This window comes from Streptomyces sp. NPDC006332, from assembly GCF_040612855.1.
Lineage (GTDB): Bacteria > Actinomycetota > Actinomycetes > Streptomycetales > Streptomycetaceae > Streptomyces.
This window is the reverse complement of sequence record NZ_JBEXRA010000001.1, coordinates 1-56,315: the sequence shown is the minus strand read 5'-3', so window position 1 is coordinate 56,315 and position 56,315 is coordinate 1. Positions and strand designations below refer to the sequence as shown.

Below are 56,315 nucleotides of genomic sequence, written 5' to 3'. Positions count from 1 at the left end.
CATCGTCATCATGGGCTGCGGGAGAGTGGGTTCCGCTCTCGCCCAGACCCTGGAGCAACAGGGGCACACGGTCGCCGTGATCGACCATGACCCCACCGCCTTCCGACGACTGGGCTCCGGGTTCGGGGGCCGCCGCGTCACCGGCGTCGGCTTCGACCAGGACACCCTGCGCGAGGCGGGCATCGAGGAGGCCGGGGCGTTCGCCGCGGTGTCCAGCGGCGACAACTCGAACATCATCGCCGCCCGAGTGGCGCGCGAGATGTTCGGCATCGAGAACGTCGCGGCCCGGATCTACGACCCCCGGCGCGCCGAGGTCTACCAGCGCCTCGGCATCCCGACCGTGGCCACGGTCCGGTGGACGGCCGACCAGATGCTGCGCCGGCTGCTGCCCTCGGGCGCGGAGCCGCTGTGGCGCGACCCCACCGGTGGTGTGCAGCTGGCCGAGGTGCACGCCTCCGCGTCCTGGGTGGGCCAGCGGATCAGCCGGCTCCAGGAGGAGACCGGGGTACGTGTGGCGTTCCTGACCCGGCTCGGCGAGGCGATGCTGCCCTCCTCGCAGACGGTGCTGCAGGAGGGGGACCTGGTGCACGTGATGATGCGTACCGACGAGGTCGACAAGGTCGAGGCGGCGTTCGCCAAGGGTCCCGAAGAGGAGGGCGGTCACTGATGAGGGTCGCCATTGCCGGTGCCGGCGCGGTCGGACGCTCGATCGCGGGCGAACTGCTGGAGAACGGCCACGAGGTCCTTCTCATCGACAAGGCGCCGACCGCCATCTCCGTCGAGCGGGTCCCGCAGGCGGAGTGGCTGCTCGCCGACGCCTGCGAGATCACGTCCCTGGACGAGGCCGCGCTGCAGCGCTGCAACGTCGTGATCGCCGCGACCGGCGACGACAAGGTCAACCTGGTCGTCTCGCTGCTGGCGAAGACGGAGTACGGCGTCCCGCGCGTCGTCGCCCGGGTGAACAACCCGAAGAACGAGTGGCTGTTCAACGAGTCGTGGGGCGTGGACGTCGCCGTCTCGACCCCCCGCCTGATGTCGGCCCTGGTGGAGGAGGCGGTCAGCGTCGGCGACCTGGTCCGTCTGCTCCGCTTCAGCCACGGCGACGCCAACCTCGTCGAACTGACCCTGCCCGAGGAGTCGGCCCTGGCCGGCACGCAGGTGGGCGACGTGGAGTGGCCGGAGGACACCTCCCTGGTCACCATCATCCGCGGCACCCGGGTCCTCACCCCGACCCAGGAGGACTCCCTGGAGGCGGGCGACGAACTCCTCTTCGTGGCCGCGCAGGCCCGCGAGGAGCAGCTGGAGGACCTGCTGTCGGTCCGCCGGGAGGAAGCGCCGAGCTGATCCCTCGTCAGTGACGACGAGAAGGGGCGCCCTGGGAATCCAGGGCGCCCCTTTCGACTTGTCCCCGCTCTGAGCGGCCTGAGTGCTCAGAGCGGGGAGCTACGCCTCTCGGCGGTGCCGTGCCGCGCTCGGCTCGCTCCCCGCGGCGGTGGCCCTCTCCTCGGCAGCTTTCGCCTCCGCGGCCTTCTCCTCCGCCTCCATCTCCGCGAACACGTCGATGGGGGCGGGCGCCTTCGCCAGGAAGACCCAGGTCAGCCAGACGGCCAAGAGGAACGGCGGGATCTTCAGCGCGATCAGCACCCAGCCCAGCTGCGTCGTGTCGGCCCACCAGTACAGCGGGAAGAGAACCGCGCACTTGGCGAGCAGGATCAGTCCCCACGCCCAACTGGCCTTCGCGTAGGCCTTCTTGCGTCCCGGGTTGCGGGTGCGCCAGGAGAGGTTCTCCTTGAAGACGGGCCCGAGGATGAGCCCGATCAGCGGGACGCCGCACAGGGTGGTGATGATGTACGCCAGCCCGAGGCCCAGCGTGTAGAGCATGCCGGGCAGGTAGAAGTCCTTGGCGTTGCCGGTCATCATCGCGAAGACGACGCCGAAGGCCACGCCGAAGACACCGCTGAAGGCGTGCTTGACGGTGTCCCGCATCACCAGGCGGACCACGACCAGCAGCAGGGACACGCCGAGCGCGGCGATCGCCGACAGGTGCAGGTCCTTGTTGATCGTGTAGATGGTGACGAACAGCAGGCCGGGCAGCACCGTCTCGACCATGCCCCGCACGCCGCCGAACGCCTCGAACAGCGCGGCCTCCGTCACCGCCCGTGCGTCCTGCTCCGTGTCTTGGGTCGGCTTGTCGAGCGACGTCACCGGCTACTCCCTACCGAGGGGTCTCAGTTCGTACTTCGGATTGAACAGCACTCGGCGGCCACGGCTCATCGAGATCCGCCCGGAGGCGATCAGCTTGCGGCCCGGCTCTATGCCCACTATGGAGCGTCTGCCGAGCCACACCACGTCCAGGGCGGCGGTGCCGTCGAACAGCTCGGCCTCCAGAGCGGGAACTCCCGCGCGCGGCCGCAGAGTGACCGTGCGCAAGGTACCAGTAACCGTGACGACCTGGCGGTCGTGACAGTCACCGATCCGGGTGCATCCGGCGGTCGCGGCGTCCTCCCGCAGCTCCTCGGACTCGAGGTCCTCCTGCGACGAGGAAAGCCGGTCGAGCATGCGCCGGAACCGGCCCGCCGGCTTCTCGGAACGAGGAACAGGACTCATATCTGAAGCGTACCGGGGCCCACCGACAGCTACGTACCCGCGACCCCGGCCCTCGAACCGACGCCCCGGCGCCTCTCGACTCACTGCTCGAACCGGTACCCCATCCCCGGCTCCGTGATACTGCATCCCCCGGGGGACGACCCCCGGCCCCCCGGCCCCCCCCTCTCGGCCCACCGCTCACTGCTCGAACCGGTACCCCATCCCCGGCTCCGTGATGAAGTGCTTGGGGTGCGACGGGTCCGCTTCCAGCTTCCTGCGCAGTTGGGCCATGTAGACCCGCAGGTAGTTCGTCTCCGTCCCGTACGACGGTCCCCACACCTCCTGCAGCAGCTGCTTCTGGCTGACCAGCCGGCCGTCGTTGCGCACCAGCACCTCCAGCAGGTGCCACTCCGTGGGCGTAAGCCGGACGTCCCTGCCGTGCCGCTGGACCTTCTTCGCGGCCAGGTCGACGGTGAACTCGTCGGTCTCCACCAGCGCCTCGTCCTCGCCGCCCCCGTTGGGCTCGGCGCGCCGGACGGCGGCCCGCAGCCTGGCCAGCAGCTCGTCCATGCCGAAGGGCTTGGTGACGTAGTCGTCGGCGCCCGCGTCCAGTGCCTCGACCTTCTCGTCGGAGGAGTGCCGCGCGGACAGCACCAGGATCGGCACCCGGGTCCAACCGCGCAGCCCCTTGATCACCTCGACGCCGTCCATGTCGGGCAGGCCCAGGTCGAGCACCACCACGTCGGGGTGGCGGGCGGCGGCGACCTGGAGGGCGGTGGCACCGTCGTGCGCCGAGTCGACCTCGTACTGACGCGCCTTGAGGTTGATCACCAGGGCGCGCACGATCTGCGGCTCGTCGTCGATGACCAGCACCCGCGTGGGGGGCTGGGGAGTCCCCCCGCTGAGGCTCACCATGTGACCCGCCTTTCTGGTTCCACCGGCTGGAGAAGCTCCGGGGACGATCCGGCCGCCCGGAGCGTGAGCACCATGGTGAGGCCACCCCCCGGCGTGTCCTCGGCGTCCAGCGTGCCGCCCATGGCCTCCGCGAACCCGCGTGCCACGGCGAGCCCCAGTCCCACTCCGGCCCCGCGCGGGGCGTCACCGTAGCGCTGGAAGGGCTCGAATATACGTTCCTTGGCCGCGTCCGGGACTCCCGGCCCGCGGTCGACCACCCGGACTTCGACCCGGTCGGCGATGGCGCTGGCGGACACCAGGACGGGCCGGCCGGCCGGGCTGTACTTGACGCCGTTCTCCACCAGGTTGGCCACCGCCCGCTCCAGCAGCCCGGGATCCACCGCGACCATGGGCAGCGTCTCCGGAATGTCCAGGTCGGCGCTGCCCTCGGGCACCCCGCCGAGCGCCATCGGCACCACCTCGTCCAGGTCGATCTCCCGGATCAGCGGGGCGACCGTGCCGGTCTGCAGGCGGGACATGTCCAGCAGATTGCCCACCAGGTGGTCGAGCCGGTCGGCACCGTCCTCGATGCCCTCCAGCAGCTCGGCCCGGTCCTCCTCGGACCACGCCACGTCCTCGGACCGCAGCGACGAGACCGCGGCCTTGATCCCGGCCAGCGGTGTCCGCAGGTCATGGCTGACGGCGGCCAGCAGCGCGGTGCGGATCCGGTTGCCCTCGGCGAGCGCCCGCGCCCGGTCGGCCTCCTCCTGGAGCCTGCTGCGGTCGAGCACGACGGCCGCCTGGGCGGCGAACGCGGCCAGCACCCGGCGGTCCTCGGCGGGCAGCACCCGGCCGGTCAGCGCGAGCGCCAGATGATCCCCGACCGGAACGTCGACGTCCGCGTCCTCGGGTCGCTCCACGGGCCGCCCCAGCCCGGCCCGGCTGGCGCAGATCCACGGGTCGACGTCGTTCGCCCGTTCCAGGAGGGCCGCCGACTCCATGCCGAAGGTCTCCCGGACCCGCTCCAGGAGTTCCTCCAGGCCGGTCTCGCCGCGCAGCACGTTGCCCGCGAGGAAGGACAGGATCTCCGACTCGGCCCGCAGTCTGGCCGCCTGGTGGGTGCGGCGGGCGGCGAGATCGACGACGGAGGCCACCGAGATGCCGACCCCGACGAAGATCACGATGGCGACGATGTTCCTCGGGTCGGCGATGGTCCAGCGGTGCAGGGGCGGTGTGTAGAAGTAGTTGAGCAGCAGGGATCCGACCGCGGCCGAGGCCAGCGCCGGCAGAAGCCCGCCGAGCAGGGCCGCCGCCACCGTGACCGCGAGGAACAGCAGCATGTCGTTGGCGAGGCCGAGGTCCACCACGTTGAGCAGGAACGCCATGGCCGCCGGGCCGCCCACGCCGACCAGCCAGCCCCACAGGATCCTGGCCCTGCCCAGTCGCGCGCCCCGGGCCACGGGCAGTCCGCGCCCCTTGGCGACCTCCTCGTGGGTGACGATGTGCACGTCGAGGTCGGGTCCCGACTCCCGGGCCACGGTGGCGCCGACGCCCGGTCCGAACACGTACTGCCAGGTCTTGCGGCGCGAGGAGCCGAGGATGATCTGGGTGGCGTTCACGCCACGCGCGAAGTCCAGCAGCGCGGCCGGAATGTCGTCGCCCACCACATGGTGGAAGGTGCCGCCCAGGTCCTCGACGAGGGTGCGCTGCACGGCGAGTTCCTTGGGCGAGGCCGAGGTCAGCCCGTCGCTGCGGGCTATGTAGACCGCCAGCACCTCGCCGCCGGCGCCCTTCTCCGCGAGCCGCGCGGCACGGCGGATCAGCGTCCGCCCTTCAGGGCCGCCGGTCAGGCCGACCACGATCCGCTCGCGTGAGCCCCATATTTTCGAGACCCGGTGCTCGCTGCGGTACTGCTTGAGGTACTCGTCGACCCGGTCGGCCACCCACAGCAGCGCCAGTTCCCGTAGCGCGGTGAGGTTCCCGGGCCGGAAGTAGTTCGACAGGGCGGCGTCGACCTTGTCCGGCTGGTAGATGTTGCCGTGCGCCATCCGTCGGCGCAGCGCCTGTGGCGACATGTCGACCAGTTCGATCTGGTCCGCCCGCCGCACCACCTCGTCCGGCACGGTCTCCTGCTGACGTACGCCCGTTATCGACTCGACGACGTCCCCCAGCGACTCCAGGTGCTGGATGTTCACGGTGCTGACCACGTCGATCCCGGCGGCCAGCAGCTCCGTCACGTCCTGCCAGCGCTTGGCGTTGCGGGAGCCGGGGATGTTGGTGTGCGCGAGTTCGTCCACGAGAGCGACCTCGGGCCGTCTGGTGATGACGGCGTCGACGTCCATCTCGGTGAAGGAGCCACCCCGGTACCCCAGTTCCCTGCGGGGGATCTGCTCCAGGCCGTGCAGCATCACCTCGGTGCGCTGCCGGTCATGGTGCTCCACGAAGGCGACCACGCAGTCCGTACCGCGTTCGACACGGCGGTGCGCCTCGGACAGCATCGCGTAGGTCTTGCCGACGCCCGGTGCCGCACCGAGGTAGATCCGAAGCTTGCCGCGTCCCATGGCCTCATTGTCTTCCGGCGTCCCGCTGACTGCGCAGCGTCGACCTTACGGCCAATAATCGCGACAAATGAGGCCGGGAGCGGCTCGCAGGCCGTCTTTGACGCAACCCTGACGCCGGGCCCTACGGGGAGGCGGTCACCCTTCGACTATCTTCCCGTCACGCAGCTCCAGCACCCGGTCGGCGAGGTCCAGCAGGTTCGCGTCGTGCGTCGCGACCAGCGCGGTGACCCGCTCACTGCGTACGACGGCTCTCAGCAGCTCCATCACGGAGTGACCGGTCTCCGCGTCCAGCTGGCCGGTGGGCTCGTCGGCGATGAGGAGCGAGGGACTGTTGGCGAGGGCCCGGGCTATGGCCACCCGCTGCTGCTGGCCGCCGGACAGTTCACCGGGCCGTTGTCCGGCGTGGTCCAGGAGCCCCACCAGGGACAGCAGGAGTTCGACGCGTTCCTCACGCTCACGCACCTCGGCCCGGCGCAGCCTGAGGGGCACGCCGACGTTCTCCGCGGCCGTGAGGATCGGAATGAGCCCGAAGGACTGGAAGACGAAGCCCACACGGTCCCGGCGCAGCGCGAGGAGACCGTCCTCGCCCAGTTCCGCGAGGTCGAGCCCGTCGACCAGGACCCGGCCCTCGTCGGGCGCGTCGAGCCCCCCGACGATGTTCAGGAGCGTGGTCTTGCCGGACCCGGACCGCCCCTTGAGGGCGACGAGCTCACCGGGCGGCACCTCGAAGGACACTCCGCGCAGCGCGTGGACGGCTCCGGCTCCCTCGCCGAACGTCCGGTGGACGTCCTGAACCCGCACCATGGTCTCGGTGACCACCTGAGTCATGTGCCCTCCCCCGTGTCCCGGGCGCCGGTTGTCGGGCGGCGCCCGGCAGGTCAACGCTTCGGGGCGGCTCGCGGTTCCCGCACGACACTCGTGGTACCCGCACGAAAAGGGCCGCATCCCCGGGTTCGGGGATGCGGCCTCCTGAGTTCACGACGGGCCCGGCGTCATGTCTTGAACTGCCGTGGAACCGGGCCTACGACGCTCAGCGGACCTCGGTGATCTCCGGTCCGCGCTGCAGCTGTCCCATGCCGCCGGAGAAGCGCGAACCCTCCTCCTGCTGGACGCCCTCGGGAACCATCTGGGCGTCGTTCGGCAGCTTCAGGACGATCGGGTCGCGGGGCGCCATCGGGCCCTCACCGCGGACCACGACCGTGTCCCGGAAGATCTGCTCCAGCAGACCGGCCGCCTGCGGCTGCACCGCGCCCTGACCGGAGATCACCCCGCGCAGGAACCAGCGGGCACCGTCCACCCCGACGAACCGCACCACCTGGAAGCCGCTTGTGCCGTCCGGCAGCTGCACCGGCACCTGCGCGCGAAGCTCCCAGCCCAGCGGCCCCTCGACCTCGTCGACGATGCCGCCCTGCTGGGTGATGCCGGAACCGATCTCCTCGCGCACCTCGCCCCAGATGCCCTCGCGCTTGGGAGCGGCGAAGGCCTGCAGCTGGATGGCGCTGTCGCGCAGCACGACGGTGGCCGCGACGATCGCGTCGCCCGCGACCTCGACCCGCAGCTCCATGCCTTCGACGCCCGGCACGAACAGACCGCCCAGGTCCACCCGGCCCTCGGCCGGGTCACGTACCTCGGTGCTGTCCCACGGCCCGTCCGGCCGCGGCTCCGGTTCGAGCCGCACGCGCTCACGCGTGTCCTCTGCCTCGTCCGCCTCAGCGTCGACGCTGTCGACGACCTGCTCGGCCTCGCCGGCCGCGTCCTCGGCGGCACCCTTCTTCTTGCGACGTCCGAACACGTCACTGTCCTTCCCGGTCGGATACGACCGAAGCGTATCGATTCCCACCCGTCGCGCCGCCCACGGCGACATGACCACTTGTGCCGCTCCCGTCGTCCACCGCGGCATGACCTCCGGTGGACCCGAAGCCCCCCTCGGCCCGTGCAGATCCGGGAAGCTCCGCGACCTCCTGGAAGCGGACCCTCTCGACCTGCTGGACGACCAGTTGGGCAATCCGGTCGAAGCGCTCGAACCGCACGGACTCGCGCGGGTCGAGATTCACCACGATCACCTTGATCTCCCCACGGTACCCGGCATCAACCGTCCCCGGGGCATTCACCAGAGCGACACCGCAACGGGCGGCGAGACCGGAACGCGGGTGCACGAACGCCGCGTACCCCTCCGGGAGCGCCACAGACACTCCGGTGGGCAGTACGGCCCGCTCCCCCGGCTTCAGTTCGCAGCTCTCGGTGGTGCGCAGATCGGCTCCCGCGTCACCGGGGTGCGCGTAACCCGGAAGCGGTACGTCGGGGTCGACGCGCCGGATCAGCACGGCGAGTTCTTGACGGGACTCACGGCTCACGGGTTCACCTCGAAGGCGCGGGCACGCCGGGTCTGGTCCGGGTCGTTCATGGCGGTCCTGATCTCCTTCGGACGGCCGTGGTCGATGAAGTGGCCGACCTCCACCTCGATGAAGAGGGCGTCGGCACGGATGGCGAGGGGCCCGTCGGGGCCGCCGATCCGTCCGGTGGCGGCGGAGAAGATCTTCCGCCCGGCCACGGCCGTCACCTCGGCCTCCAGGTACAGCACGGTGTCCACCGGAACCGGCCGTACGAAGTCGGTCTCCAGCCGCCCGGTCACGGCGATCTTCCGCAGCAGCCAGTTCAGCGATCCGAGGGCCTCGTCCAGGGCGCTCGCGAGCACCCCGCCGTGCGCGAGGCCCGGAGCTCCCTGGTGCGCGGGGCGCACGGTGAACTCGGCGGTCACCGTCACCCCCTCGCCGGCGCGCGTCTGGAGGTGCAGTCCGTGGGACTGTTCGCCGCCGCAGCCGAAGCACTGGCCGTAGTGCTCGCCCAGCAGCTCACCGGGCGCGGGCGCGTCAGGATGACGCACCGGTCTCACGGCGTCGGCGGGTGGCTCAACAGCGGCGGAAGTACGACTCACAGCCGCAGACCTTACCCGCGCGTCGGCACCTTCCGGACACCGTGCCAAGCTTGGTTTCATGCAGCTCTCCGCCGCCCCGTACGAAGAACGCCTCACCACCCCGCGCACCTGGTGGTTGATCTCCTTCCTGGTCGGGGTCTCGTTGGCCTTGATCCTGCTGCCCTTCGGCACCTTGCCGATGCTGGGCGGTCTGGTCGGTGGCACCGCCGTGGCGGCGGTCGTGGCCAGCGCGTACGGCTCGCTGCGCATCCGGGTCCAGGGCGGCTTCCTGATCGCGGGCGAGGCGAAGATCCCGGTGTCGGCGCTGGGCGAGGCGGAGGTGCTGGACGCGGCGGAGGCGAGCGCCTGGCGCACGTACAAGGCCGACACCAGGGCCTTCCTGCTGCTGCGTGCCTACATCCCCACCGCCCTGCGCGTGGAGGTCACGGATCCCGAGGACCGGACGCCGTACCTGTACCTGTCGACGCGTGAGCCGGAGCGGCTGGCGGAGGCACTGAAGGCCGCGCGGGCGGCGGCCTAGCACACCCGGCCGAGGCGTCACCCGAGCTGTTTCGGTACGACCCCCATCGCCAGCGGATCCGGTGGCGTCTCCAGCGGCGGCAGTTCCGGCAGGGCGTCCCACGGCACCTGCCTTCTGCGCAGGTCGGCCCGGATGCGCTGGGCGAGTTTGCGGGTGTCCCGGCGGTTCATGACCGCCCCGACGGTCGCGCCCACCATGAACGGCATCAGGTTCGGCAGGTCACGCACCATCCGCTTCATGATCTGCTGCCGCAGTTGCTGCTTGAGTGGGCCGTTCACCGCCGTGCTGACGGACGACGGCTTGGTCACGTCGATGCCGCGCTCGCCCGACCAGGAGTCGAGATACGCGGTGGACCGCTCTTTCAGACCGCCGGGCGGCCGAAGGCCGTAGACCTCGTGGAGTTCGGCGATCAGCTTCAGCTCTATCGCCGCCACGCCGGTGATCTCGGCGGCCAGTTCGGTGGGCATCGCGGGCGGCACCGGCAGCATCGCCGCCGCGCCGATTCCCGCTCCGACCGTCGCCGTCGCGGTGGAGGCGCCCGCCACGAGCCTGTCCGCGAGCTGCTCGGGTCCGAGCCCGGGGAACTGCGCGCGAAGCGTCGCGAGGTCGCGTACGGGGATCCGCGGGGCTATGTCGATGATGCGGTCGGTGAGGTGTCCCAACGCCGCCTTGGCGCGGCTGCCGCTCTTGCGGACGCCTTCCCGGGCCTTGTCCCGGATCTCCGCGGCCCGCCGCCGTACGACGGGCGCGGGGGTCTCCACCGGCGCCGGGAAGTCGGGCCGGTCGGTCGTCGGTTCGAGCGAGGCCGATCCCTTTTCGGATGAGCCCCGCTCGTCGTCACGCGCGCCGTGCCGTCCCTCGGACGGCACCGAGTCCGCTCCCCACGGGAGGAAGCGGCGCTTCCGGGGAGGGGTCGAGCCAGTCACGGCCGACCCGCCCTCAGTCGCAGTCGCGGCAGATCGGCTGACCGTTCTTCTCGCGGGCCAACTGGCTGCGGTGGTGTACCAGGAAGCAGCTCATGCAGGTGAACTCGTCCTGCTGCTTCGGCAGTACCCGGACGGCCAGTTCCTCGTTCGAGAGGTCCGCGCCGGGCAGCTCGAGCCCTTCGGCGGCCTCGAATTCGTCGACGTCCACGGCGGAGGTCGACTTGTCGTTCCGGCGGGCCTTCAGTTCTTCAAGGCTGTCCGAGTCGACGTCGTCGTCGGTCTTGCGTGGGGTGTCGTAGTCGGTTGCCATGTCGCTCTCCCCCTCTGGGTGTCTGCGGTGTCTCCAGCGCACGTAACGCGTGAGAGGCCGGACTTGTGCCCGACCTGAGGCGGAGATTTTGCCTCACATCAAGGTCTGTTACTCAATCGACACCCAACCGGACTCCTGTTGAGTGATCGGGTTGGATGGCGATCGGGACCGTACACGGTCCGAATCCCGCACTACAAAGGCGTCTCACCGTGTACTTCCCGTGATCAAGGCCCCAGAAAACCCGGATTTTCCCGACTTTCCGCCCGTATTCGTGATCACGGAGAGTAGGTGGCAAGAAAATCGCCCTTGTGATCGATCACACACCGGGATACTCGATCAGCGCCGTTAAAATTCCGCGCAAAGCGAACATCCCCGTCTCTCGGTCCAGGTGCGGGGGTCATGATCTCAGACGGGAAGGGTCACCCGCATCACGAGCCCACCTCCTTCACGTGGCCGAGCCGAGATGTGCCCGCCATGCGCCCGGGCCACCGACCGGACGATGGACAGTCCCAGGCCCACACCCTTGTCGCTGCCCGTTCGTTCCGTACGCAATCTCCGGAAGGGCTCAAAGAGATTGTCGATCTCGTACGCCGGCACCACCGGGCCCGTGTTGGACACCACGAGCAGCGCCTGACCGTGCTGGACCTCTGTGGTCACCTCGACCCAGCCGCCCTCGGGCACGTTGTACCGCACGGCGTTCTGCACCAGGTTCAGGGCGATCCGCTCCAGCAGTACGCCGTTGCCCTGGACGACCGCGGTCTTCTGCTCCCCACGGATCACCACGCCCTTGGCCTCGGCCTCGCCGTGCACCTGGTCGACGGCCTGCTCGGCGACCTCCGCGAGGTCCACCGGCTTGCGCTCGACGATCTGGTTGTCGCTGCGGGCCAGCAGCAGCAAGCCCTCGACGAGCTGCTCGCTGCGCTCATTGGTGGCCAGCAGCGTCTTGCCGAGCTGCTGGAGCTCCACCGGTGCGCCGGGATCGGACAGATGCACCTCAAGGAGGGTGCGGTTGATCGCGAGCGGAGTTCTCAGCTCGTGCGAGGCGTTGCCGACGAAGCGCTGCTGGGCCGTGAACGCCCGTTGCAGTCGCTCCAGCATGTCGTCGAAGGTGTCGGCGAGCTCCTTGAGCTCGTCGTCCGGGCCGTCCAGCTCGATGCGGCGGGACAGGTCCGAGCCCGCCACCGCGCGGGCGGTGCGGGTGATCCGGCCCAGCGGTGACAGGACCCGGCCGGCCATCGCGTAACCGAAGGCGAAGGCGATGATCGCGAGGCCGAGCAGGGCCAGGAGCGAGCGGCTGAGCAGGTTGTCCAGGGCTACCTGGCGCTGGTGGTCGATGCACTCGCTGATCGCGGCGTTGAAATCGCCGAGCTGAAACTTGTTCGGGCCGTTGACCGCCGGACAGTTCTCGCTCGTGACGCTGATGTTCGTACCGTCGATGATCCTGAACGGCGGTTGGTTGCCCGTGCTCACGGCCTGCGCCGCCAGCAGGTAGATGATCGACAGCAGCAGGATGCCGGCGATCAGGAACATCCCGCCGTACAACAGCGTGAGCCGTATGCGGATGGTCGGGCGCAGCCACGGGAAGGGGGGCTCCGGCCTGCGGGGGTCCCAGGTGGGCTTCGGGGGGGCCTGGGGAGGCGCCGGGGTCGCGGCCATGGGGGATCAGATCCGGTAGCCGGAGCCGGGGACGGTCACGATGACAGGCGGCTCGCCCAGCTTGCGGCGCAGGGTCATGACGGTGACGCGCACGACGTTGGTGAAGGGGTCCGTGTTCTCGTCCCAGGCCTTCTCCAGGAGCTGCTCCGCGGAGACCACCGCGCCCTCGCTGCGCATCAGCACCTCCAGCACGGCGAACTCCTTGGGCGCGAGCTGCACCTCCTTGCCGTCCCGGAAGACCTCCCGGCGGTTCGGGTCGAGCTTGATGCCGGAGCGTTCCAGGACCGGTGGCAGCGGCACACTGGTGCGCCGGCCGAGGGCACGCACGCGGGCCGTCAGCTCGCTGAAGGCGAAGGGCTTGGGGAGGTAGTCGTCGGCGCCGATCTCCAGCCCCTCGACGCGGTCGCTGACATCGCCGGACGCCGTGAGCATCAGCACCCGGGTGGGCATGCCGAGTTCGACGATCTTGCGGCAGACGTCGTCGCCGTGCACGAGCGGCAGGTCCCGGTCGAGAACCACCACGTCGTAGTCGTTGACGCCGATGCGCTCCAGGGCGGCCGCCCCGTCGTACACGACGTCGACGGCCATGGCCTCCCGGCGCAGTCCGGTGGCCACCGCATCGGCGAGCAGCTGCTCGTCCTCGACGACGAGTACGCGCACGTCGCTTGTCCTTCCTTTGTCCACCCGCGTAGCTTCTCGGCCCGCGCGGGCAGGGGTTTCGGTTGAGTGTGTTGGCCTCCATCCTGCCCTTTTCGGCCATAAGTCGGCTGTAAGACGGGTGAGAGCAGCCTGAAGAACAGGTGCGAGGCTCGGGAATGGGAGATTTTCTCGTCTGGTTGAGGTTTCCGTGGAGGGGAGCTGGGGGAGGACGGCTTTACACCCCGCGATCACGCTCTGTTTGTGTCGTACCACCATGCGGCACCCCGCGTTCCGCGTACCCAGAGTGGGCGTGGGTGTCCGGCACCGTCGCCGCCCGGCAGGGCATGGCGCTGGGCATCTACTGGAGACGTGATCGCCCCTTCCCGACGGCACACCCCCGTGCCACCGACCCACGACCCTGGACGAGGGGGCGCAGCATGGACGCATTCACCGCAGGACTTCTGCAGCGCATAAAGGCGACCGAGTCCGACCTGACGCGGGCTCGCGACGAGGGCGACGACTTCCTCGTCGAGGTTGAGCAGGCCGAGCTCGACGACCTGCGCCGCCTCGCCGCCGACCACGGTGTGGAGGTCGGCGCGACGCGCGTCTGATCAGCTCGCACGGCACGACAGCGGGGCCCCGGCGAATCCAGCGCCGGGGCCCCGCTTCTTGCCTGCTCACTGGCCGCTCACTGCCTGCCCGTCGCCTCACGGCGGCCGTCTCAGTCGTGCCAGGCGCCGAAGTCCTCCAGGAGCCGCTGGAGGGGCTCGAAGACGCCGGGGGTGCCCGCGACCGTGAGGGCGTGTGCGGGGCGCTCTCCCGGGCGTCCACCGGTCAGGGCGCCCGCCTCACGGGCGATGAGGTCTCCCGCCGCGAGGTCCCAGGGGTGCAGGCCGCGTTCGTAGTAGCCGTCGAGACGCCCCGCGGCGACATCGCACAGGTCGACCGCCGCCGAACCACCGCGCCGGATGTCGCGCAGCAGCGGGATCAGCTTTTGGGCGACCTCGGCCTGGTGGACGCGGACCTCGGTGACGTAGTTGAAGCCGGTCGACACCAGGGCCTGCTCCAGGGGCGGAGCCGGGCGGCAGGCCAGTTCTCGCTCGCCGTCCCAGCTGCCGGTGGCCCAGGCTCCCGAGCCCCGTACCGCGTGGAACGTCTCGCCGCGCATCGGTGCCGCGACGACGCCGACGACGGTCTCGCCGTCCTGTTCGGCGGCGATGGAGACGGACCAGGTCGGCAGTCCGTACAGGTAGTTGACCGTGCCGTCGAGCGGGTCGATCACCCAGCGGATCCCACTGGTGCCCTCGGTGGAGGCGCCTTCCTCACCGAGGAACCCGTCGTCCGGGCGGTGCCGGCTGATCAGGTCGGTGATCAGCTTCTCCGCCGCGATGTCCATCTCGGTGACCACGTCGATCGGACTCGACTTGGTCGCGGCGACCGCGAGGTCGGCCGGGCGGCCGTCCCGCAGCAGGGCGCCGGCGCGGCGTGCGGCCTCCTGGGCGAGGGAGAGCAGTTCCGAGTGCAGGGGGTCGGTCACGGGGCTCCTCACGCGTAGGGGCTGTCGGCGCCCGCGGCAGCGGGACGGGGGGCGCGGGCCGGGCAACAGCCGACGGGGCACAGGTTGTGGTCGGCACCGAGCGTCCCCAGCGCGCACGGCGTGACCTCCTGCCCGCGCTCGACGGCGGCGCGCTCCAGGACGAGGTCGCGGATCGCGGCGGCGAACCGCGGGTCGGCGCCGACGGTGGCCGAGCGACGGACCGGCAGGCCCAGCTCCTCGGCTTTGGCCGTCGCCTCCGTGTCGAGGTCGTACATGACCTCCATGTGGTCGGAGACGAAACCGATGGGCACCATGACGATCGCCGGCACCCCAGCCGCGTGCCGTTCCTGGAGGTGGTCGCAGATGTCGGGCTCCAGCCACGGGATGTGCGGTGCGCCGGAGCGGGACTGATAGACGAGCTGCCAGGGATGATCGACGCCGGTGCGCTCACGGACGGCGTCGGCGACGAGCTGGGCCACGTCCAGGTGCTGCTTGACGTACGCGCCGCCGTCGCCGTGCCCTTCGACCGGGCCCGAGGTGTCCGCGGAGGCGATCGGGATCGAGTGGGTCGTGAAGGCGAGGTGCGCGCCGTCACGGACGTCCTCGGGAAGGTCGGCGAGGGAGTCGAGCACGCCGTCGATCATGGGCTCCAGGAAGCCCGGGTGATTGAAGTAGTGCCGCAGCTTGTCGACCTTCGGGGGCTCCAGGCCCTCGGCCTGAAGGGCGGCCAGCGACTCGGCGAGGTTCTCGCGGTACTGGCGGCACCCCGAGTAGGAGGCGTAGGCACTGGTGGCGAGGACCAGGACGCGGCGGCGGCCGTCGGCGGCCATCTCGCGCAGGGCGTCCGTCAGATAGGGAGCCCAGTTGCGGTTGCCCCAGTAGACCGGCAGGTCCAGGCCGTGGCCGGCGAAGTCCTTGCGCAGGGCGTCCAGCAGGGCGCGGTTCTGGTCGTTGATGGGGCTGACCCCGCCGAACAGGAAGTAGTGCTGCCCGACTTCCTTGAGGCGTTCCTTGGGGATTCCGCGCCCGCGCGTCACGTTCTCCAGGAACGGGACGACGTCCTCCGGCCCCTCCGGGCCGCCGAACGAGAGCAGGAGCAGGGCGTCGTAGGGGGTGGCTTCGAGCGCGTCTGGCATGGGATCGATCCTGTCATCAGGTACTGACAGCCGGGAAACGGCGGGGTGACCACCCTGGTTCCCACTCCGTCCAGCCACGTGCGTCAGGTGCGCCTGACTCGTAAGCTGTATCAGCGGTTTCGCGCCTTACCGAGTCCGTCCAACGAGCCCGCCTCACCGACCCCGACGTGTTCTCGTCTCGCCGAGCCGATCACCGAGCCTGTCACCGAGCCGCCCCGCTCCCGCCCGTCCGGAGACCCCGTGCCCAGTCCCTACCGCGCCCTGTTCGCCGCCCCCGGCTCCAGGCGTTTCTCCGCCGCGGGACTTCTCGGCCGGATGCCGCTGTCGATGATGGGCATCGGCGTGGTCACGATGATCTCCCAGCTCACCGGTCGCTACGGCCTGGCCGGCGCGCTGTCGGCGACCATCGCACTGGCCGCCGCGGTGGCGGGCCCGCAGGTCTCACGGCTGGTCGACCGCCACGGCCAGCGTCGGGTACTGCGCCCGGCGACCCTGATCTCGCTCGTCTCGGCGGCCGGGCTGCTGATCGCCACGCACTACCGGTGGCCGGACTGGACGCTGTTCGTGTTCAGCGCCGGCGTCGGCTGTGTGCCGAGCGTCGGCGCGATGATCCGGGCCCGCTGGGCGGCGCTGTACCGGGGCACCCCGCAGTTGCACACCGCGTACTCCTTCGAATCGGTGATCGACGAGGTCTGCTTCATCTTCGGGCCGATCATCTCCATCGGACTGTCCACGGCCTGGTTCCCGGAGGCCGGTCCGCTGCTCGCCGCGGCTTTCCTCGCGGTCGGCGTGTTCTGGCTGACCGCCCAGCGGGCCACCGAGCCCGCCCCGCATCCGCGCACCCAGCTGGACACCGGTTCGGCCCTGCGCTCCCCCGGTCTCCAGGTCCTGGTGGCGACCTTCGTGGCCACCGGCGCGATCTTCGGGGCGGTGGACGTGGTCACCGTCGCCTTCGCCGAGGAGCGGGGGCACAAGAGTGCCGCGAGCCTGGTCCTCGCGCTCTACGCGGCGGGCTCGTGCACGGCGGGACTCGTGTTCGGGCTGCTGCACGTCAAGGGGACGGCCGAACCCCGCTGGCTGATGGGCGTGTGTGCGATGGCCGTGAGTATGATCCCCCTCCTACTGGTCGGAAACTTGCCGTTTCTGGCCGTGGCGCTGTTCGTTGCGGGTCTGTCCATCGCTCCCACGATGATCACGACGATGTCCCTGATCGAGCAGCACGTACCACGCGCGCAACTGACCGAGGGCATGACCTGGGTGAGTACCGGCCTGGCGGTCGGGGTCGCGCTCGGCTCCTCGGTGTCCGGCTGGGTGATCGACGCCGCCGGCGCGCGGGCCGGGTACGGGGTTCCGGCGGTGTCCGGAGCCGTCGCGGTCGCGGTCGGTTTCCTCGGGTACCGCCGGCTCAGCAGGCCGGATCCGCGTCGGGGAGGCACCGTTGAGCAGCACAGCGAGCGGGAAGAACGGCACGTGGCGTAACTGGGGCGGCAACGTCACAGCCCGTCCCGCACGGGAGGTCACTCCCGCCTCGGTCGACGAGCTGGCAGATGCCGTACGGAAGGCCGCCGAGGACGGGCTGAAGGTGAAGGCCGTCGGCACCGGGCACTCCTTCACGTCCATCGCCGCCACCGACGGTGTCTTGATACGCCCGCAACTGTTGACCGGAATCCGCACCATCGACCGTGCCGCCGGCGAGGTCACGGTCGAGGCGGGAACCCCGCTCAAGCGGCTCAACATGGCCCTGGCCCGTGAGGGTCTGTCGCTGACCAACATGGGCGACATCATGGAGCAGACCGTCTCCGGGGCCACCAGCACCGGCACCCACGGCACCGGCCGCGAGTCGGCATCGATCGCCGCGCAGATCACCGGCCTGGAACTGGTCACGGCCGACGGCTCGCTCCTCACCTGCTCGCAGAAGGAGAACCCGGACGTGTTCGCGGCCGCCCGAACAGGTCTGGGCGCCCTCGGCATCGTCACCGCGATCACCTTCGCCGTGGAGCCGATCTTCCTGCTCACGGCCCGTGAGGAACCGATGCCCTTCGACCGTGTCCTTGCCGAGTTCGACCAACTGTGGGCCGAGAACGAGCACTTCGAGTTCTACTGGTTCCCGCACACCGGCAGCACCAACACCAAGCGCAACAACCGCAGCGCGGGTCCGGAACAGCCGGTGGGGCAGCTGGCGGGCTGGTTCGAGGACGAGTTCCTCTCCAACGGCGTCTTCCAGGTGGCGCAGTGGGTGGGCCGTGCGGCGCCCGCCACGATCCCCACGATCGCCCGGGTCTCCAGCAAGGCCCTGTCCGCCCGGACCTACACCGACATCCCGTTCAAGGTCTTCACCTCACCGCGCCGGGTGCGCTTCGTGGAGATGGAGTACGCCGTCCCGCGCGCCGCCGTGACCGAGGCGCTGCGCGAACTGCGGACGATGGTCGACCGCTCCGGCCTGCGGATCAGCTTCCCGGTCGAGGTGCGCACCGCCCCGGCCGACGACATCACGCTGTCCACGGCGTCCGGCCGGGACAGCGCGTACATCGCCGTCCACCTGGTCAAGGGGGCGCCCTACCACGCGTACTTCACCGCCGCCGAGCGCATCTTCACGGCGTACGAGGGCCGGCCGCACTGGGGCAAGGTGCACACGCGCGACGCCGAGTACTTTGCCGGGGTCTACCCGCGGTTCGGCGAGTTCACGGCGCTGCGGGACCGGCTCGACCCGGACCGCCGTTTCCAGAACGCCTACCTGCGGCGGGTGTTGGGGGCGTAGGCACGCGAAGTCGGTAGGCACGCGAAGTCAGTGGTTCCGTTTCTGGTGATCGCGTGAAGTACGCCACCCCCGAGATCCTGGAAACCGCTGCGGGGCACCCGGGTACCGTCCGACCCGAGAAGTCGGGCGGCGCGCCCATCCACGCAGGTGGCTCGAATGGAGTACTGTTGCGAGCCCTGGGTTCGGTCTCCCGCCAGGGCGTCCGCGACCTTCAAGGACCGCCGGGAGGGGGCTAGTTGCACAGGGTGACGGACTATGTCACTTAGCGTTGCGAATAGGTAACCGTGCCATAACGGCGATCCAGGGCCCGTGCCCGACACGCCGGGCAACTCGGCAAGGTTGTGGCAGGCTGCACCCGGGCAGGTCACACTCGACTAGCGGAAGCAGCGACGCACGTGACGTCGGCAGGCACCACCCGGGAGGTCCCCATGCCCGAACTGCGTGTCGTGGCCGTCTCCAATGACGGCACACGGCTGGTGCTGAAGGCTGCCGACTCAACGGAGTACACGCTTCCGATCGACGAACGCCTGCGCGCTGCCGTGCGCGGCGACCGTCCCCGCCTCGGCCAGATCGAGATCGAGGTGGAGAGCCATCTCCGCCCCCGTGACATCCAGGCGCGGATACGCGCCGGCGCGACCGCGGAAGAGGTCGCGCAGATGGCCGGGATCCCCGTGGACCGGGTGCGCCGCTTCGAGGGCCCGGTGCTGGCCGAACGCGCCTTCATGGCCGAGCGGGCCCGGAAGACCCCGGTGCGCCGCCCCGGCGAGAACACGGGACCGCAGCTGGGCGAGGCCGTCCAGGAGCGGCTGACCCTGCGCGGCGCCGAGAAGGACACCGTGCAGTGGGACTCGTGGCGCCGCGACGACGGCACCTGGGAGGTCCTGCTGGTCTATCTGGTCGCGGGCGAACCCCACTCGGCGAGCTGGACGTACGACCCGCCCCGGCGGCTCGTGCAGGCGGTCGACGCGGAGGCACGCTCGCTGATCGGTGAGTCCGAGGACCTCGCGGCCGCGCCGGAGCCAAGCTTTCCCTTCGTACCGCGCATCGCACGACTGCCGCGTGACCGCCCGCTGGACCGCACCCTGGACCGGCCGAGCCTGCCCGCGCCCGCTCTCGAACCGGCCGACGAGACCGCGAGCGCGAGTGCGGGCGAGCGGGACTCGCTGACCAGCCTGCTGGAGGCGGTGCCGAGCTTCCGGGGCGACCTGGTGGTTCCCGAAAGCCCGTCCGAGGAGGCCCCCGAGGAGGAGGAACCCGCCGCGGAGTCCGAGACCGAGGAGCCCCCCGCTCCCGCGGCCTCGGCCGGTTCGGCCTACGCGGACGTCCTCATGCCTCGTTCCGTCGGCGGCCATCGCGACCGCCTCGTCGGCTCCACCGACCGCCAGGCCGAGGCGGACGGCGTCCGTCCGGGACGTCGGGCGGCGGTCCCGAGCTGGGACGAGATCGTGTTCGGCACGAGACGGAAGAAACAGGAGTAGCCCCTCGTACGGCACACGCCGCACGAGGGCGGTACGGAACCACGAGGAGGGCCCGCGCCGATCGGCGCGGGCCTTCCCGTCGGCCGTCTACTGGGGGTCGGGCCCGACGGCGACCGGACGCGACGGGTCCGACGACCACTCCGACCAGGAACCGACGTACAGCGCGGCCGGGACGCCCGCGACCGCCAGGGCCAGCACCTCGTGGGCGCCGGAGACGCCGGAACCGCAGTAGACGCCGACCGTCGAGTCGTCGGACACGCCCAGCTCCTTGAAGCGGGCGGCCAGCTCCTCCGCCGGGAGGAAGCGGCCGTCGGCCGCCACGTTCTCGGTGGTCGGTGCTGAAACGGCGCCCGGGATGTGGCCGCCGACCCGGTCGATCGGCTCGACCTCGCCCCGGTAGCGCTCCCCCGCCCGGGCGTCCAGCAGCACCCCGGAGCGGGCCAGCGCCGCGGCCGCGTCCGCGTCGAGGAGACCCACCGCGTCCGGCCTCGGCCGGAAGTCGCCCTCTGCCGGTTGTGGCGTGTCCGTCGACAGTCCGCCCCGCCAGGACGGCAACCCGCCGTCGAGGACTCTCACGTTCGGGTGACCCGTCCAGCGCAGCAGCCACCAGGCGCGGGCGGCCGCCCAGCCCTGCCCGCCGTCGTACACGACCACCGGCGTGCCCGAGGAGACGCCCGCGGCGCGCATGGCGGCGCCGAACTCCGCGAGGTCGGGCAGCGGGTGCCGGCCGCCGGTGCCGGAGGGCGCGGCGAGCTCCCGGTCCAGGTCCACGAAAACGGCCCCCGGGATGTGCCCGGCGGCGTACTCGGCCCGCCCGTCGAAGGGCGGCTCCCCGGCGGCCTTGGCCACGCTCAGCTGCCAGCGGACGTCGAGCAGGACCGGCGGGTTGTCGCCCGTCAGGCCGTCGGCGAGTTCGGATGCGGAGATGATGGCGTTCATGGCCACCATCCTCGCGCACCGGGTGGCCGCATCGTCCATGTCCGGGGGACCTGCTCGGCCGGGCCTGCTCGATCACCGTTCGTACGGGATCGCGCACATGCCGTACAGCCGATCGCCACCCGTCGGACATCGCACGGTCACGGGCCGGGCCGCGCACGACCGACATTCTGCGGACACGGGGACAACATACGGCGGCGCGCCCGGGGCGCGCGTTCGCGCCGGTGGTGCGAGCATCGGCAGGGGTCCCTGCGCACGGGAACCGCGGCCGCGGGCTGCGGACCGCTCGGACCGCGCACGCACGGCTCCGTCGGCACGGGGCAGGCCCGGACGGATTCCGTCAGCACGGGGCAAGTCCGGACGGATCCCGTCAGCAGCACGGGGCACGTACGCACCGGGCCCGGCAGAGCCGGAGCGAAGCGACACGGCCGCCGCGAGAGGCCGGGAAGAGAGTGACGATGACCGAACCGAGGCGGTCGGCGGGCCCGCACGACAGCACGCACCCCCGGCCGGTGCCCGGCACACCCTGCTGGGTGAGCCTGATGGTGCACGGGATGGCGAGAACCCAGGACTTCTACGGTTCGCTGTTCGGCTGGGAGTTCCGACCGGGGCCGCAGCAGCTCGGTCCCTACGTCCGGGCCCTGCTCGACGGGCACGAGGTGGCCGGCATCGGCCAGCTGCCGCCCGACCGCCACCTTCCCCTCGCCTGGACGCCCTATTTCGCCTCGGACGACGTGGACCTGACTGCTGAAACGGTACGGCTGTGCGGCGGCACGGTCGGGGTGGGGCCGCTCGACGCGGACGACGCCGGGCGGCTGGTGATCGGCTCGGACCCCTCGGGTGCGGTCTTCGGCGTGTGGCAGGCGGCGGGGCACCTCGGTACGTCCCTCGACGGGGCGCCCGGCGCACCCGCCTGGCACGAACTGCTGACCTTCGAGACCGCGAGCGTCGCCAAGTTCTACGAGACGGTGTTCGGTTACGAGGAGGAGCCGGGGGGCGCCGCCGGCTTCGACCAGGTGACCCTGCGTCTCGGGGACCGCCCTGTCGCCGGCCTCCACGGCGTGGGCCAGGCCCAGCTCCGCGACCGGGGTCCGCACTGGATGACGTACTTCGAAGTCCTGGACACGGACGAGGCGGCCGCACGCCTCGTCGCCCTCGGCGGCCGCGTCCTGAAGCCGCCGCACGACACTCCGCACGGACGCGCGGCGACGGTGGCGGATCCCGAGGGTGCGCGGTTCTCGCTCATCCGCAGCGCACGTTGACGGAGCCCTGGTCGTTTCCCTTGACTGAGGAGTCAAGGAGTTGAGTCATGCCACTCGCAAGACTTGGCAATGCCTCCAGAGCACTCACCCCAGTCATGGCGCTCTTCGCAGAGTATGAGCAGATCAAGCCGATAACAGAGCAGGGAACCGGGCGTTTGCCTTCTGTAAGTTCAGAAAGTAAGAAGGAGTCAAGAACGTCGAGAATTCCAGTCACGCGTGTAGCCAGGGGAGATATGAAGCGCGACCGCGAAGATGACACCATCGGGAAGAGGCTGCGTGACCTGCGGCGGAGCAAAGGGCTTCACCAGCAGGACCTGGCCTCGGACGACATCTCCAGCAGTTACGTCTCCCTCATCGAGACGGGCAAGCGGATTCCGTCGGACGCGGTCCTCAAGAGCCTCGCCAAGAAGCTGGACTGCACGGTCGAGTACCTGGTCAGCGGGCGCAACGAGTCACGCGTTTCGGAGTTGCAGCTGAAGGTCGCCTTCGGCGACATGGCGATCCGCAACGGCGACAACGGCGAGGCACTCCAGGCCTACAGCGAGGCGCTCGCCCAGGCCGAGCAGCTCGACACCGCCACCGTGCGCCGGGCCCGCCGTGGCCAGGCGCAGGCGCTGGAGAAGCTGGGCAGGCTGGAGGCGGCCATCCCGCTGCTGCACGAACTCTACGAGGATCCGGAGACGGTCCCGGGGTCGGCGGAGTGGGCCCAGTCGGCCGTGGCCCTGTGCCGCTGTTACCGCCTCGTCGGGGACCTCGCCCTGGCGGTGGAGCTGGGCGAGGCGGCGCTGGGCCGGCTCAACACCCTCGGGCTCGATGTGACGGACGACCACCTGCAGCTCGGCTCCACCCTCATCGCCTGCTACATGGACCGCGGCGACCTGACGCGCGCCAATCTCCTGGCGACGCGCCTGACCGGAGTGGCCGAGCTGACCGGGTCCCGGGCCGGGCGGGGTGCCATCTACTGGAACGCCGGGATCGTCGCCGAGTCGCGCGGTCAGACCCCCGAGGCCCTCGCACTGGTGGAACGCGCGCTGGTGCTCATGGCGGAGGACGACGGCGTCCGGCACCTGGCCATGCTCAAGCACACCTACGGGTGGCTGATGCTGCACGGGCCCAAGCCGGACGCGGCGCGCAGCAAGGAGCTGATCCTCGAAGCCCAGGCCGCGCTCGCGGAGGTGGGCAGCACCAGCGAGCAGGCCGACTGCGAGATCGACCTCGCCTTCGCCGAACTGCACCTGGGAGAGTCCGACTCGGCGTTCGCCCGCGCCCAGCGCGCGCTCGGTCTGATCGGTTCCGAGCCGCGGCCCGAAGCGGTCATGGCCCGGGTCGTCATGGCCAGGTCGCTCCTCGCCTCGGGCGACGTGGCGGGCGCGCGGAACGTCCTGACCACCGCCGAACGGCAGTTGGGGCACCTGGCGGACAGCCGGCGGACGGCCGGGCTGTGGCGGCACATGGGCGACCTCTGGGAGCGGTGCGAGCGCCCGGCCGAGGCCGGGCGTGCCTACCGGGAAGCGCTGTCCATGGTGGGACTGCGCCAGTTGCCCATGGCGAGCGACGCGCTCAGCGGATCGTGGCGTTAGTCGAGCGCACGCCGGTGGCGCCCGGGCCTGTGGCCTGGGCGCGACCGGTCCGGCCCCGGGGTGTGCGGGGCTGGGTCTGAGCCTCTGTCACATTCCCGGCCGGAGCCCCCGCAAAGGCGGGCGCCCGGCCCGGGAGGCGACCGTTGCCTGAGGGGGCGTCACATGGTCAGCGCTCGGAGAGCGCGGCGTCCTGGGTGATGCCGGACGTGGCCGAGGACCGGACGGCCACGTCGGCCGGACGCGGCCGCTCCCGACGGCCGAGGCCGAAGAAGGCGATGACGAGACCGATGACGGACATCAGCCCGGCGACCATGAAGGCCCAGCGGTAGTGGTCCACGCCGGAGCCGTCGGAGGTGGCGGTCAGCACGGCGGCCAGCACCGCGACGCCGATGCCCGCACCGACCTGGTACGAGGCGGTGATGAGCGCCGAGGCGACGCCCTGCCGCTCGTCGGCGACGCCGCCCACGCCGGCGATGTTGACGGTGGGATAGACGAAGCCGTTGCCGACGCCGTGGATGATGATGCCGGGCAGCAGCAGGGCCGCGTAGCTGCTGTCCAGGCCGATCGCCAGGTACATCAGGACGCCCGCCGCCTGGACGAGCATGCCCAGCGTCGCCACGGTGCGGATGCCCCAGCGCTCGACCAGCGGACCCGAGGCGAACCTGGCGACGGCGACGATCACGATGCCCAGCGGCAGGAAGGCGAAGGCGGTCTGCAGGGCGCTGTACCCCATGGTCTCCTGGAGGTAGAGCGTGGCGATGAACTGCCAGCCGATCGTCGATCCGGCCCAGACCACGCTGATGAGGTTGGCGCCGGCCAGCACCGGCGAGCGGAAGATGGACAGCGGGATCAGCGGATCGCTGTGCCGGCTCTCGATGACGACGAACAGGGCCAGGAGCGCGGCGGCCGCGCCGAGCGTGCTGATGGCGGCGGCCGAGGACCAGCCCCAGCTCGGGGCCTGCACCAGGCCGTAGACCAGCAACATGATGCCGACCGTGGCCGACAGGGCGCCGCCGAGGTCGAAGCGGCGCGCGGGGCGGTTGTCCCGCCGCGGGTCGGCGGGCACGTTGGAGCTGGCCAGTAGGACGATGACGCCGATGGCGGCGGGGCCGAAGAAGACCAGACGCCAGTTGATCTCGGTCAGGACGCCGGACAGCACCAGGCCGAAGCTGTAGCCGCTGGCGCCGGTCATGGCGAAGACGCCCATGGCACGGTTGCGTTCGCTGCCCTCACGGAACGTGGTCGTGATGATGGACATGGCGGCGGGCGCGGTGAACCCGGCCGAGATGCCTTTCAGGACGCGAGTGGCGACGATCAGTGTGCCGTCGGTGAACAGGCCGCCCAGCGCACTGGCGAGGACGAACACCGCGATCGCGACGACGAAGGTGCGGCGGCGTCCCCACTGGTCGGCGACACGGCCACCGAGCAGCAGGAAGCCGCCGTAGCCGACCGTGTAGCCGGACACGAGCCACTGAAGGGCGCCGTCCGACAGGTCGAGGGCGCTCTTGATGCTCGGCAGGGAGACACCGAGCAGGGAGATGTCCAGGGAATCGAGGAAGACGGCGGCGCACAGGACGAACAGCGCCAGCTGTTTCCGCCGGGAGTCGAGCGCAGTCATGGGGTCGGGTTCCTAACAGCCGGGCGACGATGGAGTGGACGAGACAACTAGATGGAACACACGCTGTCAAGTCACTAGTCATGTCAGTCAGGTCGGTCGACCGCCAGGAGACGCCCTTCGGGCAGTTGGCCGCGAACTTGCGGCGCATGCACGCATAGGGACCCGACCAGGAAGTGAGTGAGTCCACCAGTCATGTGAGTAATTTAAGACTTGACTCGATTGCCCGCGCGTTGTTGCATGGCCATGCCTGACCGCCCACTTCATCGCACCCTGGAGCAACCATGGACCGACCCATCACAGTGATCGGCGGTGCCGGCCGAGTCGCCAGCCTGATCGCGCAGAAACTGCTCAGCGGCGGTGAGCGAGTGCGCGTCGTGGGGCGCAACGAGCGGCACGCCCGCAAGCTCCCGGAGGGCGCCACCTTCCACGCCGCCGACGTCCGCGACCCCGCCACCCTCGCCGAGCCGCTCGCCGATTGCAGCGCTGTCGTCTTCAGCGTGGAGCCGGGCACCGCCGACCAAGGTGCCGACAGCCCCAAGTCGACCATGTACCAGGGTGTGTGCAACGCCCTGAACGCCGCCCGCGCCGGTGGCGCGCGCCCGCACTTCGCGCTGGTCAGCCAGATCTACGTCACCCGGCACGACCACCCCATCAACAACTGGGGCCGGATGCTGGACTGGCGACTGGCCGGTGAGGACGCGGTGCGCGAGTCGGGCCTGCCGTACACCGTCGTCCGTCCGGGCTGGCTGACCGACAAGCGCTCCGAGGGCGACCAGGTACACGTCGAGCAGGGCGACCGCGGCGACGGCAGTGTCTCTCGCTCGGACGTCGCCGAGGCGATCGTGCAGTCGCTGTACCTGCCTGCCGCCGACGGGCTGACCTTCGAGATCTTCAACGAGCAGGGGTCCGCGCGGACCGACTGGAACGCGCTGTTCTCCTCCCTGCGCCCGGGTCAGGTCTCCGCGGCGTGACCCGGGCGGGGCGGGCCCTCGCGCCCCCGCCGGGGAGCCGTTTGCCGGCGAACGCCGCGCAGTTGGGTGAGCGGGCCGAGAACCACAGCGCCAACGCAGCGGAGCCCGGTTCCAAGTGACGGCCCGTAGGCCCGATGGCACTCAGCCGGAGGCGACCGGCAGGACGTCGGGCGAGAGCGCGCCGGCGTGGGCGGAGGCGCTGGTCATCCGGCGGCGGTGGTGACGTCGGCACAGCACCTCGTAACCGACCTCCGCGGCGGAGCCGTTCACGTCGCCGACGACGACCTGCTCGCCCTCGACGACCATCTCGCCGCCCACGGTGCGGGCGTTGTGCGTGGCCCGCGCCCCGCACCAGCACATCGCCTCGACCTGGAGGGTCTCGATCCGGTCCGCCAGCTCGATCAGCCGTTGCGAGCCGGGGAACAGCTTCGTCCGGAAGTCGGTGGTGATGCCGAAGGCGAAGACGTCCAGGCCCAGGTCGTCCACGACGCGTGCCAACTGGTCGATCTGGTTCGGGGCGAGGAACTGCGCCTCGTCCACGATCACGTAGTCGACCCTGCCGCCCTTCGACAACTGGCCCACCAGGTAGGCGTGCAGATCCATGTCCTCAGCCGCCTCGACCGCTTCTGCCACCAGGCCCAGCCGGGAGGAGATCTTCCCCTCCCCCGCCCGGTCGTCCCGCGTGAAGATCACGCCCTGCAGCCCCCGGGCCGAGCGGTTGTGTCCGATCTGGAGCGCCAGGGTGCTCTTCCCGCAGTCCATCGTTCCGGAGAAGAACACCAGCTCGGGCATGGTGAGTCGAACACCTTTCGGTCGCGGAGGGAGGTGGGCCTGAAGACTTCAGCAGGGTCCTGAAGACCTCAGGAGCGTACTTCGAGCAACGGGACCAGTTGCTCGGCAGGGGTCATCGAACCGTGGTTGCCGACCATCGCCGACTCCTTGGGCTCCCGCTCCGAGGCGATGATCAGGACGTCGTCACGGGCGGCGGCCACCACGTCGCCGAGCCGGTCGTGGACCCGTCGCTCGACCTGCTCCGGCGGACCGAACCAGCCCGCGGCGATCGCCTCGTCCCGTGAGGCCACCCAGAACTGTTCGCCGAGCACCTCACGCCAGCAGGTCAACACGTCGTTCCCGGCGCCCGGGACCGCGTAGACATGGCGGGCGCGGCCCTCACCGCCCAGCAGGGCGACCCCGGCGCGCAGTTCCCAGTCCTCGTCGAAGTCGATGCGGTGCTGCTCGTCGAAGGGGACGTCGATCATGCCGTGGTCGGCGGTGACGTACAGCGCGGTGCGCGGCGGCAGTTGCTCGGCCAGTCGCTGGACCAGCCGGTCGACGTACATCAGCCGGCCGCGCCAGGTGTCGGAGTCGACGCCGAAACGGTGGCCGGCGCCGTCGACCTCGGCGTAGTACGTGTAGACCAGGGAGCGGTCGCCCGTGGCCAGTTGCTGGGCCGCGAGGTCCATCCGCTCCTCGCCCGTCACCCGGCCGTGGAACGTACCGCCGCTGAGCGCGACCTTGGTCAGCGGGGTGCTCTCGAAGGTGGGGGACGAGACCTGGGCCGCGTGCACCCCCGCCCGCTCGGCCAGCTGGAAGACGGTGGGGTGCGGCTGCCAGACCGCCGGCGCCGTCCACGGCTGCCAGCGGAGCTGGTTCATCAGCTCACCGGTGGCCGGATTTCGCACCGTGTAGCCGGGCAGGCCGTGCGCGCCGGGCGGCAGTCCGGTGCCGACGGAGGCGAGGGAGGTGGCGGTGGTCGCCGGGAAGCCGGTGGTGAGCGGCCGGCCGGTGCCGCCGCGCGAGCTGCCGAGGAGCGAGGTCATGAAGGGCGCCTCGTCCGGATGCGCCCTCAACTGCTCCCAGCCGAGCCCGTCGATCAGGAACACGCAGTTCCGGTCGGCGGGGGCCAGCTCGGGGAGGGTCGCGGTCGTTCCCGGTACGGCCATACCCGCGGCCAGGGTCGGCAGCAGGTCCGCGAGGGATCCGCTGCCGTACGCGGGGACGGGCGCGGAGTCGAGGGCGAGTGGTTCCGGATGGTGGTCCCAGGCGGAGGCGGGATGCGCCATCAGCGGGTGGCGTCCGCGGTCGCCTCGGAGATGGCCTGTGCGAAGACGAGCGCCTGGCGCACCGTCTCCGGGCCGTCCCCGGCCTCGCTCACCCGCAGGCTCAGGTCGTCCGCCGTGGAACTTCCGGTGTAGCCGTGGTCGGCCTCGCAGTTGGGGTCGCCGCAGGCGGCGGGCTCCAGGTCGATACGGGAGACCGCGCCCCAGCCGATGGTCAGGACGACCTCGCGGGGCAGGGTGCCGGGCTGGTACTGCTCGGGGTTCGCGACCACCCGGCTGACCACGACCGACGAGACCCGGTTGAGCTTCACGGACTCGGTGGAGGTGGTGGCGTACGGGGTCGGGGAGGTGCCGTCGGCGGCCTGCTCGTCGGTGTGGCTGACGATGAACCGGTTGCCGGTGAGGACCAGCACGGTCACGTGCCGCCGCACCTCGTTCTGGTCGAACGTCGTCTCCTGGTGGACCAGGTACGACCGGATGGGATCGCCGCCCACCGCGGCCTCCACCGCCTCGGCCACGAGGGCCGGGTAGTAGCCGCTGCGCTCGATCGCCGCTCGCAGCCCCTGGGTCGTCGTACTGGTCTTGGCCATGACGTCCATCCTACGGTGGCCCACTGACTGCCCGGCACGCTCCGGGCGGTCTCAGTACGCGGGGAGTGTACGCGGGCCGAGGTCGTCCCGGGCGGGCGGTGGCGCCAGTCGTACGGAGGCGCCGAGAACGCTCAGGTCACGCTGGGCGACGACGACCGGCTCCAGGGTGATCGCGACGACCTCGGGGTGGTCGTCGACCAGCCGCGACACCCGCAGCAGCAACTCCTCCAGGGCGGGGGTGTCGACGGGTGTGGAGCCGCGCCAGCCGAACAGGAGGGGCGCCGTCCGGATGGACCGGACCAGTGAGGCGGCCTCCCGGTCGGTGACCGGGACGAGCCGGTGCGCCATGTCTCCGAGCAGCTGGGAGGCGGCGCCGGCGAGTCCGAACGACAGCACCGCGCCCGCCGCCGGGTCGATCACGGCCCTGACCACGGTGTCGACGCCCCGCGGTGCCATGCCCTGCACCACCGGCCGCAGCTCCTGTGGCGTCCCGAACATCTCGGTCAGCTCGGCGTACGCGCGCCGCAGTTGCTCCTCGTCGGCGAGATCCAGCCGTACGCCGCCCAGGTCGGCGCGGTGCCTGAGGTGCGGGGCGGTCGCCTTGAGGGCCACCGGGTAGCCGAGGGTGCCGGCGGCCCGGACGGCGTCGTCGGGGGTGGGGGCGCTCAGGGCCCGGTGCACCCGCACGCCGTACTTGCCGAGCAGGTCGCAGGTCTCCTCGGTGCCGAGGGTGAGCCCCTGGCCGTCGGCGAGGAGTCCGCCGATCAGCGTGGCGGCCCCTTTCTCGTCGATGTCCTCGTACTCGGGCACCCTGCCGGGCTCGGCGGCGTCCCGCCGCCACTGCGCGTACCGGACCACCTCGGAGAGCGCCCGGACGGCACGTTCGGCGGCCGGGTAGGCGGGGATGAGGCGGGCACCGGTCCGGGGCGCGGGCACCTCGGCCGTCGCCGGCGCGGCCAGTCGGTCCAGCGGACGGAACGGGTGGGCGCGCGGGACGCCTCCCGGTTTGGCCGAAGCCGCCTGCGGTGCGGTGCTCGCCGCGGCCGACAACGCTTCCGCGAGTCCGCCGAGTTCCACGTGGACCACCAGCACCGGCTTGCCGGGGACCCGCTCGGCGGCGGACCTCAGGGCCTCGGCCAGCGCGGCGTCCCCGGCCGACCCCTCCCCCAGTGCCGGTATCGCCGTGACCACGACCGCGTCGCAGGCGTCGTCCGCCAACGCCCGGGACAACGCCTCGTGGAAGTCCCCCGGCGAGGCGCCGGTCGTCAGGTCCAGCGGCGGCAGCGGCCGCAATCCCTCGGACAGGCACGCGTCGTACGTCAGCAGCCCCAGCGACTCGGAGTTCCCGAGGATCGCCACCCTGGCACCGGCCGGCAGCGGCTGCCGCGCGAGCAGCAGCCCCGTGTCCACCAGCTCCGTGATCGTCTCCACCCGGATCACCCCGGCCTGGCGCAGCAGCGCGGACACCGTGGCATGCGGCAGCCGCGTCGCCCGTACCGCGTGGCCCTGTGGCGCGGAACCCGCGCCCTGGACCACGACCAGGGGTTTCGCCGCCGCCGTCCGGCGCGCGAGCCGGGTGAACTTGCGGGGGTTGCCGATGGACTCCAGGTACATCAGCGCCACGTCGGTGTCCGGGTCGTCGTACCAGTACTGAAGGACGTCGTTGCCGGACACGTCAGCGCGGTTGCCGGACGACACGAAGGTCGAGACGCCGCTCACCCCGGTGACTCCGCCGCCGCGCCGGTGCAGGCGGGAGAGCAGGGCGATGCCGATGGCGCCGGACTGGGCGAACAGTCCGATCCGCCCCGGCCGGGGCATCTGCGGGGCGAGGGAGGCGTTCAGCCGCACGTCCGCAGAGGTGTTGATGATCCCGAACGCGTTCGGCCCGATGATCCGCATGCCGTACGCGCGCGCGTGCCGGACCAGTTCGCGCTGTCGCTCGCGCCCCTCGGGCCCGCTCTCGGCGTAACCGGCGGAGAGCACGACGAGCCCCTGCACGCCGTGTCGGCCGCACTCCTCGACGGCTTCGGGGACGTGCTCGGCGGACACCGCGACGATCGCCAGGTCGACCGGCCCGTCGATGTCCCGCACCGACCGGTGCGCGGGCACCCCGTCGACGTCCTTCTGTCCTTCGGGAAGAGCCTTGTTCACGGCGTGCAGCCGACCGGTGAAGCCGGCGTCCCTGATGTTGTGGAGGACGCTGCGGCCCACCCCGCCGGGTGCGCGGCCGGTCCCGATGACGGCGACGGAGCCGGGGGTGAGCAGCCGCTGCACGGACCGTCCTTCGGCGCGCTGTTCGCGCGCGTACTGCACGGCGAGCGAGCGGTCCGTCGGCTCCAGGTCGAACTCCAGGCGTACGACGCCGTCCTCGAAGCTGCGCTTCTGGGTGTACCCGGCGTCCGTGAACACCTTGATCATCTTGATGTTGGCGGGCAGCACCTCGGCGGCGAAGCGGCGGATACCGCGCTCGCGGGCGACGGCGGCGATGTGTTCGAGGAGGGCGGAGGCCACGCCGCGCCCCTGGTGGGCGTCCTGGACGAGGAAGGCGACCTCGGCCTCGTCGGCGGGGGCCGAGGCGGGCATGCCGTCGGTGCCGATTCGGTCGTAGCGTACGGTGGCGATGAACTCGCCGCCGATGGTGGCCGCGAGTCCCACCCGGTCCACAAAGTCGTGGTGCGTGAAGCGGTGGACGTCCTTGGCGGACAGGCGAGGGTAGGGCGCGAAGAAGCGGTAGTACTTCGACTCGTCCGAGACCTGCTCATAGAAGCTGACGAGGCGATCGGCATCATCGACGGTGATGGGCCGGACGCGCGCGGTGCCACCGTCGCGCAGCACCACGTCGGCCTCCCAGTGGGCGGGATACTCATGCCGGTCCGACGAGGTCTGCATGGGCCCCAGAGTACGGCTCGCGTAGGACAACGGCGCGAGGCAGTCTGTGGTGGACGACATCGGACCGAGGCCGCGGTCCGACGACACGAAGGGGCGGGACAGGACCGCTCCGGGCAAGCTTCACGTATGGGAAACTGGTCTAGACAACCTGAAACACCGAAGGGCAGCATCACATGGCTGAGCGCCGCGTCAACGTCGGCTGGGCCGAGGGTCTCCACGCCCGCCCCGCTTCCATCTTCGTCCGGGCCACCACGGCCGCAGGTATCCCGGTGACGATCTCCAAGGCCGACGGCACCCCCGTCAACGCGGCCTCCATGCTGGCCGTCCTCGGCCTGGGCGCGCAGGGCGGCGAGGAGATCGTCCTCGCCTCCGACGCCGACGGGGCGGACGCCGCCCTCGACCGCCTCGCGAAGCTGGTCTCCGAAGGCCTCGAGGAACTCCCCGAGACCGTCTGAGGACTGACGTCGCAGCGCAACCCCGAAGGGCTCGTCCGAATTATCGGGCGAGCCCTTCGCATTTCCCGGTCGCGCCCGATTTCATTGTTTACGGGCAGCAGAAATAATCCCCCGCGAATTATCACCTCTTTGTATACGGCTGCCGTGTTAATGCCGCAGGCTCGTCATGTTTACGGGATGTTGCGAGTTCCTCACACGGTCCGGGCGGTCCTGCTGGGGCACAAAGCGCAGCCGGTGCGCGGCCGTGGCGCGCTCGGTGTGCAGTGCCGTGACCGCTCGCGCGCGCTCGCCGTCCCCGCGCGCCACCGCGTCCACGATCGCGCCGTGCTCCGCCCAGGACTCGACCGGGTCGGCGGGCGCGTCCACCGCGTACATCCAGGCGATCTTGTGACGCAACTGGGTCAGCATGGAGGTCATCGCCGGGCTGCCGGAGGCCTGGGCGAGGGTCTCGTGGAACCAGCTCCCCAGGGAGCGCAGGTCATCGCTGGTCCCCCGCCGGGCCCGCTCCTGGCCCAACCGGACCAGTCCGCGCAGCACCTTGAGGTGGGCCTCGGTGCGTCGCTGGGCGGCCCGGGAGGCACCGAGCGGCTCCAGCAGCGCCCGCATCTCCAGGAGGTCGGCGCCCTCCTGCTCGGTGGGTTCCGCGACGTGCGCGCCCGCGTGCCGCCGGGTCACCACGAAGCCCTCGGCCTCCAGCGTGCGCAGGGCCTCGCGGACGGGGACGCGCGAGACGCCGTAGCGGCGGGCGAGCAGTTCCTCGGTGAGCCGGCCGCCGCGCTCGTAGACACCCGCCACGATGTCGTCACGGATCGCCGTGCATACCGAGTGCGCCGGAATACGCATGACCGACCTCCGCCTTAATCCCCGTGAAACGTCGACGATTGACGTGTGTTCGGTGACTCTATGGCAATGAGCCGGAATTTCCGATGGCGGGTCGGAATCCAGGGATATTTTTTGGACAGCCGGGCTCCAGAAACGCCGAAAACCCCGGCTCGGGGAGCCGGGGCGGCGCTCGCGTCGGGTTGTCCCGCCGTGCGTCGTCAGACGTTGACGCCGTGCGAACGGAGATAGGAGACGGGGTCGATGTCCGAGCCGTACTCGGGGCCCGTGCGGGCCTCGAAGTGGAGGTGGGGTCCGGTGACGTTGCCGGTCGCTCCGGAGAGGCCGATCTGCGCGCCCGGGGTGACGGACTGCCCCACCGAGACACCGATCGACGACAGGTGGCCGTACTGGGTGTACGTCCCGTCGTTCATCTTGATCACGATCTGGTTGCCGTACGCCCCGCCCCAGCCGGCCTCGACCACGGTGCCGGAGCCGACCGCGTGGACGGTGGTGCCGGTCGAGGCGTGGAAGTCGATGCCGGTGTGGCTGCCGGAGGACCACAGGGAGCTGCTGGACTGGTAACCGGTCGAGACGTACGAGCCGGAGATCGGGGCGACGTAGGCGTTGAGGCGCTTGCGCTCGGCCTCGCGGGCGGCGCGCTCCTTCTTCTCCTGGTCCTCGCGGGCCTTCTTGGCCTCCGCGACCGCCTTCTTGCGCGCGGCCTCCTCGGCCTTCCGCTGCGCCTCGGCCTCCTCGGCGGCCTGCTTCTGGGCGAGGGCCTGGGCGTCGATCTGGTCCGCGACGGTGTCACCGATGGTGATGACGGGGGTGAGGCCGGTCTGCTCGACCGCGGGCTCGGCTGCGAGCGCGGGGGCGGCCAGGGTACCGATGACGCCGGTGGTGGTGAGTGCCGCGACACTCGCCGCACGGGCGGTGCCGCGCTTCATACGGCTGGGACGACGGTGCTTCCCGGCGGCGCACATGAACGCCATGTGGTGGCTGGTCCTTTCCTTCCTTCTCGCCTACCGGGTTAGCTGACGGGTTCGGAGCAGGAAGGTCTCCTACGGGCCCCCTCGCGGTGCGCGCGGGCGTCCGATTCACCCCAGGGACTTCACATGTGGGTCCCCGGCTCCCCTGGCTCGCGCCATGCGGGGACTCGGCGATGACTGTCCGGTGCCGCGGATGCGGCGCGGTGCCTGACGGACAGCCCGGAAGACGCTAAGCGGGGCGACTTTCAATCCCCAAACCGATCACGGGTTTTGTAGTGCATGCCACAGGGCAGACAGGCAACCTCTCCCTCAATTCGGACATCGAGGGGCCCTGGTGACGCTCAGGTCACCAGGGCCCCGGGCACTGCTGTGGCTCCCGCGTGTCGCTACGCGGCGCTACGTGTCGCTATTCCGCCGAGACGACGGAGACCGCGCCGATACCGAGGGCCTCGACGGGCTCCTTGATCTGCGCGGCGTCACCGACGAGGACGGTCACCAGACGGTCGATCGGGAAGGCGTTCACAGCCGCCGCGGTCGCCTCCACGGTGCCCGTCGAGGCGAGCTGCTGGTACAGGGTCGCCTGGAAGTCGTCGGGCAGGTGCTGCTCGACCTGGTCGGCCAGCGTGCCCGCGACCGCCGCCGCGGTCTCGTACTTCAGCGGCGCCACCCCGACGAGGTTCTGGACGGCGACATCCCGCTCGGCGTCGGTCAGGCCCTCGGCCGCGAGCGTGCGCAGCACCGTCCACAGGTCGTCCAGGGCGGGACCGGTGTTCGGCGTGTCCACGGAGCCGCTGATGGCGAGCATCGAGGCACCCGAGCCGTCCGGGGTCGAGCGCAGGACCTGCCCGAACGCCCGCACCCCGTAGGTGTAGCCCTTCTCCTCCCGCAGGACGCGGTCCAGACGGGAGGTCAGGGTGCCGCCCAGGCAGTACGTGCCGAGCACCTGGGCGGGCCACACGCGCGCGTGCCGGTCGGGGCCGACGCGGCCGATCAGCAGCTGCGTCTGGACGGCGCCGGGGCGGTCCACGATGACGACCCGGCCGGTGTCGTCGGCGGTCACCGGCGGCACGGGACGCGGCTGGGCCGAGGAGCCGGTCCAGGCGCCGAGGGTGTCACCGAGCAGCTCGTCGAGCTCGACGCCGGTGAGGTCGCCGACGACCACGACGGTGGCGGTGGCCGGGCGGACGTGCTTCTCGTAGAAGGTCCGGACGGCCGCCGAGTCGATGGACTCGACCGTCTCCTCGGTGCCCTGGCGGGGGCGTGACATCCGCGAGGTCGCCGGGAACAGCTCCCTGGAGAGCTCCTTGGCGGCGCGCCGGGAGGGGTTGGCCAGCTCGTGCGGGATCTCGTCGAGGCGGTTGCGGACGAGCCGCTCGACCTCGCTGTCCGCGAACGCGGGCGCCCTGAGGGCGTCCGCGAGCAGGACCAGGGCCTTGGCCAGGCGGGAGGCGGGGACTTCGAGGGAGAGCCGTACGCCGGGATGGTCGGCGTGCGCGTCGAGGGTGGCGCCGCAGCGCTCCAGCTCGGCGGCGAACTCCTCGGCCGAGTGCTTGTCGGTGCCCTCGGAGAACGCCCGCGCCATGATGGTGGCAACGCCGTCAAGACCGGCCGGTTCGGCGTCCAGGGGCGCGTCCAGCAGCACCTCGACGGCGACGACCTGCTGGCCGGGGCGGTGGCAGCGCAGGACGGTCAGGCCGTTGTCGAGCGTTCCGCGCTCGGGGGCCGGGAACGCCCAGGGCCTGGCCTCGCCCGCCTGGGGCTGGGGGTGGAACTGCATCGCGGCGAGCTCGCTCACTGGGCCGCCTCCTCGTCGTTCTCGTCGGTGGCTTCGGCGTCTTCGGCTTCGGTGGTGGTCGGCTCGTAGACGAGCACCGCGCGGTTGTCGGGGCGCAGGCAGGCCTTGGCGACCTCTTGGACTTCTTCGGCGCGCACGTCGAGAACGCGCCCGACCGCGGTGAGGGCGAGCTGCGGGTCGCCGAACAGGACGGCGTAGCGGCACAGTTCGTCGGCGCGGCCCGCGACCGTGCCGAGCCGGTCCAGCCACTCGCGCTCCAACTGGGCCTGGGCGCGTTCCATCTCCTCGGCCGTGGGGCCCTCCTCGGCGAACCGGGCGAGCTCCTCGTCGATGGCGGTCTCGATGACCGGCACCTCGACGTCGCCGGAGGTCTTCACGTCCAGCCAGCCCAGCGAGGGCGCCCCGGCCAGCCGCAGCAGGCCGAAGCCGGCGGCGACGGCCGTGCGGTCACGCCGTACCAGCCGGTTGTAGAGGCGGGAGGACTCGCCGCCGCCGAGGACGGTGAGCGCCAGGTCGGCCGCGTCGCACGCGCGGGTGCCGTCGTGCGGGAGCCGGTAGGCGGCCATCAGGGCTCGGGCCGGGACCTCCTCCTCGACGACCTCGCGCAACTGCTCGCCGATGACGTCGGGCAGCGCGCCGTCGCGCGGGGCGGGCTTGCCGTCGTGCGAAGGAATGGACCCGAAGTACTTCTCGACCCAGGCGAGCGTCTGCTCCGGGTCGATGTCGCCGACCACCGACAGGACGGCGTTGTTCGGCGCGTAGTACGTGCGGAAGAACGCGCGGGCGTCCTCCAGGGTGGCCGCGTCCAGGTCGGCCATCGAGCCGATCGGGGTGTGGTGGTAGGGGTGGCCCTCCGGGTAGGCGAGCGCGGTGAGCTTCTCGAACGCGGTGCCGTAGGGGACGTTGTCGTAGCGCTGCCGTCGTTCGTTCTTGACGACGTCCCGCTGGTTCTCCATCGATTCTTCGTCGAGGGCGGTCAGCAGGGAACCCATCCGGTCGGCCTCCAGCCAGAGGGCGAGCTCCAGCTGGTGGGTCGGCATGGTCTCGAAGTAGTTGGTGCGCTCGAAGCTGGTGGTGCCGTTGAGCGAGCCGCCCGCGCCCTGGACCAGCTCGAAGTGGCCATTGCCCTTGACCTGTCCGGAGCCCTGGAACATCAGGTGCTCGAAAAGGTGAGCCAGGCCCGTACGGCCCTTGACCTCGTGGCGCGAACCGACGTCGTACCAGAGGCACACCGCCGCGACCGGGGTCAGGTGGTCCTCGGAGAGCACCACGCGCAGGCCGTTGGCCAGGCGGTGCTCGGTCGCTGTCAGGCCCCCGGAGCCTGCCTGGGCTGTGGCCGTGTGACCCATGGGCATGTACGTCCCTTCGATCGCGGTCGCGGTCGTGGAAACCGCGGTTTTCCTGCCGGTCCTGCCACTGTATGCAAGCGCGTGAGGCCTCGGCGAAGTTCCCGGGGGGCGTACGCCGACAGCGGATCGCGTAGCCTGCGGACAGTCGTGGGGGAGGCGTCTCCCCGCACCGGGCCGAGCAGCTGAGGCCGGGGCCTGGTCCGCGTTGTCAGTGCCGCGGTCCACAATGGTCCGCGTCAGATGCCGTTCACGCTTCAGCCAGCGAGCGCCCAGTACGCGAGCGACCAGTAAACAGGAGGAGCCGGCAGCGATGGCCCGCCGCAGCACGAAGACCCCGCCGCCCGACGACTCGTACGAGGAGCGGATCCTCGACATCGACGTCGTGGACGAGATGAAGGGCTCGTACCTCGAGTACGCGTACTCGGTCATCTACTCCCGCGCCCTGCCGGACGCCCGGGACGGGTTGAAGCCGGTGCATCGCCGCATCGTGTACCAGATGAGCGAGATGGGCCTGCGCCCCGACCGCGGCTATGTGAAGTGCGCCCGCGTCGTCGGCGAGGTGATGGGCAAGTTGCACCCGCACGGCGACGCGTCGATCTACGACGCCCTCGTGCGTATGGCCCAGCCCTTCTCGATGCGTGTCCCCCTCGTCGACGGGCACGGCAACTTCGGCTCCCTGGGCAACGACGACCCGCCGGCCGCGATGCGGTACACCGAGTGCCGGATGGCCCAGGCGGCGAGCCTGATGACGGAGTCCATCGACGAGGACACGGTCGACTTCGCCCCCAACTACGACGGCCAGGAACAGGAACCGGGGGCCCTGCCCGCCGCGTTCCCGAACCTCCTGGTGAACGGCGCCTCGGGCATCGCGGTCGGCATGGCCACCAACATGCCGCCGCACAACCTGTCCGAGGTGATCGCGGCCGCCCGTCACCTGATCCGCCACCCGAACGCGGATCTGGACACCCTGATGAAGCACGTCCCGGGCCCCGACCTGCCCACCGGCGGCCGCATCGTGGGCCTGACCGGTATCCGCGACGCGTACGAGACGGGCCGCGGCAGCTTCAAGATCCGCGCCACGGTCGCGGTGGAGAACGTGACGGCGCGCCGCAAGGGTCTCGTCGTCACCGAGCTGCCCTTCGCGGTCGGTCCGGAGAAGGTGATCGCCAAGATCAAGGACCTGGTCGGTTCGAAGAAGCTGCAGGGCATCGCGGACGTCAAGGACCTCACCGACCGCGCGCACGGTCTGCGTCTGGTCATCGAGATCAAGAACGGGTTCGTGCCCGAGGCCGTCCTGGAGCAGCTCTACAAGCTGACGCCGATGGAGGAGTCCTTCGGCATCAACAACGTGGCCCTGGTCGACGGCCAGCCGCTCACCCTGGGCCTCAAGGAGCTCCTCGAGGTCTACCTGGACCACCGCTTCGAGGTCGTGCGCCGCCGCAGCGAGTTCCGCCGCACCAAGCGACGCGACCGGCTGCACCTGGTCGAGGGCCTGCTCACCGCGCTGATCGACATCGACGAGGTGATCCGCCTCATCCGCTCCAGCGACAACTCCGCCCAGGCGAAGGAACGCCTGATGGAGACGTTCTCGCTGTCGGACATCCAGACCCAGTACATCCTCGACACGCCCCTGCGCCGGCTCACCCGCTACGACCGCATCGAGCTGGAGGCGGAGAAGGACCGCCTCAACGAGGAGATCGCGGAGCTGACCCGGATCCTGGAGTCGGACGCCGAGCTGCGCAAGCTGGTCTCCGCCGAACTGGCCGCGGTGGCCAAGAAGTTCGGCACCGAACGACGTACGGTCCTGCTGTCGTCGGCCGGTAACCCGACGGCGGCCGTGCCGCTCCAGGTGGCCGACGACCCGTGCCGGGTGCTGCTGTCCTCGACGGGGCTGCTGGCCCGTACGGCCAACGGTGAGCCGTTCCCGGCGGACGAGGACGCCGGACGAGCCAAGCACGACGTGATCGTCTCGGCGGTGCCGGCCACCGCGCGCGGCGAGATCGGCGTGGTGACGTCCACCGGGCGCCTGCTGCGGCTGAACGTGGTCGACCTGCCCCAGCTCCCGGACACCGCGGCGACGCCGAACCTCTCCGGCGGCGCCCCGCTGTCGGAGTTCGTCTCCCTGGAGGGGGACGAGACGGTGGTCTGTCTGAGCACGCTCGACGAGTCGTCCCCCGGCCTGGCGATCGGCACCGAACAGGGCGTGGTCAAGCGGGTGGTCCCGGACTATCCGACCAACAAGGGGGAGCTGGAGGTCATCAGCCTCAGGGAGGGTGACCGGATCGTCGGCGCGATCGAGCTGCGCACCGGTGAGGAGGACCTGGTCTTCATCACGGACGACGCCCAGCTGCTGCGTTTCCAGGCCGCGCAGGTCCGTCCGCAGGGCCGTCCGGCGGGCGGCATGACCGGCATCAAGCTCGTGGAGGGGGCGAAGGTCATCTCCTTCACGGCCGTCGACCCGGCCGCCGACGCGGTCGTCTTCACGGTCGCCGGTTCGCGCGGCACGCTCGACGACTACGTGCAGACCACGGCCAAGCTGACACCGTTCGACCAGTACCCGCGCAAGGGCCGGGCCACCGGCGGTGTCCGCTGCCAGCGGTTCCTCAAGGGCGAGGACTGTCTGTCCCTGGCCTGGGCGGGCGCCACTCCGGCCAAGGCGGCCCAGAAGAACGGCACCCCGGCCGACCTCCCGGAGATGGACCCGCGCCGGGACGGTTCGGGCGTGTCGCTGGGGAAGACGGTGGCGGTCGTGGCGGGACCGGTCTAGGACCCGCCCCGCGCCTCAGAGCTCCTGGACTCCTGGAGGGTCTTCTTCCTCCGGATCGGTCACGTAGCGCAGAACGCCCCACATGCCGTGCTCATCGGCGTGTGGGGCGTCGCTCTTGCACGCCTCCAGCTCCTTGCCGAGAGCGGCCGCGTCGATGTCCGAGCCGATGAGGACGAGTTGGGTGAGGCGGTCGTCGGCGGCAGCCCAGGGCTCCGGGTAGAACCGGAGGAACCGCCCGACGGCGTGCAGCGAGTAGCGGTTGCGAAGGTCGTACGGCCCGAAGTCGACATACCCCTTGATCCGGTACAGCCCCTCGGGCCGGCTGTCGAGGAACCGCATCAGGCGGCGTGGGTCGAGCGGCACCTCGGAGCCGAAGGACACGCTGTCGTAGCCGGAGTGCAGGTGGGAGCCGTGGTCGTGGCCCTCCGTCCGGTCGCTGAGATCGTCGAAGGACAGCTGCCCGACGCGCTCCTCGCTCGGCCGGCAGTCGAAGAGGAACTCGGGGTCGACGCGGCCGTGGGTGGCGGGCACGACGGCGGCACGGTCGACGAGGGAGCGGACCAGCCCGAGGACGCGTTCACCGTCCTCGGCCCGGTCGAGCTTGTTGACGACGACCAGGTCGGCGAGGGCGAGGTGCCGGTCGATCTCGGGGTGCCGGGCGCGGGTGGCGTCGAACTCGGCGGCGTCGACGACCTCGACGAGGCCCCCGTACACGATCCCGGGGTGTTCACTCGCGAGCACCATGCGGACGAGTTCCTGAGGCTCGGCGAGCCCGCTGGCCTCGATCACGATGACGTCGACACCGGTGCCGGGGCGGGCGAGTCGCTCCAGGTAGACGTCGAGTTCACTGGCGTCGACGGCGCAGCACAGGCAGCCGTTGCCGAGGGAGACGGTGGAGTCGCCGAGCGCGCCCGCCACGGCCATCGCGTCGATCTCGATGGCGCCGAAGTCGTTGACGAGGGCGCCGATCCGGCTTCCGCCACTGTGGTGGAGGAGGTGGTTGAGCAGGGTGGTCTTGCCGGAGCCGAGGAATCCGGCGAGGACGACAACCGGGATCTGCCGCGGGATCCGACTCAACGCGCTACCTCTCTCACGCCACCGCGTGCGCCGGATCGTTGCCCTGCGCACGTACGAGGATTGAATGCCCACCCAGGATACGAGCCGGAAGAATGACCGCTGGGTGAACGATTGTTAGCAGTGCTCGCGGGGCAGACGTTGGGCAAGGCGCCGGTTCGTGCGACCCTCCCATCCCTCCGTGCGCCCCTCTCCGCCTCCCCCGCCGATCAGAGCCGCTCGGCACCCTGGGAGACGGCAAGCGCCGCCCACCGCTCGCCGGTCCCCTTCAGTCGACCCGCACCCCGACGACCGGCGGACCGCCGCCTGATTCGGGGGTTGACATGGCCACACAGAAGTCCTCTGCGGGAAGGTTGGGTTCCGCCGCGCTCACTCTCCTGGCTGCCACCGCCACGGCGACGGTGGCGGTGCGTCAGTGGCGGCTGGAGAAGGCGCGTCTGCATGACAGGCAGTTGGAACTCGACGAGCTGGCGATTCGGCGCAAGGCGCTGGCCCATCAGCAGCGCATGCAGTGGGAGTTGCTGGTCAGGGCGCTGGACGACCCCTCCCTCGCGGAAGTGATCGACACGTACGACAAGAGCATCCCGGCGGAGAGGCGCCGCCAGTTCTTCTACGCCAACGCCTGGTATGTCCACCTCTACCACCTGCACCGGGCGGGAAGCCTGGACCGGGAGGAGCTCTACCGCCATCTGCGGGAGTTCTTCCAGAGTCCGGTGTTCCGCGAGTACTGGGAGGCGTCGAGGCACATGCGGGCCACCCTGAACGAGTCGTCCGTGGAAGCCCGGTTGGGACACATGGTCGACGGACTCGTCAGGGACCTCGACGAAGCCGACACCGACGAGTGGTGGGTCGTCGGCGACCCACCGACCGACTGACCTGACGTCCGGCCCGTCCAGCCGGTCAACACAAAAACGGCACAGACACGCCTGAGTGACTTTTGGCCATCCAGCCACAAGGGCCTCACCAACACCGCTAGCGTGCTCACCACCACTATGCCCAGGCTTTCTGTTCGTAAGGACCGGTACCTTTGAAGATCGTGCGCCGCATCGGTGTGCCCCCGAGCGCCCGAGGCAGTAACTCGGGAGCCACCTGCCCGGACGTGTTCGAGCTGAGCGACGGCAACTTCGCCGTCATCGGCACCGAGGCCACCGAGGCGCTTGAGCGCGAACTCCCCGCCGACGCCGCCCGCGCCGACTACGAGCGCATCGTCATCGTCAGCCGGGAGACCCTGATTCGCGCCAAGGCGGACATCCCCGACGCCTGACCCCCACGAGCACGTGTCCACCCCAGACCCGTCCCGTAGACCCGTCCCGGACGCACAGAACCGCTGAGCGCCCCGGGCACCCACCCGGCGAGCAGCCCGTCACCCCGTCCCTGCTCGATCACCACCGATGAGGCCTGGCGCCCGAACGGCACCAGGCCACACGCGTGTCAGGCGGCCCCCGGCACCTCGACCGGTGCCCCCGGCCCCACGTACCGCGCCACCGGCCTGATGATCTTCGAGTCGGCCGCCTGTTCCAGGATGTTGGCGCTCCAGCCCACCACACGTCCCGCCGCGAAGGTGGGCGTGAACATCTCGCGCGGCAGACCGCACAGCTCCATGACCACGCCGGCGTAGAACTCGACGTTGGTGTGGAGCTCCCGGCCGGGCTTCAGTTCGGCGAGGATCCGTTCGACGTGCCGTTCGACCTCGACGGCGAAGTCGACTCGTGGACCGCCGAAACGCAGGGCGATCTCACGGAGCATCTGAGAACGAGGGTCCTGCGTGCGGTAGATGGCGTGACCGAAGCCCATGATCCGTTCGCCGGCCAGGACACGCTCGCGGATCCAGGAGTCAATGCGGTCCGGCGTACCGATCGCGTCGAGCGTGTCCAGCGCACGACTGGGGGCACCACCGTGCAGCGGACCGGACAACGCCCCCACCGCTCCCACGAGGCACGCCGACACGTCCGCCCCCGTGGACGCGATGACCCGAGCCGTGAACGTTGATGCATTGAATCCGTGGTCAATGGTCGAGATCAAGTACTGCTCGATCGCTCGGGCCCGCTGCGGCCTAGGCTCCGAACCCGTCACCATGTAGAGGTAGTTGGCCGCGTACGAGAGGTCCTCGCGGGGCTGCACGGGGTCGAGCCCCTGGCCCAGTCGGTGCAGTGCGGCAAGCAGCGTCGGTACGGCCGCGGTCGCGACGAGGGTGTCCTCGCGGCGCTGGTCCGCGTCGAGGTCGTACACCGGGCGAAAGCCCTTCGCGGCGCCCAGCAGCGACAACGCGGCCCGCATCCCGGCCAGCGGTCCGGCATCCCCGCCCGTCGCGGCGACGGCGGGCAGCGCGGCCCAGACCTCGGGGGGCAGCCGGCGCAGCTCGGCGGTCTCGACGGCGAAGGCCGCGGAGCGAGCGGGGTCCGGCAGCTCACCGTGGACCAGGAGATGCCATACGTCCTCGAACCCACGGGCCCGCGCGAGTTCGACCGCGGAGTACTGGCGGTAGTGATAGAAGCCCTCGGCTCCCCGGACGTCCCCGATCTCGGTGTCGGTGACGACGACTCCCGCGAGCCCGCGAGGTACCTCGACGAGAGCGGCTGCCGACCTGTTGACGGACATGATTCCTCCCTGGACTTGCTGCAACTGTCCACGGTTGACTAAATCCATGTCAACATTGATTGAATCAATACACGTGATCAATAGAACTGTCTGCGGATACGGTGATGTCTTATGCGCGATCACGAACCCCACCCCGGCCCGGCCGGACAACGGCTGAGCACCAAAGAGACCGCCGAGCTGCTGGGCGTGAAGCCCGAGACCGTGTACGCGTACGTGAGCCGTGGGCAGCTCAGCAGCAGGCGGGCGCCCGGCGGCCGGGGCAGCACCTTCGACGCCGAGGAGGTGGAGGGGCTCGCCCGGCGCAACCGACGGGAGAGCAGCGCCACTTCCGGCACCGGGGGCGAGCTGTCCGTACGCACCCGCATCACGCTCATCGACACCGACCGCTACTACTTCCGCGGCGTGGACGCGACCGAACTGGCCGCGCGCCACTCCTACGAAGAGGTGGCCGAGTGGCTGTGGACCGGGCAGCTGCGCCCCGGTACCACCTTCACGGCGCCTGAGGCCGCCGTCACGGCCGCCCGTCGCGCCGTCGACGCGCTGCCCCGACACACCGCGCCGACCGACCGGTTGCGGGTCGCTGCCATCGCCGCCGCGGCCGCGGACCCGCTGCGCTTCGACCTCTCGGAAGAAGCCGTGCTCGGTACGGCGCGCAGCCTGATCCCGACCCTGGTCGCCGCCCTGCCCCCCGCCCGGCACGATCATCGGGACGACGGCCCGCTGGCTCACCGGCTGTGGGCCCGCCTCAGCAACCGGACGGCCGACGAGGCATCCCTGCGTGCGCTGGACACGGCACTCGCCCTGCTCATCGACCACGACCTCGCCGCCTCCACCCTCGCGGTACGCGTCGCCGCGTCGGCCCGCGCGCACGCCTACGCCGCCGTCTCCGCCGGGCTCGGCGTGATCGAAGGGCCGCTGCACGGCGCGGCCGGCGGGCTCGCCCACAAGCTGCTGCTCGAGGTGATCGACCAGGGCGACGCGGCTCCCGTGATCGCGGACGAGCTGCGGGCCGGCCGGCGCATTCCCGGGCTCGGCCATCGCCTCTACCCCGGCGAGGACCCGCGCGCGCGTGCCCTCTTCGACCTCCTGGAGGACATCCCCGTGGCCGCACCGGCCCTGGCCGCGGCCCGCGACATCGTGGCCACCACCGCTCGTCACGCTCCGCTGCACGCCAACGTCGACCTGGCCCTGGGCGTGCTCACCGCCTCCTCCGGCATGCCCGCCACTGCAAGCGAGACGATCTTCGCGGTGGCCCGCACGGCGGGCTGGATCGCGCACGCCCTGGAGGAGTACGGGGAACGTCCGCTGCGGATGCGCCCGAGCGGCCACTATGTGGGCCCACGCCCGCCGCAACCCCTGCCGGAGTAGGACACACGCCACCCGGCAGCCACTCCGCTCCAAGTCAGGTTAGGCTCACCTGTGTGAGTACGTGCTCAACCGTCTCCCGGATTCTCGACGAACCGATGTCCGGAACGGCGGCCACCGCGACGACCTGGCTGCTCCTGGAGCAGGCCGGCCCCTGGGGTGCCAAGGCGCTCACCTCGAGCCACCTGGACCCCGCGCTGGGCCGTGCCCTGGAGACGGCCGCGCAGGGCACCGGCGTACGCGTCGCGCTCATCCGCCGCCCCGGACGACACGCCGACAGCGGCCCGCCGACCGCACGCCAGGTGTACGCGGCCCACACCGTGCCCGGCGGGGTGTGGCTGCGCTCCGCGACCACCCACGACCCGCGTCGGCTGCTCGACATCGACTTCGCCGCGCTCGGCCGTGGGGAGCACCGCACCTTCGACTCCGCGCTCGACGGCCGGCCCCACACCGGCGATCCGCTCGCACTCGTGTGCACCAACGGCAAGCGTGACCGCTGCTGCGCCCTCCTCGGACGGCCTCTCGCGGCCGAGCTGGCGGCCTCCGGGGTCGAAGGTGTCTGGGAGGTCACCCACCTGGGCGGTCATCGGTTCTCCCCGACGCTGCTCGTGCTGCCGTACGGCTATGCCTACGGCAGGGCCGAGGCCCACGCCGTCAAGGAGGTCCTGCACAGTACGCGGGAGGGGCGGATCGTGGTGGAGGGCTGCCGGGGGAACTCGGCCTGGGAGCGTCCCGGTCAGGCGGCCGAACTGGCCGTGCGTACGGCCGTGGGCGAGTACGTGGCGCAGACTCTGGCCGTGATCCGCACGGAGGGGGCCGCACCCCGCTGGGAGGTGACCGTCGCACACACCGACGGACGCCGGTGGCGCGTCGTCGTGGCCCAGGGCGCGTCGCTGCCGGCCCGCCCGGAGAGCTGCGGAGCGTCGGTGCTGGGCGCACCCGCCCGGATGGACGTGGTGGAGGTCCGCGAGCTGACCACCACCAGGGCGCTCGCGAGCTGACCGGCGTCGGCGCTCCTGAGCGGCCGGCACCGGCACTCCTGAACGGGCCGTGCGGGCGCTCCCGAACGGGCGACTCGGGGCCCGAAACGAGTCACGTAGTAATCCACGCCACACCCCTACGGCAGCTCCGGCACCTCCACGTACCGTCATGGGTATGCGCCCCACTCCCCCCGCCCGCCGCCTGCGCCTCGGACTGCCGAGGCGCATGTTCTCGCAAGTACTGCTGATGCAGTTGGCGATCGCCGCGGGAGTGGCGGTGCTCGCGACCGGACTGTTCCTCGCGCCGCTCAGCGCTCAGCTGGACGACCAGGCGATGCGCCGCGCGCTCGCCATCGCGCAGACCACGGCCGCCGAACCGGGTATCGCCGACGAGGTCAGGACCACACCTCCGACGGCCGACGGGCCCGTCCAGAAGATCGCGGAACGGATCCGCAAGGCCACGAACGCCGAATACATCGTGGTGATGGACCGGCGGGGCGTGCGCTGGTCCCACCCGACTCCCTCAGAGATCGGCAGGACCGTCTCGACCGACCCCCACCTGGCGCTGGCCGGCAAGGAGGTCATGGAGATCGACAGCGGCACCCTGGGCCGCTCCGCGCGCGGCAAGGTGCCGCTGCGCGACAGCCACGGCGGCATCGTCGGCGCGGTCTCGGTGGGGATCGCGTACGACAGCGTGCGGGCCAGGCTCATCCACGCGATCCCAGGGCTCTTCGCGTACGCCGGAGGCGCCCTGGCCGTCGGCGCGCTGGCCGCCTGGCTCATCTCCCGCCGGGTCCAGCGACAGACCCGTGACCTCGCCTTCTCGGACATCTCGGGGCTGCTCGCGGAGCGCGAGGCGATGCTGCACGGCATCCGGGAGGGCGTCGTCGCCCTCGACCGCGCGGGCCGCGTCCGCCTGCTCAACGACGAGGCACAGCGGCTGCTGGGCATCGGGGACGAGTCCGTCGGCCGCTCCCCCGACGAAGCGCTCGGCGAGGGCCGTACGGCGGACGTCCTGGCGGGCCGGGTGTCGGGCACCGACCTGCTCACCGTCCGCGGTCAGCGGGTGCTGGTCGCCAACCGCATGCCCACCGATGACGGCGGCGCCGTGGCGACCCTGCGCGACCGCACCGAACTGGAGCAGCTCGGCCGGGAACTCGACTCCACGCGCGGCCTGATCGACGCGCTGCGCGCCCAGGACCACGAGCACGCCAACCGCATGCACACACTGCTCGGGCTGCTGGAACTGGAGATGTACGAGGACGCCGTGGAGTTCGTCGGTGAGGTCGTCGGCGACCACCGCGTCACCGCCGAACAGGTGACCGAGAAGATCCATGACCCGCTGCTCGCCGCGCTGTTGGTCGGCAAGGCGACCGTGGCGGCCGAGCGTGGAGTGGCCCTGTGGGTCACGGACCACACCCGGCTGCCGGACCGGCTGGTCGACCCTCGTGGGCTGGTCACGGTGGTGGGCAACCTGGTAGACAACGCGCTGGACGCCGTCGCGGGCACCCTGCACGCCCGCGTGGAGGTCGAGCTGCGGGCGGAGGGACGTACCGTCATCCTCCGGGTCCGTGACACGGGGCCCGGAATCCCCGAGGAACAGCGTGAGTTGATCTTCATGGACGGATGGTCCACGAAGACGCCTCCGGCCCATCGGAAGCGCGGAATCGGGCTGTCCCTGGTGCGCAGGCTCGCCGAACGGCAGGGTGGCAGCGCTACGGTCGGTGCGGCGGGCGACGGGGGCGCGGAGTTCACCGTCGTCCTGCCCGAGGCACTGGCCGTGCCGGACCGGGAACCGGCGCTCAGCACGCCGGCCGCACCGCAGTCCGCCCCCGAGGAGGAGTCGTGATGATCGAGGTCCTGGTGGTGGACGACGACACCCGGGTGGCGCGTGTCAACGCCGCCTACGTGGAGAAGGTCCCGGGCTTCCATGTGGCCGGTGTCGCGCACAACGCGGCCCAGGCGCTGAGCCGGCTGGAGGGGCCCGACCGTCTGGACCTGGTGCTGCTGGACCACTATCTGCCGGACCAGACGGGGCTGGAGGTCGTCCAGGAGATGCGTCGGCGCGGCCATCAGACCGACGTGATCATGGTCACTGCGGCCCGGGACGTGACGACCGTGCAGGCGGCCATGCGGCATGGTGCCCTGCAGTACCTGGTCAAGCCGTTCGCCTTCTCGGGGCTGCGCGCCAAACTGGAGGCCTACGCGCAGCTGCGGCGCACCCTGGACGGCGGCGGCGAGGCGGAACAGGCCGAGGTGGACCGCATCTTCGGCGCCCTGTCGACACCGTCCGAGCCCGGGCTGCCCAAAGGGCACTCTCCTACCACCGCGGAGCTCGTACGGCAGTCCCTGATGAACGCCGAGGGCCCCCTGTCGGCCCACGAGATCGCCGAGCGCACAGGGGTGAGCCGCCAGACCGCCCAGCGCTATCTGAAGCTGCTGGAGCGCACGGGGCGGGCCCGACTCACCCTCAAGTACGGCGACGCCGGCCGCCCGGAACACCGTTACGTATGGGCGACTCGTCCGTGAGGCGCGGCCTGGCCCGCCCCGCTTGGCTCCTACGGCGCTGAGGCGCGGTCTCCTACACGGCCCCCGCCCCCGTCAGCGAGCGCACCTCGGTCTCCGCGTGCTTGGCCTCGTCGGGCAGTTCCGCCGAGGTGACCGCGCCGAGCCAGCCGGCGAGGAAGCCCAACGGGATCGAGACGAGTCCGGGGTTCTGCAACGGGAAGTACTGGAAGTCGACGTCGGGGAAGAGCGACTCCGGGCTGCCCGACACCACCGGTGACAGCACCACGAGGGCCATCGCCGGAATCAGGCCGCCGTAGACGGACCACACGGCACCACGGGTGGTGAAACCGCGCCAGAACAGTGAGTAGAGCAGCACCGGCAGGTTGGCGGACGCGGCCACCGCGAAGGCGAGGCCCACCAGGAACGCCACATTGAGATCCCGCGCCAACAGGCCGAGAGCGATCGCGACCACCCCGACACCGACCGCGGCGGTCCGTGCCACGGCCACCTCGCTGCGCGGCTTGGCCTGCGGACGACGCAGCGACGCGTACAGGTCGTGGGCCACGGACGCCGAAGAGGCCAGCGTGATCCCGGCGACCACCGCGAGGATCGTGGCGAACGCGATCGCGGCGACGATCGCGAAGAAGACCGTGCCACCCGTGGAGTCCGGCCCGCCGCCCAGATCAAGGGCGAGAAGCGGAACGGCCGTGTTCCCGGCCGCGTTCGATCCACGTACGGCGTCCGGTCCGACGATCGCCGCCGCGCCGAAACCGAGGACGATCGTCATCAGATAGAAGCCGCCGATGAGCCCGATCGACCAGACGACGGAACGCCGTGCGGCCCGTGCGGTGGGCACGGTGTAGAAGCGGGACAGGATGTGCGGCAGCCCGGCCGTGCCCAGCACCAACGCGAGACCCAGACTGATGAAGTCGAGGCGGGCCGTCCAGTCTCCGCCGTACCTCAGGCCGGGCGCCAGGAACGCCTTGCCATGACCACTGCGCTCCGCCGCTGTGAGCAGCAACTGGTCGAAGTCACCGCGGAACCTCACAAGGACGAGAACGGTCAGGGTGATGGTGCCGGCGAGCAGCAGCACCGCCTTGACGATCTGGATCCAAGTGGTGGCCCGCATCCCTCCGAACGACACGTAGATCACCATGAGCGCACCGACCCCGATGACCGTCCAGGCCTGTGCCGCTCCGCTGGTCCCGCCGAGCAGCAACGCGACCAGACTGCCCGCGCCCACCATCTGCGCCACCAGATACAGAACCGACACGGTGACCGAGGACGCCCCGGCCGCGATCCGGACGGGACGCTCGCTCATCCGGGACACGACCACGTCGGCGAGCGTGAACCGCCCGCAGTTTCGGACCAGTTCCGCGACCAGGAACAGCACCACGAGCCAGGCCACAAGGAATCCGACCGAGTACAGCAGCCCGTCGTACCCGAAGAGAGCGATCAGCCCGGAGATCCCGAGGAAGGACGCGGCCGACATGTAGTCGCCCGCGATGGCAAAACCATTCTCCATCGGGGAGAAGAGACGGCCGCCCGCGTAGAACTCCTCCGCCGAACCCTGCCGATGCCTGCTCACCCACGTCGTGATCCCCAGAGTGACCGCGACGAACGCGCTGAACAGCAGCAGGGCCAGCGTCTGATGGTCGACCGTCACGCTGAACCTCCCCGCAGACCGCGCGTCAGTTCCTGGGTGTCCCAGCGCAGTTCCAGCGCGGTCCGATCCCGGCGAAGCCTCGCGTGCCGGGCATACGCCCAGGTGAGCAGGAAGGTCGTGAGGAACTGTCCGAGCCCTGCCACCATCGCCACGTTCACGGCGCCCGCCACGGGCCGGGCCATCAGTCCCGGCGCGGTCGTGGCGGTCACCACGTAGGCCAGGTACCAGGCGAAGAACCCCGCCGCCGCCGGGACCACGAATTTCCGGTAGCGACTGCGCACCTCCTGGAAGGCCTCACTGCGCTGGACCTCCAAATACACGTCGGCCGCGGCGGCAACAGGGGCCTCGTACTCCCGGCGTCCGGACGAGTGGGCAGGCACAGGCACACCGGCGCCGCCCGACTCACCCCAGCCGGATGCGAGGGCGTCGTACCAGGGGTCGTCGTACCTCACGTCTCCGGCCGCATCCGTGGAAGCGAGATCATGGACGTCGTGGTGGTCGACCGAACTCTCGTCGCCCCTGCCGACTCCGCGGGGGCGACCGTTGCTTGACTGCATGCCCAAGGATGGACAGAAGGGATAGATCCCCGACTCTTCTTCTCCGCGCTCTTCACCCCATCAGGTGACTCACTTCGCGGGTGGCTTCGCCAGGCCCCTCGCGTATGCGTAACGCACGGCCTGCGCACGGTCCTTGAGTCCCGCCTTGGCGAAGAGATTGTTGATGTGGGTTTTCACGGTCGCCGTGGAGACATGCAGATTGTGGGCGATCTCCTGGTTGCTGAGGCCCTCGGCGATCAGCACCAGCACTTCCGTCTCACGCGTGGTGAGTCCGTCCGGCACCTCCGCGAACGTCGCGGGCTGCGGCTCAGGAGCCGACAGGCGTTCCAGCAGACGCCGTTGGATGCTCGGTGACAGGCCCGCGTCCCCGGACAGCACACTCCGTACGGCCCGCACGATCTCGTCACCCCCCGCGTCCTTGGTGAGATAGCCCCGCGCTCCCGCTCTCAGCGCGGGGAACAGCGACTCGTCGTCCGCATAGGTCGTGAGAACCACAACCTGTGTCCCTGGATGCTCCGCCCGGATGCGACGGGTCGCCTCCACCCCGTCGCAGCGGGGCATGCGCAGATCCATCAGCACCACGTCCGGGGCGAGTTCGTCGACGAGCTGCACCGCCTCGTTGCCGTCCCCGGCGGCTCCCACGACCTCGATGCCGGGAAGCAGCCCCAGCAGCATCACGATCCCCTCGCGGACCACGGTCTGGTCGTCCACGACCACCACCCGCGCCGGCCGCTGCCCATCCTCCGTCATACGGGCACCTTCAGCGACACCACGAACCCCTCCTCGTCCGGCCCGGCCTCCAGTGAACCGCCCAGCAGCTCAGCACGCTCCCGCATACCCAGAAGACCGTACCCGGCGCCCGCTCCGGCGAGGTCGCCCGGCGGCCCACCCGAGTCCCGTACGACCAGCGTCACTTGGTGCTCGCCGTACTCCAGCCACAGCCGTACCTTGGCCCCTGTGGCGTGCTTGCGGACGTTGGTCAGGGCTTCCTGGGCCACCCTGCGTACAGCCTGGGACGCCTCCGCCGGCAAGGGGCTGCGCTCACCCGTGATGGTGGCTTCCGCGTTGTCGGTCGTACTGACCAACTGGGCCAGGAAGTCCTCCAGCGGAGTCAGCTCGCCGCGCAGGGCCGACAGCGAGTGCCGGGTCTCGGCAAGGCCGTCTCGAGCCATTCCCCGCGCTGCCACCACTCGTTCGAGGATCTGCTCCCGGTCGGCCCCGCGCTCGATCAGCAGCCGAGCCGCCTCCAGGTGCACGAGCTGCGCCGAGAGGCTGTGCGCCAGCACGTCGTGGATATCCCGTGCGATGCGGGCTCGCTCCGCCAGCGCCGCCGAGTCCGCCTCGGCCGCCCGCGCCGCTCGCTCCTGGACGAGCAGCCGCTGGGCGTTGCCACGCGCCTCGGCGTCCAACCGCAGCACGTAACCCGCGAGGGCGAGTCCGCCCGTCGTCACCGCTGTGGTGAGCCAGGCGTCGTCATTGACCGCCGCGTACGACGCGAGGGCGACTGTCGCCACCGGCACGGCGGCCGCGATCGGCAGCCGCTCCAGAGCGGTGACCGCGCACCCGCACCAGATGACGAGGGCGGGGACCCTGAAGCCCACGGTCTGGGCGGCGACCGCGACTGTCAGCAGTGCTGTCATGAGTGCCAGCGAGGGCAGGAGCCGGTGGGTGAGGGTGGTGCGGTAGAGCGCCCAGGAGAAAAACGCGGCCAACAGGACGCCCGCTGCGGCTCCGATCGCACCCCAGCCCCGGACGTGACCGCCGGTGAAGACACCCCAGAGCAACATGCCGAGTACCAGGCCGCGCACGACCCAGCCGAGCAACCGACGGGCACCGGAGGATTCGGCGGGCCCGAGTGCTTCCCGGGAAGGCCAGCGTGTCCAGGCGTTCTCGGTCACACACGTTCCTTCCACGTGGGCCGGGACATGCTGTCACCGTACGCCGGCGGGCCCGCAGCGACAGCCGGGCGCAGGGACTGGGCTCGCAGGGCGAGGATCCCGGAGCGTACGAGGAGGGTGGCCGCCAGGGCGAGCAGCAGCGCGGACGAGTCCTGCTGCAGCCCCAACCCCGCGCCCAGCGCGTAGAGGCCGCCACGCAGTCCGATGCCGACGGCCCAGACTCCCCCGCTCGCTCTGGTGCTCCTGCTCCACACCGCCCCGTCCGGCTCCGCCCATATCCGGGTCGTCCAGGCCCAGGCGGCTCCGGTGGCGAGGCCGGTGAGCAGTTCGGCGGCGAGCAGGACGACCGACGCCGTCCGGTGATGGGCGTCGACCATGTGCGGCTCGCGGAGCGCCACCACGGCCAGGATCACGGGCACGAGCCACCACCGGTTGCCGGCGTCGATGCGGCTCGGACGGAACTGCCGGGACACCACCAGGACGACCACGGCCACGATCACCAGCGCGTTGACGAGCCCGGGCATCAGAGCCTCCGTAGCGAGGAAGGGATGCCGACAGCAAGCGCTGCCGACGCCTTCGACGCTACGGAAACTCGCAGGTCGGGACATCGGAGCCGGGGTGGATCACGGGTGGATCCCCAGTCCGGGGACCTCCACCCGTGGGTGGAGACCCCGGAACACCTTCCAGCGGCTACGCGTCGATACGCGACCGATCCAGCGTGGCCGCCGAGCCCGAGATGAACTCCTTGCGGGGTGCCACGTCGTTGCCCATCAGCAGATCGAAGACCTGCTCCGCGGCCTCCAGATCAGCGAGGTTGATCCGGCGCAGAGTGCGGTGACGCGGATCCATCGTCGTCTCGGCCAACTGGTCGGCATCCATCTCGCCGAGGCCCTTGTAGCGCTGGATGGAGTCCTTGTACCGGACCCCCTTGCTCTGGAACTCCAGGAGTTTGTCGCGCAGCTCACGGTCCGAGTACGTGTACACGTACTTGTCCTGGCCCTTCTTCGGCTGGACCAGCTCGATGCGGTGCAGCGGCGGCACCGCGGCGAACACCCGGCCCGCCTCGACCATGGGCCGCATGTAGCGCTGGAACAGCGTCAGGAGCAGGCATCGGATGTGCGAGCCGTCGACATCGGCGTCGGTCATCATGATGATCTTGCCGTAGCGAGCCGTGTCGATGTCGAAGGTGCGGCCCGAGCCGGCTCCTATGACCTGGATGATCGCGCCGCACTCGACGTTCTTCAGCATGTCGGTGACGGACGACTTCTGAACGTTGAGGATCTTGCCCCGAATCGGCAGCAGCGCCTGGAACTCGGAGTTCCTGGCGAGCTTCGCCGTGCCGAGCGCGGAGTCTCCCTCGACGATGAACAACTCGCTGCGGTCCACGTCGTCACTGCGGCAGTCCGCGAGCTTGGCGGGCAGTGACGAGGACTCCAGAGCCGTCTTACGGCGCTGGGCGTCCTTGTGCTGGCGGGCGGCGATGCGGGTCCGGGCCGCGGCGACCGCCTTCTCCATGACCACTCGGGCCTGGGCGGCGGCATCGCGCTTCGTGGACGTCAGGAACGCCTTGAGTTCCTTGGAGATCACGGTGTTCACGATGCGGCGGGCCGCGGACGTGCCGAGGACCTCCTTGGTCTGTCCCTCGAACTGCGGCTCGGCCAGGCGGACGGTGACGACCGCGGTGAGGCCCTCCAGGGCGTCGTCCTTGACGATGTCGTCCTCGGCGACGCGCAACAGCTTCTTGGCGCGCAACACCTCGTTCACCGTCTTCACGATCGCCTGCTCGAAGCCGGCGACATGGGTGCCGCCCTTGGGCGTGGCGATGATGTTGACGAACGACCTGAGGGTCGTGTCGTAGCCGGTACCCCAGCGCATCGCGACGTCCACACCGAGCTCACGGGTGACCTCGGTGGGTGTCATCTGGCCGTGGTCGTCGAGGACCGGGACGGTCTCCTTGAAGGTGCCCTGGCCGGAGAAGCGGAGGACGTCGCAGACCGGCTTGTCGGTCGCGAGGTACTCACAGAACTCGCTGATACCGCCGTCGAAGCGGAACGACTCCTCGCCCTTGCTTCCGCCCTCTCCGAGGCCGTACTCGTCGCGGACGACGATGGTCAGGCCCGGGACCAGGAACGCGGTCTGGCGGGCCCGCTGGTGCAGGTGCTCCAGGGAGAGCTTGGCGTCCTTCAGGAAGATCTGGCGGTCGGCCCAGTACCGGACGCGCGCGCCCGTGCGGGTCTTGGGAACCCTCTTGGTCTTGCGCAGGCCGCCCGTGGCCTCGAACTTGGCGTCGGGCCCCATCGCGGCGAACGCTCCAGGGACGCCGCGGCGGAAACTGATGGCGTGCGTGTGACCGCCGCGGTCCACTTCGACGTCCAGCCGCGCTGACAGGGCGTTCACCACGGAGGCACCCACGCCGTGCAGACCGCCGGAGGCCGCGTACGAGCCGCCGCCGAACTTGCCGCCGGCGTGCAGCTTGGTCATGACGACCTCGACGCCGGAGAGTCCGGTCTTGGGCTCGACGTCGACCGGGATGCCCCGGCCGTTGTCCCGGACCTCGACGGAGCCGTCGTCGTGGAGGATCACCTCGATGTGGTCGCAGTAACCGCCCAGGGCCTCATCGACGGAGTTGTCGATGATCTCCCACAGGCAGTGCATCAGGCCCCGGCTGTCCGTGGACCCGATGTACATGCCCGGGCGCTTGCGCACGGCTTCAAGCCCTTCAAGGACGAGCAGGTGCCGCGCGGTGTAGTTGGAACCGTCCCGGTCTGCTCCTGCCAGCAGCGCTGTGGACGGCACGGACGTCTCGGCGGTCACGCGGTTCGCTCCTCGCTGAATTTCAGGTGAGGCCCTTCTGGGTAAGGGCACGGCTTCGGTTGCCGCTCAGAGGGTACCGAGGCCTGGTAGAGCCGGTGTAACGCCACCCTCGTCCGGACCTCACACTAGTCCAGAGTCGCATACACGTTCGATCCCTCGATTGAGTGAAGTACACATCACGTTCCCTTCCAGGCATGAACCATTTAGGCTCCGGGCACGTCCTCATGAACAACCGGCAACCCAGCCGGCAGGACCGACCCCCGACCGACAGCGCGAACCCGTAAGACACAAAGACACGCAATACGGCACATTCGCCGCCAACCGGCAACAGACAGCCGCCCCGGAGAGATTTTTTCCAGGAAAAGCCACGAGCGGGAACGTTTTCGGGCTGGTTGGATGTTGACCCTGGTACGACAGCTCGTCGAGCTAGAGAAGAGGCGACGTGACTACTGTTCTGACCCCCGCGAGCCCACTGACGGCCGCCGATCGCTGCGACCGCTGCGGCGCCCAGGCATACCTGCGCGTCGTCCTGCTGAGCGGCGGAGAACTGCTCTTCTGCGCCCACCATGGCCGCAAGTTCGAGCCGGAACTCAAGAAGATCGCCGCTGAGATACAGGACGAGACTGAGCGCCTGACGGCCACTCCCGCAGCAGCCGCCGAAGAAGAGCGCTGACACTCGCGTTCCACGACGAGCCAGCACCGGCACAGGCCGGACGACGGGCGGGCGCCCCTGCTCCCAGGGCTTCCGCATCTGCGCGGCCGCCGCGCGGCGGACCTTCTCCCGGTTCGCCGTCAGCGCGTCGAGTTCGCTTCGGGACTTGGCGCTCACCGCCGCC

At 70.6% G+C, this 56,315-nt stretch carries 51 protein-coding genes and 1 riboswitch (1 of these 52 running past the window's edge); of the genes, 19 read left to right on the top strand and 32 right to left on the bottom strand.

Translation table 11 applies throughout. From position 1 onward, the window contains the following. Positions 1–667 carry the 3' portion of a TrkA family potassium uptake protein gene (locus tag ABZ027_RS00255; RefSeq protein WP_356762716.1) on the top strand. Its footprint begins 5 nt before the window's first position, so 667 of the gene's 672 nt are visible here — the last part of the coding sequence; its start codon lies beyond the left edge, outside the window; it ends in the stop codon at positions 665–667. Then, positions 667–1,344, top strand: a complete 678-nt coding sequence (locus tag ABZ027_RS00250) for a TrkA family potassium uptake protein (protein ID WP_356762714.1) — start codon at positions 667–669, stop codon at positions 1,342–1,344. The genes ABZ027_RS00255 and ABZ027_RS00250 overlap by 1 nt, the downstream gene beginning before the upstream one ends. A 99-nt stretch (positions 1,345–1,443) precedes the next feature. Here the strand turns inward: ABZ027_RS00250 and ABZ027_RS00245 are convergent, their stop codons facing one another. The 8 genes from ABZ027_RS00245 to ABZ027_RS00210 form a co-directional block, all read right to left on the bottom strand. Further along, entirely contained in the window at positions 1,444–2,205 is a 762-nt protein-coding gene (locus tag ABZ027_RS00245) for a DUF3159 domain-containing protein (RefSeq protein ID WP_356762712.1), read from the bottom strand. A gap of 3 nt (positions 2,206–2,208) precedes the next feature. Then, the gene (locus ABZ027_RS00240; protein WP_356762710.1) at positions 2,209–2,607 is read right to left on the bottom strand and encodes an OB-fold nucleic acid binding domain-containing protein; all 399 of its coding nucleotides are present in this window, start codon (positions 2,605–2,607) and stop codon (positions 2,209–2,211) included. Between the two features lie 177 nt (positions 2,608–2,784). Next, positions 2,785–3,501, bottom strand: a complete 717-nt coding sequence (locus tag ABZ027_RS00235; protein WP_356762708.1) for a response regulator — start codon at positions 3,499–3,501, stop codon at positions 2,785–2,787. Then, positions 3,495–6,041, bottom strand: a complete 2,547-nt coding sequence (locus ABZ027_RS00230; RefSeq protein ID WP_356762706.1) for a sensor histidine kinase KdpD — start codon at positions 6,039–6,041, stop codon at positions 3,495–3,497. Before ABZ027_RS00230 ends, ABZ027_RS00235 begins: the two co-directional genes overlap by 7 nt. 135 nt (positions 6,042–6,176) lie before the next feature. Continuing rightward, entirely contained in the window at positions 6,177–6,869 is a 693-nt protein-coding gene (locus ABZ027_RS00225; protein WP_356762704.1) for an ABC transporter ATP-binding protein, read from the bottom strand. Between the two features lie 202 nt (positions 6,870–7,071). Continuing rightward, positions 7,072–7,833 carry a DUF3710 domain-containing protein gene (locus ABZ027_RS00220; RefSeq protein WP_356762702.1) on the bottom strand — a complete coding sequence of 254 codons (762 nt, stop codon included), beginning with the start codon at positions 7,831–7,833 and terminating at the stop codon, positions 7,072–7,074. A 1-nt stretch (position 7,834) separates the two neighbouring features. Then, positions 7,835–8,395 (bottom strand): dUTP diphosphatase, encoded by a 561-nt coding sequence (dut, locus tag ABZ027_RS00215; protein WP_356762700.1) that lies wholly within the window; start codon positions 8,393–8,395, stop codon positions 7,835–7,837. Next, positions 8,392–8,976, bottom strand: coding sequence for a PaaI family thioesterase (locus ABZ027_RS00210; protein ID WP_356762698.1), 585 nt, complete (start codon positions 8,974–8,976; stop codon positions 8,392–8,394). Before ABZ027_RS00210 ends, dut begins: the two co-directional genes overlap by 4 nt. 58 nt (positions 8,977–9,034) lie before the next feature. Between ABZ027_RS00210 and ABZ027_RS00205 the strand changes: the two genes are divergently transcribed. Continuing rightward, positions 9,035–9,496, top strand: coding sequence for a DUF3093 domain-containing protein (locus ABZ027_RS00205; protein ID WP_356762696.1), 462 nt, complete (start codon positions 9,035–9,037; stop codon positions 9,494–9,496). A 17-nt stretch (positions 9,497–9,513) separates the two neighbouring features. On the opposite strand, the gene ABZ027_RS00200 is transcribed toward ABZ027_RS00205, so the two are convergent. The 4 genes from ABZ027_RS00200 to ABZ027_RS00185 all read right to left on the bottom strand — a co-directional run bounded on the left by ABZ027_RS00200 (position 9,514) and on the right by ABZ027_RS00185 (position 13,048). Continuing rightward, positions 9,514–10,422: a hypothetical protein gene (locus ABZ027_RS00200; protein WP_356762695.1), complete on the bottom strand. Its 909-nt coding sequence runs from the start codon at positions 10,420–10,422 to the stop codon at positions 9,514–9,516. Between the two features lie 13 nt (positions 10,423–10,435). Then, the gene (locus tag ABZ027_RS00195; RefSeq protein ID WP_005481602.1) at positions 10,436–10,732 is read right to left on the bottom strand and encodes a DUF4193 domain-containing protein; all 297 of its coding nucleotides are present in this window, start codon (positions 10,730–10,732) and stop codon (positions 10,436–10,438) included. Positions 10,733–11,137: 405 nt separating this feature from the next. Next, a complete protein-coding gene (locus tag ABZ027_RS00190) occupies positions 11,138–12,388 on the bottom strand; it encodes a HAMP domain-containing sensor histidine kinase (RefSeq protein ID WP_356762693.1) in 1,251 nt (416 codons plus the stop codon). A 6-nt stretch (positions 12,389–12,394) separates the two neighbouring features. Beyond that, complete coding sequence (locus tag ABZ027_RS00185; RefSeq protein ID WP_356762691.1) at positions 12,395–13,048, bottom strand: response regulator transcription factor; 654 nt, start codon at positions 13,046–13,048, stop codon at positions 12,395–12,397. Between the two features lie 416 nt (positions 13,049–13,464). Between ABZ027_RS00185 and ABZ027_RS00180 the strand changes: the two genes are divergently transcribed. Beyond that, positions 13,465–13,638, top strand: coding sequence for a hypothetical protein (locus ABZ027_RS00180; protein ID WP_356762689.1), 174 nt, complete (start codon positions 13,465–13,467; stop codon positions 13,636–13,638). A 110-nt stretch (positions 13,639–13,748) separates the two neighbouring features. Here the strand turns inward: ABZ027_RS00180 and ABZ027_RS00175 are convergent, their stop codons facing one another. Both ABZ027_RS00175 and ABZ027_RS00170 read right to left on the bottom strand, forming a co-directional pair. Further along, the gene (locus tag ABZ027_RS00175) at positions 13,749–14,564 is read right to left on the bottom strand and encodes an inositol monophosphatase family protein (RefSeq protein WP_356762687.1); all 816 of its coding nucleotides are present in this window, start codon (positions 14,562–14,564) and stop codon (positions 13,749–13,751) included. Between the two features lie 8 nt (positions 14,565–14,572). Further along, complete coding sequence (locus ABZ027_RS00170) at positions 14,573–15,700, bottom strand: ferrochelatase (RefSeq protein ID WP_356762685.1); 1,128 nt, start codon at positions 15,698–15,700, stop codon at positions 14,573–14,575. 240 nt (positions 15,701–15,940) lie between these two features. Here ABZ027_RS00170 and ABZ027_RS00165 point away from each other — a divergent pair, with 240 nt between their 5' ends. The 3 genes from ABZ027_RS00165 (at position 15,941) to sepH (ending at position 19,936) form a co-directional block, all read left to right on the top strand. Beyond that, entirely contained in the window at positions 15,941–17,179 is a 1,239-nt protein-coding gene (locus ABZ027_RS00165) for an MFS transporter (RefSeq protein WP_356762683.1), read from the top strand. Then, positions 17,139–18,458 (top strand): D-arabinono-1,4-lactone oxidase, encoded by a 1,320-nt coding sequence (locus ABZ027_RS00160; RefSeq protein ID WP_356762681.1) that lies wholly within the window; start codon positions 17,139–17,141, stop codon positions 18,456–18,458. The genes ABZ027_RS00165 and ABZ027_RS00160 overlap by 41 nt, the downstream gene beginning before the upstream one ends. 428 nt (positions 18,459–18,886) lie before the next feature. After that, on the top strand, positions 18,887–19,936 hold the full coding sequence (sepH, locus tag ABZ027_RS00155; protein WP_356762679.1) for a septation protein SepH: 1,050 nt from the start codon (positions 18,887–18,889) through the stop codon (positions 19,934–19,936). Between the two features lie 87 nt (positions 19,937–20,023). Here sepH and ABZ027_RS00150 read toward each other — a convergent pair whose 3' ends face one another. Then, the gene (locus ABZ027_RS00150) at positions 20,024–20,875 is read right to left on the bottom strand and encodes a sulfurtransferase (protein ID WP_356762677.1); all 852 of its coding nucleotides are present in this window, start codon (positions 20,873–20,875) and stop codon (positions 20,024–20,026) included. Between the two features lie 455 nt (positions 20,876–21,330). On the opposite strand from ABZ027_RS00150, the gene ABZ027_RS00145 reads away from it, so the two are divergent. Further along, positions 21,331–22,134, top strand: a complete 804-nt coding sequence (locus ABZ027_RS00145) for a VOC family protein (RefSeq protein ID WP_356762675.1) — start codon at positions 21,331–21,333, stop codon at positions 22,132–22,134. A 233-nt stretch (positions 22,135–22,367) separates the two neighbouring features. Beyond that, positions 22,368–23,714 carry a helix-turn-helix domain-containing protein gene (locus ABZ027_RS00140; RefSeq protein WP_356762673.1) on the top strand — a complete coding sequence of 449 codons (1,347 nt, stop codon included), beginning with the start codon at positions 22,368–22,370 and terminating at the stop codon, positions 23,712–23,714. 166 nt (positions 23,715–23,880) lie between these two features. Here ABZ027_RS00140 and ABZ027_RS00135 read toward each other — a convergent pair whose 3' ends face one another. Beyond that, positions 23,881–25,332: an MFS transporter gene (locus ABZ027_RS00135; protein ID WP_356762671.1), complete on the bottom strand. Its 1,452-nt coding sequence runs from the start codon at positions 25,330–25,332 to the stop codon at positions 23,881–23,883. A 281-nt stretch (positions 25,333–25,613) separates the two neighbouring features. Between ABZ027_RS00135 and ABZ027_RS00130 the strand changes: the two genes are divergently transcribed. Next, positions 25,614–26,303 (top strand): SDR family oxidoreductase, encoded by a 690-nt coding sequence (locus tag ABZ027_RS00130; RefSeq protein ID WP_356762669.1) that lies wholly within the window; start codon positions 25,614–25,616, stop codon positions 26,301–26,303. Positions 26,304–26,444: 141 nt separating this feature from the next. On the opposite strand, the gene ABZ027_RS00125 is transcribed toward ABZ027_RS00130, so the two are convergent. The 4 genes from ABZ027_RS00125 to ABZ027_RS00110 form a co-directional block, all read right to left on the bottom strand. Next, a complete protein-coding gene (locus tag ABZ027_RS00125) occupies positions 26,445–27,095 on the bottom strand; it encodes a thymidine kinase (RefSeq protein WP_356762667.1) in 651 nt (216 codons plus the stop codon). Between the two features lie 68 nt (positions 27,096–27,163). After that, on the bottom strand, positions 27,164–28,366 hold the full coding sequence (locus ABZ027_RS00120) for a nucleotide pyrophosphatase/phosphodiesterase family protein (RefSeq protein WP_356762665.1): 1,203 nt from the start codon (positions 28,364–28,366) through the stop codon (positions 27,164–27,166). Further along, on the bottom strand, positions 28,366–28,962 hold the full coding sequence (locus tag ABZ027_RS00115) for a DUF5998 family protein (RefSeq protein ID WP_356762663.1): 597 nt from the start codon (positions 28,960–28,962) through the stop codon (positions 28,366–28,368). Before ABZ027_RS00115 ends, ABZ027_RS00120 begins: the two co-directional genes overlap by 1 nt. 42 nt (positions 28,963–29,004) lie before the next feature. Then, the gene (locus ABZ027_RS00110; protein WP_356762661.1) at positions 29,005–31,842 is read right to left on the bottom strand and encodes a GNAT family N-acetyltransferase; all 2,838 of its coding nucleotides are present in this window, start codon (positions 31,840–31,842) and stop codon (positions 29,005–29,007) included. Between the two features lie 173 nt (positions 31,843–32,015). Here ABZ027_RS00110 and ABZ027_RS00105 point away from each other — a divergent pair, with 173 nt between their 5' ends. Continuing rightward, positions 32,016–32,297: an HPr family phosphocarrier protein gene (locus tag ABZ027_RS00105; RefSeq protein ID WP_356762659.1), complete on the top strand. Its 282-nt coding sequence runs from the start codon at positions 32,016–32,018 to the stop codon at positions 32,295–32,297. 147 nt (positions 32,298–32,444) lie between these two features. On the opposite strand, the gene ABZ027_RS00100 is transcribed toward ABZ027_RS00105, so the two are convergent. From ABZ027_RS00100 to ABZ027_RS00085, 4 genes are all read right to left on the bottom strand, one after another. After that, positions 32,445–33,140 (bottom strand): GntR family transcriptional regulator, encoded by a 696-nt coding sequence (locus ABZ027_RS00100; RefSeq protein WP_356762657.1) that lies wholly within the window; start codon positions 33,138–33,140, stop codon positions 32,445–32,447. Between the two features lie 197 nt (positions 33,141–33,337). Continuing rightward, positions 33,338–34,111, bottom strand: a complete 774-nt coding sequence (locus ABZ027_RS00095) for a M23 family metallopeptidase (protein WP_356762655.1) — start codon at positions 34,109–34,111, stop codon at positions 33,338–33,340. A 13-nt stretch (positions 34,112–34,124) separates the two neighbouring features. Further along, positions 34,125–34,291, bottom strand: a riboswitch (cyclic di-AMP (ydaO/yuaA leader). Between the two features lie 223 nt (positions 34,292–34,514). Further along, on the bottom strand, positions 34,515–35,903 hold the full coding sequence (locus ABZ027_RS00090) for a pitrilysin family protein (RefSeq protein WP_356762653.1): 1,389 nt from the start codon (positions 35,901–35,903) through the stop codon (positions 34,515–34,517). Beyond that, complete coding sequence (locus tag ABZ027_RS00085) at positions 35,900–37,258, bottom strand: pitrilysin family protein (protein ID WP_356762651.1); 1,359 nt, start codon at positions 37,256–37,258, stop codon at positions 35,900–35,902. Before ABZ027_RS00085 ends, ABZ027_RS00090 begins: the two co-directional genes overlap by 4 nt. 304 nt (positions 37,259–37,562) lie before the next feature. On the opposite strand from ABZ027_RS00085, the gene ABZ027_RS00080 reads away from it, so the two are divergent. Next, positions 37,563–40,019, top strand: coding sequence for a DNA topoisomerase IV subunit A (locus tag ABZ027_RS00080; protein ID WP_356762649.1), 2,457 nt, complete (start codon positions 37,563–37,565; stop codon positions 40,017–40,019). Positions 40,020–40,034: 15 nt separating this feature from the next. Here the strand turns inward: ABZ027_RS00080 and ABZ027_RS00075 are convergent, their stop codons facing one another. Beyond that, positions 40,035–41,096, bottom strand: a complete 1,062-nt coding sequence (locus ABZ027_RS00075; RefSeq protein ID WP_356762648.1) for a GTP-binding protein — start codon at positions 41,094–41,096, stop codon at positions 40,035–40,037. Positions 41,097–41,416: 320 nt separating this feature from the next. On the opposite strand from ABZ027_RS00075, the gene ABZ027_RS00070 reads away from it, so the two are divergent. Continuing rightward, entirely contained in the window at positions 41,417–41,968 is a 552-nt protein-coding gene (locus ABZ027_RS00070; RefSeq protein WP_356762646.1) for a DUF6082 family protein, read from the top strand. A 152-nt stretch (positions 41,969–42,120) separates the two neighbouring features. After that, the gene (locus tag ABZ027_RS00065) at positions 42,121–42,357 is read left to right on the top strand and encodes a hypothetical protein (RefSeq protein WP_356762644.1); all 237 of its coding nucleotides are present in this window, start codon (positions 42,121–42,123) and stop codon (positions 42,355–42,357) included. Positions 42,358–42,524: 167 nt separating this feature from the next. On the opposite strand, the gene ABZ027_RS00060 is transcribed toward ABZ027_RS00065, so the two are convergent. Continuing rightward, positions 42,525–43,691: a citrate synthase/methylcitrate synthase gene (locus ABZ027_RS00060; protein ID WP_356762642.1), complete on the bottom strand. Its 1,167-nt coding sequence runs from the start codon at positions 43,689–43,691 to the stop codon at positions 42,525–42,527. A 111-nt stretch (positions 43,692–43,802) separates the two neighbouring features. On the opposite strand from ABZ027_RS00060, the gene ABZ027_RS00055 reads away from it, so the two are divergent. The 4 genes from ABZ027_RS00055 (at position 43,803) to ABZ027_RS00040 (ending at position 48,565) form a co-directional block, all read left to right on the top strand. Next, a complete protein-coding gene (locus ABZ027_RS00055; protein WP_356762640.1) occupies positions 43,803–45,059 on the top strand; it encodes a citrate synthase in 1,257 nt (418 codons plus the stop codon). A gap of 53 nt (positions 45,060–45,112) precedes the next feature. Beyond that, positions 45,113–46,057, top strand: a complete 945-nt coding sequence (locus ABZ027_RS00050; RefSeq protein WP_356762638.1) for a sucrase ferredoxin — start codon at positions 45,113–45,115, stop codon at positions 46,055–46,057. A gap of 154 nt (positions 46,058–46,211) precedes the next feature. Continuing rightward, entirely contained in the window at positions 46,212–47,885 is a 1,674-nt protein-coding gene (locus tag ABZ027_RS00045; RefSeq protein ID WP_356762635.1) for a sensor histidine kinase, read from the top strand. Beyond that, a complete protein-coding gene (locus ABZ027_RS00040) occupies positions 47,885–48,565 on the top strand; it encodes a response regulator (RefSeq protein WP_356763411.1) in 681 nt (226 codons plus the stop codon). The genes ABZ027_RS00045 and ABZ027_RS00040 overlap by 1 nt, the downstream gene beginning before the upstream one ends. Positions 48,566–48,617: 52 nt before the next feature. Here ABZ027_RS00040 and ABZ027_RS00035 read toward each other — a convergent pair whose 3' ends face one another. The 6 genes from ABZ027_RS00035 to ABZ027_RS00010 all read right to left on the bottom strand — a co-directional run bounded on the left by ABZ027_RS00035 (position 48,618) and on the right by ABZ027_RS00010 (position 55,479). After that, positions 48,618–50,210 carry a cation acetate symporter gene (locus tag ABZ027_RS00035; RefSeq protein WP_356762633.1) on the bottom strand — a complete coding sequence of 531 codons (1,593 nt, stop codon included), beginning with the start codon at positions 50,208–50,210 and terminating at the stop codon, positions 48,618–48,620. Beyond that, positions 50,207–50,767 carry a DUF485 domain-containing protein gene (locus ABZ027_RS00030; RefSeq protein WP_356762631.1) on the bottom strand — a complete coding sequence of 187 codons (561 nt, stop codon included), beginning with the start codon at positions 50,765–50,767 and terminating at the stop codon, positions 50,207–50,209. The genes ABZ027_RS00035 and ABZ027_RS00030 overlap by 4 nt, the downstream gene beginning before the upstream one ends. A gap of 69 nt (positions 50,768–50,836) precedes the next feature. Beyond that, a complete protein-coding gene (locus ABZ027_RS00025) occupies positions 50,837–51,517 on the bottom strand; it encodes a response regulator transcription factor (protein WP_356762629.1) in 681 nt (226 codons plus the stop codon). Next, positions 51,514–52,665 carry a histidine kinase gene (locus ABZ027_RS00020; RefSeq protein ID WP_356762627.1) on the bottom strand — a complete coding sequence of 384 codons (1,152 nt, stop codon included), beginning with the start codon at positions 52,663–52,665 and terminating at the stop codon, positions 51,514–51,516. The genes ABZ027_RS00025 and ABZ027_RS00020 overlap by 4 nt, the downstream gene beginning before the upstream one ends. Further along, complete coding sequence (locus ABZ027_RS00015; RefSeq protein ID WP_356762625.1) at positions 52,662–53,189, bottom strand: DUF1453 domain-containing protein; 528 nt, start codon at positions 53,187–53,189, stop codon at positions 52,662–52,664. Before ABZ027_RS00015 ends, ABZ027_RS00020 begins: the two co-directional genes overlap by 4 nt. A 166-nt stretch (positions 53,190–53,355) precedes the next feature. Then, positions 53,356–55,479 (bottom strand): DNA topoisomerase IV subunit B, encoded by a 2,124-nt coding sequence (locus tag ABZ027_RS00010; RefSeq protein ID WP_356762623.1) that lies wholly within the window; start codon positions 55,477–55,479, stop codon positions 53,356–53,358. A gap of 442 nt (positions 55,480–55,921) precedes the next feature. Here ABZ027_RS00010 and ABZ027_RS00005 point away from each other — a divergent pair, with 442 nt between their 5' ends. Further along, on the top strand, positions 55,922–56,152 hold the full coding sequence (locus ABZ027_RS00005; protein WP_356762621.1) for a hypothetical protein: 231 nt from the start codon (positions 55,922–55,924) through the stop codon (positions 56,150–56,152). Positions 56,153–56,315: the final 163 nt, after the last annotated feature.

Bases quoted from the DNA above. Each gene is read 5' to 3' on its own strand.
- ABZ027_RS00250 (WP_356762714.1), top strand. From the start codon at position 667: ATGAGGGTCGCCATTGCCGGTGCCGGCGCGGTCGGACGCTCGATCGCG.
- ABZ027_RS00240 (WP_356762710.1), bottom strand. From the start codon at position 2,607: ATGAGTCCTGTTCCTCGTTCCGAGAAGCCGGCGGGCCGGTTCCGGCGC.
- ABZ027_RS00235 (WP_356762708.1), bottom strand. From the start codon at position 3,501: ATGGTGAGCCTCAGCGGGGGGACTCCCCAGCCCCCCACGCGGGTGCTG.
- ABZ027_RS00230 (WP_356762706.1), bottom strand. From the start codon at position 6,041: ATGGGACGCGGCAAGCTTCGGATCTACCTCGGTGCGGCACCGGGCGTC.
- ABZ027_RS00225 (WP_356762704.1), bottom strand. From the start codon at position 6,869: ATGACTCAGGTGGTCACCGAGACCATGGTGCGGGTTCAGGACGTCCAC.
- ABZ027_RS00205 (WP_356762696.1), top strand. From the start codon at position 9,035: ATGCAGCTCTCCGCCGCCCCGTACGAAGAACGCCTCACCACCCCGCGC.
- ABZ027_RS00195 (WP_005481602.1), bottom strand. From the start codon at position 10,732: ATGGCAACCGACTACGACACCCCACGCAAGACCGACGACGACGTCGAC.
- ABZ027_RS00190 (WP_356762693.1), bottom strand. From the start codon at position 12,388: ATGGCCGCGACCCCGGCGCCTCCCCAGGCCCCCCCGAAGCCCACCTGG.
- ABZ027_RS00180 (WP_356762689.1), top strand. From the start codon at position 13,465: ATGGACGCATTCACCGCAGGACTTCTGCAGCGCATAAAGGCGACCGAG.
- ABZ027_RS00170 (WP_356762685.1), bottom strand. From the start codon at position 15,700: ATGCCAGACGCGCTCGAAGCCACCCCCTACGACGCCCTGCTCCTGCTC.
- sepH (WP_356762679.1), top strand. From the start codon at position 18,887: ATGCCCGAACTGCGTGTCGTGGCCGTCTCCAATGACGGCACACGGCTG.
- ABZ027_RS00150 (WP_356762677.1), bottom strand. From the start codon at position 20,875: ATGAACGCCATCATCTCCGCATCCGAACTCGCCGACGGCCTGACGGGC.
- ABZ027_RS00145 (WP_356762675.1), top strand. From the start codon at position 21,331: ATGACCGAACCGAGGCGGTCGGCGGGCCCGCACGACAGCACGCACCCC.
- ABZ027_RS00140 (WP_356762673.1), top strand. From the start codon at position 22,368: ATGAAGCGCGACCGCGAAGATGACACCATCGGGAAGAGGCTGCGTGAC.
- ABZ027_RS00135 (WP_356762671.1), bottom strand. From the start codon at position 25,332: ATGACTGCGCTCGACTCCCGGCGGAAACAGCTGGCGCTGTTCGTCCTG.
- ABZ027_RS00130 (WP_356762669.1), top strand. From the start codon at position 25,614: ATGGACCGACCCATCACAGTGATCGGCGGTGCCGGCCGAGTCGCCAGC.
- ABZ027_RS00125 (WP_356762667.1), bottom strand. From the start codon at position 27,095: ATGCCCGAGCTGGTGTTCTTCTCCGGAACGATGGACTGCGGGAAGAGC.
- ABZ027_RS00120 (WP_356762665.1), bottom strand. From the start codon at position 28,366: ATGGCGCATCCCGCCTCCGCCTGGGACCACCATCCGGAACCACTCGCC.
- ABZ027_RS00115 (WP_356762663.1), bottom strand. From the start codon at position 28,962: ATGGACGTCATGGCCAAGACCAGTACGACGACCCAGGGGCTGCGAGCG.
- ABZ027_RS00110 (WP_356762661.1), bottom strand. From the start codon at position 31,842: ATGCAGACCTCGTCGGACCGGCATGAGTATCCCGCCCACTGGGAGGCC.
- ABZ027_RS00105 (WP_356762659.1), top strand. From the start codon at position 32,016: ATGGCTGAGCGCCGCGTCAACGTCGGCTGGGCCGAGGGTCTCCACGCC.
- ABZ027_RS00100 (WP_356762657.1), bottom strand. From the start codon at position 33,140: ATGCGTATTCCGGCGCACTCGGTATGCACGGCGATCCGTGACGACATC.
- ABZ027_RS00095 (WP_356762655.1), bottom strand. From the start codon at position 34,111: ATGGCGTTCATGTGCGCCGCCGGGAAGCACCGTCGTCCCAGCCGTATG.
- ABZ027_RS00085 (WP_356762651.1), bottom strand. From the start codon at position 37,258: ATGCCCATGGGTCACACGGCCACAGCCCAGGCAGGCTCCGGGGGCCTG.
- ABZ027_RS00080 (WP_356762649.1), top strand. From the start codon at position 37,563: ATGGCCCGCCGCAGCACGAAGACCCCGCCGCCCGACGACTCGTACGAG.
- ABZ027_RS00070 (WP_356762646.1), top strand. From the start codon at position 41,417: ATGGCCACACAGAAGTCCTCTGCGGGAAGGTTGGGTTCCGCCGCGCTC.
- ABZ027_RS00060 (WP_356762642.1), bottom strand. From the start codon at position 43,691: ATGTCCGTCAACAGGTCGGCAGCCGCTCTCGTCGAGGTACCTCGCGGG.
- ABZ027_RS00055 (WP_356762640.1), top strand. From the start codon at position 43,803: ATGCGCGATCACGAACCCCACCCCGGCCCGGCCGGACAACGGCTGAGC.
- ABZ027_RS00045 (WP_356762635.1), top strand. From the start codon at position 46,212: ATGCGCCCCACTCCCCCCGCCCGCCGCCTGCGCCTCGGACTGCCGAGG.
- ABZ027_RS00040 (WP_356763411.1), top strand. From the start codon at position 47,885: ATGATCGAGGTCCTGGTGGTGGACGACGACACCCGGGTGGCGCGTGTC.
- ABZ027_RS00030 (WP_356762631.1), bottom strand. From the start codon at position 50,767: ATGCAGTCAAGCAACGGTCGCCCCCGCGGAGTCGGCAGGGGCGACGAG.
- ABZ027_RS00025 (WP_356762629.1), bottom strand. From the start codon at position 51,517: ATGACGGAGGATGGGCAGCGGCCGGCGCGGGTGGTGGTCGTGGACGAC.
- ABZ027_RS00015 (WP_356762625.1), bottom strand. From the start codon at position 53,189: ATGCCCGGGCTCGTCAACGCGCTGGTGATCGTGGCCGTGGTCGTCCTG.